The sequence below is a fragment of the Sulfitobacter sp. 1A15299 genome (assembly GCF_043556915.1).
GTDB lineage: Bacteria > Pseudomonadota > Alphaproteobacteria > Rhodobacterales > Rhodobacteraceae > Sulfitobacter.
In genome coordinates this window covers 54,634-108,552 of record NZ_JBIFFJ010000006.1, presented here as the reverse complement: position 1 = coordinate 108,552, position 53,919 = coordinate 54,634, and the positions used below count along the sequence as shown (strand labels likewise).

Here is a 53,919-nt window from a genome sequence, read left to right as displayed (position 1 = left end):
CGCCCGGTGGAACTGCTTTACACCGATGCCACGATGATGGTCGGGCTGGTCTATACCTCCATGCTCTTCATGGTGGTGCCGCTTGTCACCACGCTGGAGAGCCTCGACGATAGCGTGATCGAGGCGGGTTATGATCTGGGCGGCAGCGGGCTTTCCGTCCTGCGTGAGATCATCATCCCCCATGCCATGCCCGGCATCGTGTCGGGCTGTATCGTCGTCTTCATGCTGAGCTTGGGCAACTACCTGACGCCGACGATGCTGGGCGGCAAGGATAGCCTGTGGTTCACCGAAATGATCTATAACCAGTTCATCGTGCGCTCCAATTGGGAGCTGGGCGCCGCCTTTGGCTTTATGCTTTTGGTGCTGTCTTCGGTGATCGTCTGGGGGATGCTCTGGCTGACGGGCCGGACCCTCAAGGAAACGATGGGGTGATCCAATGATCCCGACAATCCCGCAATCGCGCAGCTTTCGCATCGTCTATGCTGGCTATGTGGCGCTGTTCTTTCTCTATCTGGCCCTGCCGCTGACCGTGGTGGCGGTCTTTGCCTTCAATGACAGCCAGTTCCCCTCTCTTCCGTGGGAGGGGTTCACGTGGAATTGGTTCTTTGGCGCGGAGCGTCCGCAGATCGGCGTCTTTCACGAGCGCGGCATTCTGCGCGCGGTCGGCAATTCGGCCTTCGTGGCGCTTTGCGTGGCGGTGCTTTCCGTCTGCGTCGGCACGACCAACGCCTTTTTGTTCAACCGTTATGAGTTCCGTGGCAAGGGGTTTCTCTATGTGCTGATGCTGCTGCCGCTGGTGATCCCCGGCATCGTCTTGGGCATCTCGGTTCTGGTCTTCTCGTCGACGCTGGCCAATGGTGTCTGGGACTTGGCGCAGATCGACATTCAGGCGCTGCGCCCCGGTCTGCTGTTGGTGATCCTTGGGCAGTTCAGCTTTATCACCACCATCGCCACGCTGGTGATCTCGGCCCGGTTGCAGAAATTCGACCGGACCTTGGAGGAGGCGGCGCTGAACCTTGGGGCGGACCGTCTGACGGCGGTGCGCACGATCACACTGCCGTTCCTTGCGCCTGCAATGGTCGGGGCCGTGGTGGTGGCCTTTTTGATGAGCTTTGAGAACTTCAACACCACGCTGATGCTCGTGGGTTCCGATGCGCCGCTGACCATCGCCATGTTCGACCGGCTGAAAGAGGGGTCGACCCCGCTGCTGAACGCCGTGTCGCTGCTTTTGATGCTGGGCTCGTCGCTTTTGGCGCTGCTGGTAATCCTGTTCCAGAAACGGGGCTAAGCCCCCTCGGCAGGCCCGCCAGCCGGGCCTGCCTCATCCGGCTAGAGTGCTGAACGTACCGCCCGGCTGAACCTTTCCAGCAAATTCGCATCCTGCGCCAATCGACGCCTCAGCGACCGGGGCAGTTCAAGCTGTGCCCCCGCGCCCTTGCGGGTGCGGTTGCAGATGTTCGTCTCGTGCAGGCCGGGCAGGGTGGTATTCACCTCGGCCCCGAAGCCCGCCGTGCGCAGGGCGGCACCGATGGCATCGCGCATCGCCTTGTCCCGCCCGCCGAGCCATACGGTTTCGCTGCCATCGTCCTTGCGGCCATGGACGGCGACGGCCCCCTCGGTGCCGCCGACAAGCGCCAGCGCCTGCGGCTCATCGAAACGGTGCGAGGTGATGTGAAAATCCCCATGGGCCCCCGCTTTCAACGCCTCGAAGAGGTAGAGCGACAGGTCGCGCCCCGCGATGGCCTCGGCGATCAGGCCCGTCTCGGGCTCGATCGTGCCGCCATGCGGGGCCAGAATGACGACCGCACTGCCCCGGTCCTCGGCTCGGATGCGGTAATCGACGCCATCGAGCATTTCGGTGGAGAGGTCGGCGAAGTTTTGGAAACGATCCGTCATGGGCGGCTCCTGCTTGGGGCGATCACATGTCGAGCTTGCGGACCGTCTTGCGGATCCGCCCGTCTTTACGCTCCAGAAAAACAATCTCGCCGAAGTCGATCTTCAGCCATTCCTCCCCGTTTTCGGTCAGCGGTTCCGACGCGAGGATGGCCGAGGTCGCCTCCCCCTCGGGGCAGGGGTCGATGTCATAGCTGTTGGCATAGTCCTGAAAGTTCGCCCCGGTCAGCAAATAGATCGGTTCGAGCAGCATGGAGAGAGGCAGATCCTCATCCCGCAGCTCTTGCCAATCGCCTGTGACATCCGTCTCACCCTCATGGCCGCAACCGAAGTTGACACCAATGATCCGCCCCTTGCTGACCAGCGCGATCTTGAGTTTGGTGAGCGCCGCGAGGTCAAGGTCGCGGGCGGCTTTGCAGATCACCTGCAACAGCTTTTCGAACCCGCGCTGCACATCTTCGTCGCTGTCGCCCTCCAGCAGGGACAGCAACAGCACATAGAGGAATTCCGTATCCGTCGTGCCGCGCATCTGGGTAAGGTAACGATCCTTGCAATGAGGCAGGAGTTCGCGCTGCAATTGCCGCCAGTGGGGCAGGGCGCCGTTCTGGGCGATGATCCACGGCGTATAATCAAAGGCGAAGGGGTGGCAGTTCTCATCGGCCTGCACCACGCTGGCGTCATAGGAGGCCGCGCGGATATGCGACAGCAGCGTATGCGCTTGCAGGCTGGGGATCACCGATTTGGCATTGTCGTCGTGAAAGGCGGCCTTGGGCCGGTGGTAGCGCAGCGGCGCGTCGGGGCGCAGCAGATGGTCGCTCCAAGCGGCGAACCCCCATCCGGCCAGTTGCAGGCTGGGGTGCAGTTCCGGGTCGAGGCTTTGGTTTAGCAGACTGTTCTCAGGCGCAAGGAGCAGCGACTCGATTGGCAGTTCAGGTCCGATATAGGCGAGGAAGCGGCACATGGTTTTCCTTACTCTTGAGATAGTTCAGCGACTTCGAAAAGGGTGTGAAGGGCTGAGATAGAGCAGGGCGCGCAAAAATCGACCAGAGACGCGGCAGCGCGGACTTAGCGCCGCGCCCGTCGGGTAGGCGACCCTCCAATCGGGCCGCCCGGGTTCATAAATCAGATGTCAGAGATATAATCCGCCGAGACATAGCCCTGCACCTCAGGCGCATCGGCGAGGGAGACGCGGCACCACAACTGCCCGATCTCGGTCACGCAATCGCGGCGGTTGAGGACGGTGCCGTCGGGCAGCCCCATGATGATCCCGAAATCCAAGCCCGGCCCGGACCGCAGTTTCAAAAGCTCATCCGGCCCGGTGCGGTGCACCATCACGCGGTCACTGGCCACGCCCGCGCAACCTGCGATGAAAATAGCGGTGGAAACGGCTGCGAATGTAATGCTGCGCATGATCTGCCTCTCTTTTGTTTTCTTTCTCATAGATCGAAAACCGGGCTGATCCTAGCCGCCTTATTCCGCCGCCGCCTTGCACTGCTCCAACGCCCGTTTCAACGAGTGTTCGTCATAGGGTTTCATCAAGCTGACATAGCGCGCTGCCTCTGCATCGCCTTCGGCATATTCCCGCGGATCGGCGCCCGAGGCGATGATCACGGCGATCTCGGGGCGCAGTTGCGTCACATGCTGCACCAGTTCCATGCCAGAGCCATCGGGCAGGCCAAGGTCGGTAAACATGATGTCGAACCGCTCGGCCTGAAGGCTGCGCTCCGCGGCGGCGACGCTGTCGGCCTCGGTCACCGCATAGCCCAGATCAGAGAGCATATCCGCCGTGGCCATGCAGATCAGCGCATCGTCTTCGACCAGCAGCACCTTGGGCGCGTCGTCGGCGCTCGGCGCGGATTCTGTCACTGGCAAGGCGGTCTCGGCGCTGGTTTGGCGCGAGAGGATCTCATGGATTTTCAGCGCCAGCCGCTCGCGGGTGTAGGGTTTGCTCAGCAGGTCGACCCCTTCGTCAAGCCGCCCGGCATGGACGATGGCGTTTTGGGTATAGCCCGAGGTAAAAAGCACGCCGATATTCGGCAGATGCGCCTTGGCCTCGCGGGCAAGCTCGGGGCTGCGGATTTTGCCGGGCATGACCACATCGGTGAACAGCAGGTTGATCTGCATCCCGCTTTTCACGATCGCCAGCGCACTGTCGGCATTCTCGGCGGTGAGCACGCCATAGCCAAGATCGCGCAGCTGATCGACGGCGGTCTCGCGCACGGCGGCGTCGTCTTCGACCACGAGGATTACCTCGCCGCTGCCGGTGGGCGTGTCCGTGCTGGCGGGAAGCGGTGCGCTTTCCTCCTTGCGCTGCGTGCGCGGCAGGTAGACCCGCACGGTCGTGCCTTGTTTCTCTTCGCTGTAGAGCTTGATGTGCCCGCCGGACTGTTTAACGAAACCGTAGACCATGCTGAGGCCCAGCCCCGTGCCCTCGCCCGTGTCCTTGGTGGTAAAGAAGGGGTCAAAGACCTTTTCCATGATCTCGGGCGCGATGCCGGTGCCGGTGTCGGTGATCGCCAGCATGACATACTGGCCCGGCGCCACGTTCGGATGGTTCTGCGTATAGGCATCATCCAGCGCGGCATTGCCCACTTCGATCGTCAGCTTGCCGTGATGGGCCATCGCATCGCGCGCGTTGATGGCGAGGTTCAGGATCACGTTCTCCAACTGCGCCGGATCGACAAGACAGTTCCACAGCCCGCCCGAGATCACCGTCTCGACCTCGATCCCTTCGCCAAGGGTGCGGCGCAGCATGTCGTCCATGCCCCGCACCAATCGGCCAAGGTTCTGCGGTTTCGGCTCCAAGGGCTGCTGCCGCCCAAAGGCCAGCAATTGCGCGGTAAGCTTGGCCCCGCGCGACACGCCCGCCATGGCATTGTCGACGAACCGCCGCTTGGCGTCGCCTTCGGGCAATTCTTTCGACAGGAGTTGCAGGTTGCTGCCCACCACTTGCAGCAGGTTGTTGAAGTCATGCGCGATGCCGCCGGTCAACTGGCCTACGGCTTCCATCTTCTGCGCCTGCACCAATTGCGCCTCAAGCCGGTCCCGTTCGGCCATGGCCTCTTCGATCTTGGTTTTCAGCGCGTTGTTGAACTCGATCTCGGCATTGCGGGCGCGCAGTTCTTCACGCAGGTCGCGCACCTCGATCACCGTCCCCACGGTCTTGCCGGTCTCGTCCTTCATCGGGGAGGCGGTGAAGCCTACGGGGTAAAAACTGCCGTCCTTATGGACAAAGGTCTCCTCCCCCTGGGTCTGGTGGTTCTCGGGAAAGGCGCGGTCGATGGGGCAGTCTTCGATAGGGAAAGGCCGCCCGTCTGGATGGGTGTGGTGGACCACGTCATGCAGCGGTCGGCCTGCGGTTTCCTCGAACCGATAGCCGGTCAGCTTTTCTGCTGCGCGGTTCATGAAAACGCATTGCTGCTTGTCGTCCATCATGAAGATGGCCATCGTCGTGTTGTCTAGGATCGCGTCCAGCCGGGCCGAGACTTTGGTCAGCGCCGCGTTGGCCTCTTTTTGTTTCGTGATGTCCTGAATGGCCGCGTAGAGGACCGTGTCATTCTCGGTAACGATCAATTGCAGATGGGTCAGCACGCTATAGCGCGACCCGTCCTTACGCTGGTGGATCGTCTCATATTCCAGCGTTGTCTTCTCACCGCTGAGCAGCGGTTGGACGAGTTCCAAAAACGCCTCGCGCGACAGATCGGGCTTGATGTCCCAAGCCGCCATGCCGCGCAGCTCATCCATCGAATAGCCAAGGTTCTCGCGCGCGCCGCGATTGGCGAGAGTGAAGGTGAAGTCTTCGACTGAAAACAGGTAAACTTCGCTGGCCGCATCTTCGACGATCTGGCCAAGGCGATCACTCGCCAATCTGAATGCTTCTTGCACCATTTTCCTCAAGCTTGTCGGCCGCGATGACCGGCTAAATTATTCTGCAAGATGCAGGTTTGTTTAACCTAGCCTTATGGAGCGACAAGACGAGGGCAAAAAGCCACATTCGTATAAGGGGCGGGTTTTTGCGCAGATAAATGAGAGAGGTGCAACCGCCGAAACCGGCGGATGCGCAGGGGGGGCGGCGCGCGGTCACGCCACGCGGTTGCCCATCGCATAGACCGCGCGCAGGATCGGCGCGTCTTTCATGATGTCAAAGAGGACCAGATCGGCGCGCGCGCCCAAGGCGATCTCGCCCCGGTCGGTCAGCCCTGCATGATGCGCGGGCGTGCGGGTCACGGTGGCGAGGCCGCGCGCCATATCGCCCCATAGGGTGCCCAGTTGCACGGCGCCCAGCAAAAGCGCTGCGGGCACATAGTCCGAGGACAGGATGTCGAGCAGGCCCAGTTCCGCCAGTTCCCTCGCCGCGACATTGCCTGAATGCGAGCCGCCGCGCACGAGGTTCGGCGCGCCCATGATCGTGGCAATGCCTTGGGCATGGCAAGCCTCTGCCGCTTCGCGGGTGGTGGGGAATTCGGCAAGCCGCACGCCATGGGCATGGCTGGTGGCAACCTGCGCGGCGGTGGTGTCGTCATGGCTGGCCAGCGCCGCCCCATAGCGCGCCGCCGCCGCCACCGCGGCCGCTTCATGTTTCGCGCCAAGCCGCTCTTGCAACCCATGCAGGAAGGTGACGTAATCGCCGAAATCCTCGCGCGGCAGGCCGTTCTTGCCGCAGACGTAATCCTCGAATTTTTGCACGTCGCGGAATTGCCGCTGGCCGGGGGTGTGATCCATTAGGCTGACGATGCCGACCTTGTCGTCGGGGCCAAACTCGGCCAGTTCCTCCTCCAGCGTTTCCGAGCAGATCTCGGCGCGCAGGTGGATATGGTGGCTGATCGCCAGCGCCCCGCTGTCGCGCATCATCAGGATCTCATCGGCCATGTCGCGGGCGTATTTTCCGTAGCGTTTGCGCCCCGCGTCCGAGAGGATCGACCCCACCCGGATCGCATCGAAAACCGTGGTGATCCCGGTGCCCGCCAACTCGCGGTCATGGGCGATGATCGCGGCACGGTGCGGCCAGTCGACCTTGGGTCGCGGCTTCATATGGCGTTCCAGATTGTCGGTATGCAGTTCTACCAGCCCGGGGGCGAGAATGCGCCCCTCGCAATCGACCGCCCCCTTGGGCAGGGCGGTGCCTTCGGCGATATCGGCGATCATCCCGTCGCGCAGCACCACGCTGCCGGGGATCACCGCATCGGGCAGGATGATTTTGGCATTGGCGAGAATGGTTTCTTTTGTCATGTGAGCGTCACGCTTGTTGCGCATCCATGGATGCAGGGAGAAGATGAATGAAGTTCGACCGCTACGCGATCTATTACACGCCACAGGGCGCATTGGCCGAGGCTGGGGCCGCTTGGCTGGGGTGGGATTTGGCGCGCGGGCGTGCCGTGGCGCATCCTGAGGTCGCGGGGCTGGATGTGGCCGCCCTGACCGAGACGCCGCGCAAATACGGGCTGCATGGGACGATTAAACCGCCGTTCGTGCTGCCCGAGGGCACAACGGCTGACGGATTGCTGGCCGAGGTCGCGGCGCTTTGCACGCGGCTTGCGCCGGTCACGCTCGACGGGCTCGCGCTCACCCCGCTGGGCCGCTTTCTGGCGCTGACGCCCGAGGGGGACACCGCCGCGCTCAACACCATGGCCGCCGAGGTGGTGCGCGGCCTTGACCCCTTCCGCGCCCCGCCGACCGAGGCCGATCTGGCCCGCAGGCGTCAGGCCAATCTGACCCCAGTGCAAGAGGCCAATCTCAGCCAATGGGGCTATCCTTACGTGATGGAGGCGTTTCGTTTTCACATTACCCTGACCGGCAAACTGCCCAAGGGCGATCTGCCGCAACTCACCGCAGCGCTGGCCCCCTATATCACGCCGCATCTGCCGCAGCCCTTCGTGCTGGACAGCCTGACGCTGGTGGGGCAGGCCGAAGACGGTATGTTCCATGAGGTTCACCGCGCGGCCCTTTCGGGATAAAGCGCAGCCAGCGCCTGTGCCACGGTCTGCGTGAACGGGCCGGAATTGTCGATCTCAATGGCGGCGATATGGTCGGGCAAGTCCCGTTCGGCGCGGGCCAGACGGGCGGTGATTTCCGCTTCGCTCTCGCGGCCACGGCCCCGCAGCCGCGCGGCCAGCACTTCGGGCGCGGCGGTGAGCGACAGCACCTCGAACCGGTCAAACCTAAGCTTCGCTTCGGCCAGCACCGCGCGCGAGAGGTTGGCCAGCACGTCGCGCCCCTCGGCCAGCGCCATATCGACGGCGATGGGAATGCCATAGTGCAGCCCATGCGCGGCCCAGCTAAGGGCAAAGGCGCCCTCTGCCTCTAGTCGCAGGAATGTGTCCTCGTCGATCCCGTCGAAGTCTTCGCCGCCCGCTTCGCTGGGCCGGGTGATGGCGCGGCGGGCGAGGAAGAGGTCGGCCCGCGCTTCCGCCAGCGCTGCCATCACGCTGTCCTTGCCCACGCCCGACGGCCCCACCACCGCGATGAAACGCCCGCGCCTCATGCCGCCAGTCCGGGGGTGAAACGGGTCACGTCCACTTCGCGGTCGCAGATTTGGTCGCGGGCGGCTTCGTCGTGGAAGATGCCCAAGATCGCCGTGCCGCGGGCCTTGGCCCCTTCGATCAGCGCCAGCACCGTGGCGCGGTTGGTGGCATCAAGGCTCGCCGTCGGCTCGTCCAGCAGCAGGACGGGATAGGGATGCGCAAAGCCGCGCGCGATGTTCACCCTCTGCTGCTCCCCGCCGGAAAAGGTCGTGGGGCTAAGCTGCCAGAGCCGTTCGGGGATGTTGAGTTGAGCCAGCAATTCTCCGGCCCGCGCCCGTGCCTCGCCCTCGTTGCTGTCCACCGCGCGCAGCGGCTCGGCCACCACATCCAGCGTTGCCACCCGTGGCACGACGCGTAGGAACTGGCTGACATAGCCCAGCACATGACGGCGCAGCTCCAGTATCTCGCGCGGGGCGGCTTGGGCGACATCCAGATTGCCCACCATGATCCGGCCCGAGGCGGTCAGGTAATTGCCATAGATCATCCGCATCAGCGTCGATTTCCCGGCCCCTGACGCCCCGGTCAGCGCCACGCATTCGCCCTGCGCCACGGTCAATTCGCCGCCGCGCATCACCGGGATCACCGCAGCGCCCTGATTGTGCAGGGTGAAGGATTTGCTTACATTTTCCACGCGTATCATGGTTTAGCCTTGCTCGGTATAATTCTGAAATTGAATGGTTTTCTTTGCATGTTTACACCTGTAGCACGCTAGAGACCAAAAGCTGCGTATAGCCGTGCTGCGGGTCGTCCAAGACCTGATCCGTGAGCCCGGTTTCCACCACATGGCCGTCCTTCATCACCATCAGCCGGTCCGCCAGCAGCCGCACAACCGCCAGATCATGGGTCACGATGATCGCGCTCAGCCCCATTTCGCGCACAAGCCCGCGCAACAGGTCGAGCAGACGCGCTTGCACGCTTACATCCAGCCCGCCCGTGGGTTCATCCATGAAGACCAGCCGCGGCCCGGTCACGAGGTTGCGGGCGATCTGCAAGCGCTGCTGCATCCCGCCAGAGAAGGCTGAGGGCCGGTCGTCGATCCGATCGGCGTTGATCTCAACCCGGCCCAGCCAATCGGTGGCGCTGGCGCGGATGTCGCCGTAGTGCCGCGCGCCCACGGCCATCAGACGCTCGCCCACATTGCCGCCTGCGCTGACGTTCATGCGCAGCCCGTCGCGGGCGTGTTGGTGCACAAAGGCCCAATCGGGGCGCGACAACATCCGGCGTTCCGGCTCGCTCATCGTTACCGTGTCGCGCAGCCCGTCGGCGCGGGTGTCGAAACGCACCGCCCCGCGATCCGGCGTCAGATGCCCCGCCAGCGTGTTCAGCAGTGTCGACTTGCCCGAGCCGCTTTCCCCGACGATGCCCATGACTTCGCCGGGGTAGAGGTCAAAGCTGACATCCGTGCAGCCGATCCGCGCGCCATAGAATTTCGCGATGTTTTCCACTTGCAACAAGGGGGTCATGCCATGCCCTCCACCACAGGGACCGCATCCGCGCCACGATGCCCGGCGGCCTGACGGGCCGCGCAGTAATCGGTGTCGGAACACATGAATAGACGCCCACCTGCGTCATCGACGATCAACTCGTCGAGATAGCTGTCTTCGGCCCCGCAAAGGCCGCAGGGATGCTCGGCCTTGCTCGCCTCGAAAGGGTGGTCCTCGAAATCCAGCGAGACGACCTGCGTATAGGGCGGCAGCGCATAGATCCGTTGTTCGCGCCCCGCGCCGAAGAGTTGGATCGCGGCCATTTCCAGTTTCGGATTGTCGAACTTCGGGATCGGCGAAGGGTCCATCACATAGCGCCCCTCGACCTTGACCGGATAGGCATAGGCCGTGGCAATCGCGCCGTGCTGCGCGATGTCTTCGTAAAGTTTCACGTGCATCAGACCGTATTCCTCCAGCTCGTGCATCTTGCGGGTCTCGACCTCCGAGGGCTCAAGAAAGCGCAGCGGTTCGGGGATCGGCACCTGATAGACCAGCACCTGATCCTCGCGCAGCGCGGCTTCGGGGATGCGGTGGCGGGTTTGGATGACGCTGGCCTCGGTCGTGGCTTCGGTCACGGCGACGCCGGCGGTCTTTTGAAAAAAGCGGCGGATTGAGACGGCGTTGGTCGTGTCGTCCGCCCCTTGGTCGATCACCTTGAAGGTATCCTCGGGCGTCAGCACGGCGGCAGAGACTTGCACCCCGCCCGTGCCCCAACCGTAGGGCATTGGCATCTCGCGGCTGGCAAAGGGCACCTGATAGCCCGGGATCGCCAGCGCTTTCAGGATCGCGCGGCGGATCATCCGTTTGGTCTGCTCGTCCAGATAGGCAAAATTGTAGTCGTTCATGCCCCGGTCCTTATGCCTGTCTTGGTCACTCTGTGTCATGGCAGGGTTCATTCCGCGGCCTCCCGTGCTGCGTCTTCCGCCGCGGCTGTCGCCTCGCGGCGCAGTTTGCGGATCAGTTCGAGTTCGGATTGGAAATCGACGTAATGGGGCAGTTTGATATGCTCCAAGAACCCCGTCGCCTGAATGTTGTCGGCGTGATAGAGCACGAATTCCGCGTCCTGCGCCGGCGCGCCGAGGTTGTCTTCGCCCAACTCCTCCCAACGCAATGCCCGGTCCACCAGCGCCATGGAAATCGCCTTGCGCTCGGACATGCCGAAGACCAGCCCATAGCCGCGGGTGAACTGCGGCGGCTCGGTTTTGGAGCCTGCAAATTGGTTCACCGTCTCGCATTCGGTGAGCGCCACCTCGCCAATCTCGATGGCGAAACCCAGTTCGGGGATGTCCATTTCGACCGCGACTTTGCCGATGCGCAGTTCCGCGACGAAAGCGTGGTTGCGCGCATAGCCGCGTTGCGTGGAATAGGCCATGCCGAGCACGAAGCCCTCGTCGCCGCGGGTTAGCGCTTGCAGGCGCAGGTCGCGGGTGGCGGGCAGTTCCAGCGGTTCGCGCGTCAGGTCGCGCGGCGGGGTCTGACTGTCCGTGTCGCGCTGCATCAGCCCTTCGCGGTCAAGGAATTCCATGATGTGCGGCGCCTTTGTGGGTGGCGCGCCCTCGGGCGCTTCGGGGGCCGGGGGCACCTCACCATCGGCGGCCAGTTTGAAATCCAGCAGTCGGTGGGTGTAGTCGAAGGTCGGCCCCAAGACCTGCCCGCCCGGCGCATCCTTGAAGGTGGCCGAGACGCGGCGGTCGCAGGCCATGCTGCCGGTGTCCATCGGGCGCGAGGCCCCGAAACGCGGCAGGGTGGTGCGATAGGCGCGGATCAGAAACACCGCTTCGATCAGATCGCCGCGCGCCTGTTTGATCGCCAGCGCGGCGAGGTCGGGGTCGTAGAGCGAGCCTTCGGCCATCACTCGGTTCACCGCCAGCGTCATCTGCTCGCGAATTTGCGCGACGCTGAGTTCCGGCACGCTTGCGTCACCGCGCCGCTCTTCGGCCAGCCATGCGTGGGCGTTGTCGATCGCCCGCTCGCCGCCTTTTACCGCTACGAACATCAGGACACCTTTGTGCTTCGGGGCAGCGCCGCCAGACGGTCACCGCAGGTGAAAATGAAATCCAATCCGCGCGGGAAGAGTGCCGCGTTTTGCTGAAAGGCGGCGCGCTCGGGCAGCGACAGTGCCGCCTTATCCTTGATGCCGGGGCCGGAGAGGGCCGCGCCATCGCGGCGCAGATCGTCCACCTCGACGATCAGCGTGGCAGAGCGGTCGGGGTAGGCGGCGGTCCCGAGGGGGAAGTCGCCGCGCGGCAGGTCGTCCCAAGCGCCCAAGGCGAAGTGCGCCGCAGTTGCGGGGGCGAAGGGCGCGCCGGTGTGGAAGGTGATCCAGTCGCGTAGCTCAGGCCGGTCGAAGCCGGGCGCGAGGTAGAGCGGCGTTTCGGGGTCGCAGAGCGTCAGCAGGACGACCCCGGCGGCGGTGGAGAGGCCCACAGGCGGTTCGGCCCCGGTCACGCGGTTGATCTCACCCGGTTTGGCCATGGCGTTCATCACCGCGCGAAAGGCGAAAGCGGCGTCTTTGGGCGCGTCGCGAAACCCGCCCGTCAGCGATAGGGTCTGCATCAGTCTTCTCCTCTGACCATGGTGAAAAAGTCGACCTTGGTGGCGGCGGCCTTGGCGGCACGGCTAGCGCGGCGCTGGCTTTCGATCCGGGCCAGCGGGTCGAGCAGTTTGGCGCGGACCTCATCCGCCGCGTCGCTCTGCATCAGCGCGTCGGTAAGCGCCGCTTGCAGCGCCTTGTCGCGGCTGCGACCCTGCACATAGGCGTGGCCGTCTGGCCCTTCCAACAGCCGCACCGAGCAGCGCGTGACCGACATCTCCCCCATGTTGAAGGCATCGCCCACAGCCCCCATCCGGCCCCGCAGCATGACGCCGCCGATCTCGGGCGCGCGGAGCACCTCATGGGCGGGCAGGGGGCCGAAGCCCTCCCATAGCCGGGCGAGATCGTGGACCTCGGCCCGTGCGAGCAGGCCCATCCACGCCTGCCTGTCGCGGGTCTTTTCCTTGGTTTCAACGGTCATCTAGACACCTTGCGTATTTGTCTAATTTGCTATACAACTAGACAAGTATTAGCCGCTGGCCTTCCGCTGGCGCAAGCATGGATATGTGAAACTTCTGCGACATGGCCCGTACTGCGATCTGGAAAACCATCACCGCTGCCCTGACCCATGACATCGCCACGGGGAAATACGCCCCCGGCGACCGGCTCCCGACCGAGGCGCAATTGGCGGCGCGGTTTGGGGTCAACCGCCACACGGTGCGCCGCGCGATCGGCGCCATGAACGAGAGCGGGCTGACCTATAGCCGCCGGGGCGCAGGCGTCTTCGTGGCGCAGCGGCCCACGGATTATCCCATTGGCAAACGGGTGCGCTTTCACCAGAACCTCGCGGCGGCGGGGCGGGTGCCGGCCAAGCAGATTTTGATGCTGGAGACCCGCGCCGCTTCGGCCCATGAGGCGGCGCAGTTGGGGCTGGAAGGCGCGGCGCTGGTGCATGTCTATGAGGGGCTGTCGCTGGCCGATGAGCAGCCCATCGCGATCTTCCGCAGCATCTTTCCCGCCGCGCGGTTTCCCGATCTGTTAATGGCGCTTGAGGCCAGCCGCTCGGTCACCACCGCCTTGGCGCAGGGTGGGGTGGCGGATTACACCCGCGCCTCGACCCGGCTGACGGCGAAGCTTGCCACTGCCACGCAGGCGCTGCATCTGCGGCTGTCCGAAAGCGCGCCGATCCTGCGCTCGGCGGGGATCAACGTGGACCCTGAAGGCGTGCCGGTGGAATACGGGGTGACCTGGTTCGCGGGCGACCGGGTGACGCTGACGCTCAACCCCGGCGACTAGCCGTATTTCTCAAGAAATGCTTCGGCGGGGAGGGTTTGGAAATCCTCGAGCGATGCTTGCAGCCGGTCATGTGGCCAATCCCACCACGCCAATTCCTCCATCCGTGCGGCGATGCTTTCGGAAAAGCGGCGGCGGAGCGGTTGGGCGGGGATGCCGGCGACGATCATATAGGGGGCGACATCGCGGGTGACGATGGCCCCGCCCGCCACCACTGCGCCGTGCCCGATGGTCACCTCGGGCCGGACCTGCGCGCCGTGGCCCAACCATGTATCATGGCCGATCACCGTGCGGCGGCTGCGGCGCAGGGCGAACCAATCGGCGTCATCCTCGGCCCCGTCGAAGTAATCCCCGGCGCGGTAGTGGAAGTGGTGCAGGCTGGCCTTTTCCATCGGGTGATCCGTGGCTCCGATGCGCACGCTGGCGGCGATATTGCTGAACTTGCCGACTTGCGTGTTGGCGATGTCGCACCAGCGGTCGCAATAGGAGTAATCCCCGATTTCGGAATGGGCGAGGCGCGTGGCGCGCCCGATCTCGACATAGCGCCCGAACTGCGTGTCAGTCACTTCGCAGTCCGGGTGAAGGAAGGGCGCATCCGCTTTGAGACGCGCCATCAGTGGCCCGCCTCATTGCCCGCGATCAGCTTGCGGCGCAGCCAGCCCGAGAAGCTATCCATCGCCACGACCATCAGGATGATCAGCACGATGTAATAGCTCACCTCCTCCCAATCCTTTTGGGTGATGATGGCTTGGGTCAGCAAAAGGCCGATGCCGCCCCCGGTGATCGCGCCGATGATGGTGGCCGAACGGGTGTTGGACTCCAGATAGTAGAGCACTTGGCTCAGCAAGACCGGGGTGATTTGCGGGATCACGCCAAAGCGGTAGCGCTGCACGGGGGTGGCCCCGGTTGAGGCGATGCCCTCGATCTGCTTGTCGTCCACATTCTCCAGCGCCTCGGAAAAGATTTTGCCGAAGGTGCCGGTGTCTGTCAGCAGGATCGCCAGCGAGCCGGTCAGCGGGCCGGGGCCAAAGGCACGAGACAGCACGATGGTCCAGATCAGCCCGTCGACCCCGCGCAGGAAGTCGAAGAGCCGCCGCGCGGCAAAGCGCAGCGCGCCAAGCGGAGAGAAGTTCTTGGCCGCCAGAAACCCCAGCGGCAAGGCAATCATCGCCGCGCCAAAGGTGCCGAGAAAGGCCATGAGAACGGTCTCGACCAGCGCCCAAGCCACATCGCCATGACGCCACATCTTGTTGGTCCAGAAATCCTGCCAGATCGCGCCGTATTCACCGCTGCGCAGCAGCTCTAGCGCGGACATGCCGTAGTAGGGGCTGTCGAGCGTAAAGAAGAACAGCTCCCACCCGTTGAAATAGCGGAACACTTCGGCACGGTTGCGGGTGATCGTCAGGCGGCCTGCCTCCGTGGTCACGGCAAGGCGGTGTTTCGAGGCGTTGATCCACGCAGGCAGGGGGCCGTCGGGCAGGGTGGCATTGACGCCGCTGCGCCCCGGCGCGGCGGTGATCAGCCCGTAGCCCGGCACGTCATAGCGCACCTCTGGCCCCAGTTCGACGGTATGGCCGTTGCCCAACTCCACAAGCGTTGTCTCGCCCAAGGTGACCCAATCGGGGGCGGTGCCCGGCGCATAGCGGCCCTTGCGCTCGCCTTCGATGGCGATTTCCATCTCGCCATTGCGGTTGTCGCGGGCGACATGGGTTTTGTAGCTGTAGCTGTCGGCCACCAGTGTCTTCATGTTCGACACGTTGATGCGATCGCCTAGCCCGGCCACGTCGAAGGCGAAGAAGACGTAGGTGAGGTAGACAAGGACCAGCACCGGGGCGGCAAGGCTCGCCATCCGCTTGCGGCGAAAGCCGCGGCTGGCGACCTGCTGGGCGGGGAGGGTGGAAGCGGTAAGGTCGGTCACAGGATGGCCCCCTTGTCCTTATAGGCGCGGCCATGGGTCAGCCGGTCGCGGAAATGGCTTGAGATTTGGTCGACGATGATGATCGTGCCGAAGAGCAGCAGAAAGATCGCCGCTGCCTCATCGAATTTGCCTTGGCCCCAAGACATCGTGTTGCGCAGGTCATAGCCGATGCCGCCTGCGCCGACGAAGCCGAGGATGGCTGAGGCGCGGATGTTGATCTCGAACCGCAGCAGCGCGTAGGAGAGGTAGTTGGGTGCGACCTGCGGCACGATGCCCAGAACCATGCGTTGCAGCCAGCCCGCACCGACAGAGGCAAGGCCATCGACGGGTTTGAGAGAGGCGTTCTCATTCACCTCGGAGAAAAGCTTGCCGAGCGCGCCCACAGTATGCAGCGCGATGGCGATCATCGCAGGCACCGGGCCGCCGCCCAGAAGGAAGATCAGTACCAGCGCGACGACGATCTCAGGCACCGCGCGCAGCACGTCGAGCAGGCGGCGCAGCGGAGCCACGAGCCACGGGGCGGGGGCGAGGCCGCGGGTGGCCAGCAAGGCGGCGAAGAAGGCCAGCAGCGCACCGATCAGCGTAGCCGCCCCGGCGATGTTCACCGTCTCGATCAAAGAGGGGAGGTATTTCACGAAATAGCCGGGCAGCAGATGAATGCGCTCCCAAGCCTCGCCCAGCACGTCGGCGGGGAAGTCAAAGATATTGGGCAGCCCGTTCCAGAACCCGCCCGCGTTGCGGGCATTGGCGGTGCCGAAACCGCCGATCAGCAGGGCCAGGAAAACGACCAGCAGGATCATGTTCATCACCCGCTTTTGTCGGGTCTGGGCAAGGTAATCCGCCGTGATCTGCGGTGCGGTGGTGGTCTGGTGCATCTGTCGTCCCCCTATAACGACAGGCCCCGACAATCGTTGCCGGGACCTGCGAGATGTCTAGTCCTTGCTGCGATCAGTTGGATTTCGCCTTGCGCGCTTCGACGATGGAGACATAGGCGTCATGCGCGATCGGATCGAAACCGAGGCTCTCGCCCGCGGCCACGCCATAGGCGCAATCGGCGTCTTTCTCGTGCAGTTCATCCACCAGTTGGGTCATCGTCGCCTTGACCTCTGCGGGCAGGGCTTTGCGCAGCACGACCGGGCCTTCGGGGATCGGCTTGGAGCGCCAGATTTCCACCAGATCGTTCATGTCGACGAGGCCCGCGTCCACGGCTTTGCGCAGCGCGCCGGAGTTGTAGCCGTCTTCCCAGTTGCCCTGACCGTCGGCCCATGTCACGCCGCCGTCGACATCGCCGTTGTTGACCGCGACGATGGTCTGCTCATGGCCGCCGGTGAATTTCACTTCGCCGAAGTAATCGCCGGATTCCATCGTGGCACCGGTGGTCTGCGGGATTTCGATGGAGGGGATCAGGTAGCCCGAGGTGGAGTTCGGATCGCCAAAGCCAAAGACCTTGCCCTGCATGTCTTCGAGGCTCTCGATGCCCGCATCTTTGCGCGCGAAACCGATGGAGTGATAGCCGTAGGAGCCGTCGAGGTTAATCTTGACCAGCACCGGCTCGACCGCTTCGGGGTCTTGCAGATGCACGGCGGCATAGGCCGAAGCGCCCAGCCATGCCATATCGAGCGTGCCGCCCAGCAGACCTTGGATCACGCCGTTATAGTCGGCCGGGGCAAAGAGTTTGGCCGGAACGCCAAGGCGCTCTTCAGTGTAGCCGCGCAGACATTCGTAGGAGTTCATCCGGTCCTGCGCGTTTTCCCCGCCGAGGATGCCGATGCGGAATTCGTCGATCTCGGCACTTTGGGCCATGGCGGTGCCGGTGAGGGCCGTGGTTGCCAAGGCGGCGGCGATGAGCTTTTTCATTGTGTTGTCTCCGTTTGCAAAAAATGCCCCTGGGGGCGGGTCGTGTCAGGCTGGCACCTTGTCCAGCGTTTCGATCTCGGTTGAGGTGGCGGCTTCGGAAAAGCTGCTGTCCGCGCCGTAGATTTCGCGGGCGATGCCGGTGGTCAGCTGCTCGGGCGTGCCGTCAAAGACGATCTTGCCGTCGCGCATCCCCACCACGCGGTCGCAGTAGCGGCGCGCGGTATCCAGCGTGTGAAGGTTGGCGATGACCATGCGGCCATCTTCCTCGTGAATGCGGCGCAGCGATTGCATCACCACCTGCGCGTTCATCGGGTCAAGGCTGGCGATGGGCTCATCCGCCAGAATGATCTGCGGATCCTGCATCAGGGCGCGGGCGATGGCGACGCGCTGTTGCTGCCCGCCGGAAAGCGCCTCGGCCCGTTTGGGCGCATGCTGCGCGATGCCCAGCCGGTCGAGGATGTCGATGGCGCGGGTGATGTCGGCATCGGGGTAGAGGTTGAAGATGCTGGCGAGCGTCGAGCGGCGGTTGAGCGTGCCGTGCAGCACGTTCGATACCACATCCATCCGCGGGACGAGGTTGAACTGCTGAAAGATCATCGCGCATTCCGCCTGCCAGCCGCGCCGGGCCGCGCCGCGCAGCGCAGTCACGTCGCGCCCTTGAAACAGGATCTGCCCCGAGGAGGCATCGGTCAGCCGGTTCAGCATCCGCAGCAGGGTGGATTTGCCCGCGCCGGAGCGTCCGATGATCCCGATCATCTGCGGCTTGTCGACCTTTAGGTTGGCGCGGGCCACCGCTGTGTTCGCGCCGAATGTTTTGGTCAGTTCAGAAATGACGAGCATATGTCCCCCGGGGTTTGCGGGGCGAGCTATCGCAGCGGTGAATGTCACGAGTGTTTAAGTTTGACGAAGCTTTTGTAACGCGTCCCTTTTTGCGGAACGGCTGCCTAAGGCCGCGCGTTTATGCTTGTTTTATAGGCGCTTGCGCGATCCCGCTGCTGTTGCGCGTGGGGCCAAACGCGCGGGGAGGCCGGGGTCAAAGAGCCGCTGAGACGCAATGAAACACGTGCCTGCGAAATAGGGCTTGCGGAACAAACCGCGCGGATTAATGCTTTCTCTCACAAGGCGGTTCAGATAGGGCCGCACCCGGTCAGGCCGCGCAATTGGCGCAGCCACCGGTACGATCTTTGGCCGGATCACCGCGCGCGCAGTGTCCTCCACCCGCGCCCCCTATGGTGAGACAGGCCCCCGACAAGCATTCAAAGGAGCGCGTTCATGGACGCCCAAGTTATCGCATTTCTGATTCTGCTGCCGATCACGCTGGTTTTCGTCTACGCCGGCATCCACGAGTTTCGGCGCTACAAAAGCGAGGGCAAGGCGAACTACGGGCTGGTCTTTGACGAGGAAAGCGGCACCACCCATGTCAGCGGCATCGCCGAAGACGAAGACCCGTTCGACCCCGAAGACTTTGACCCCAACGATTACAACGACCCCGAAATCAAAACCGACACGGATGAGCGCAAATCGTGAGCGTAAAGCGCCTTTGCGCCGCGCTGCTGCTTTCGCTGGCATTGCCCGCGCAGGCTGACACCCCCGCCGAGATCGTGATCTTGGGCGAGGTGCACGATAATCCCCACGCCCATCTCGAACAGGCCGCCGCACTACAAGCGCTGCGTCCTACGGCTGTGGTCTTCGAAATGCTCACCGCCGAAGAGGCGGCAAAGGCCGACGTCGACCGCAGCCTCATCGCGCAGGTTTGGGCGGCGAGCGGGTGGCGGCATTACGATATCTATGCGCCGATCTTTGACGCTTTGGGAAACGCCCAAATCATCGGTGCCGCCGCCCCGCGCGCGGCGGTGCGGCGCGTGTACCGCGAGGGGGCCGCCGCGCTTTTCGGGTCTGAGGCCGCGCGCTTCGGCCTTGACCAGCCTTTGCCAGAGGATCAACAGGCCGCGCGGGTAGAGTTGCAATTCGCCGCCCATTGCGAGGCCATGCCGCGCGAGATGATGGGCGGCATGGTCGCCGTGCAACGCTACCGCGACGCCAGCTTCGCCCGCGCCGCGCTCGCCGCGCTCAAGGCCTATGGCCCGCCCGTGGCGGTGATCACCGGCAATGGCCACGCCCGCACCGACTGGGGCATTCCCGCCCTCATCGCGCAAGCCGCCCCCGAGGTCACGACCCATGCCATCGGCTTTGTGGAGGCCGAGACCGAGGTGCCTTTCGATGAGACCCGTCTCATCCCGCCCGCCGAGCGCGACGACCCCTGTAACGCCCTGATCGTAAATTAAAGGACAGGCCCATGTATCTTGCCATGAACCGCTTCACCGTCTTGCCCGAGAATGCCGCCGCTTTCGAAGCGCTTTGGCTGAACCGGGAAAGCCATCTGAAGGAGAGCGAGGGCTTCGTGTCCTTCCACATGCTCAAAGGGCCGGAGGCGGAGGGGGCGATCCTCTATGCCTCTCACACCGTTTGGGAAAGCGAGGCGCATTTTCGGGCTTGGACGACCAGCGATGCCTTTCGCGCGGCCCATGCGCGGGCGGGGCAGACCCGCAAGCTGCACGAGGGCACCCCGCACTTCGAAGGCTTCAGTGCCATTCAAAAGATCGACGCGGAATAACGCGGAAGGGCCGGGGTTTCTATACTTGACTAAAATAATCGGATTAAGTAGCCATTTAAAGGAACCCGGGCTTTTTGCCGGGGTATGAACGACTTTACGCCGAAACCGTCCAAGCCACCGCGCGTCGGAAGCCCGGATGTCAATGGAAAGGAGCCCGCCCCGTGAGGACCCCCGTGACCACGCCCGAGCCAATGGCCCATGCCCGGCTACAGACCCCATCCAACAACAGCTGGCGCGACATCGCGCTTGGCAGCAACGACGCCGCAGCCTGCGACGGATTTGCGCTGGAGCATCTCATTGATCTGCAACGCGCCCGCCAAATGGGAGAGATGGCATGAGCCTGATGCAAAAACTGCCCGATCCATCGCCCGCCGCCCAACCGGTCCAAGAAGCGGTGCATGATGCCCGCGCCTTGGTGCCCAATGGCTCGACCGCGAATATCGTCTTGGATGGCCAAACCTATACGCTGCGCATCACGCGGGCAGGCAAGTTGATCCTGACCAAATAAGCGGGCACGACTTGCCCTGGCGATGCGGCGCCTTTACTGACGCGCCATGCCCTGCCGCCTCTGCCCACTCTCGCCGCTGACATGCTGGCCCTGCTGAGCCTGTTCTTCGCGGCGCTGCTGGCGGCCACCCTGATCCCCGCGCAATCCGAAGCGGTGCTATTGGGGCTGATGTGGTCGGGCAGCCATGCCACGGCGCATTTGTGGCTGGTGGCGACGCTGGGGAACGTGCTGGGATCGCTGCTGAACTGGTGGCTGGGCCGCTCCCTCAGCCATTTCGCCGATCACCGCTGGTTTCCCTTCTCGGCCAAGCAGATGGCCCGCGCCTCTGGCTGGTATCGCCGTTGGGGCTATTGGAGCCTGCTGGCCAGTTGGGTGCCGGTCATCGGCGATCCGCTGACCTTGGCCGCAGGCATCCTGCGCGCGCGGCTCTGGCGTTTTTTGCTGATCGTCACGCTTGCCAAGGGCGGGCGCTACCTTGTGCTGATCCTGATCGCCCGCGGGGTTTTGTGACCCTTAGTGCGGGGTGATCCCTTCGAGCGGCGGCAGCGGGTTGGGCGCGGTCACAAGATGGGCGCGGCGCTTTTCGTAAAAGGCATTGCCGCCTGCGGTCACCACATAATGCATGTTGTTGTAGTTGGCATTGTACCACGCTGCGTGAAAGAATTTCGCACGGGTGACCTTTGGGTGCCGCTCTCCCTGAAGCACCGCCAGCGCGGTGGCGCGGGCCAGCGGGGCGCCGCGGTCGGTCATCGGTTTCGTCATCACGCCGGGGGCGAATTGATTGGGCTGGCCGACCACGCCGCAGACCGTATCGGGGAAGGCTTCGGAGTGCAGGCGGTTCAGCACCACCGTGCCCACCGCCACCATGCCGTCGCGGCTGGAGCGGTTGGATTCGAAATACATCGCGCGGGCCATACACTCCACCTCATCCGCCGGAACCGCGACGACTTCAGTCTGTTTGCCACCGCAGGCGGCAAGCAGGCCGAGGCCCAGAAGCAGAGCGGCAGTGCGGATTTTCGGGGGCTGAACGCGCATGGGCGGCCTTTCTGGATAAGGGGGCAGGTGGCGCGTAATTTTCCAGCAAAGGCGGCGGGAGGCAAGACCCGCGCCCGGCCCCGGCGGTTTCCCTCCGGACCGGGCGGGCGGGGGCGCTTGGGCTGGGGATTGATCTAGTGTAATGCTTGATAAAACAGTCATGATCGCAGCGGGCCGCCCTATGAAAGTCACCTACCGGGATGTGAAAACCGACATCCTGTCAAAGATCACCAAGGGCGAGTGGCCGTTGGGCAGCCTTGTGCCCAATGAAGTCGATTTGGCCGAGATCTATAGCTGCGCCCGGGCGACGGTCAACCGCGCCATGCGAGAATTGGCGGAAGAGGGTTTTATCGAACGGCGGCGCAAGGCGGGCACGCGAGTCCGCATGGCCCCGCTGCGGCAGGCGCGGTTCGACATTCCGCTGGTCCGGGCCGAGATCGAAGAGAAGGGCGCCGACTACCGGTATTCGCGGGTGAGCCACCGGGTCGAGCCCGCGCCCGACTGGCTGCGCGCCCGGCTCAAACTGGACGCGGAGAGCGAGGCGTTGCATCTGGTCTGCATGCATTACGCCGATGGCGACCCCTATCAATTTGAGGACCGTTGGATCAACCTCGCCACCCTGCCACAGGCGCGGGAAGAGAGTTTCACCGAAGCCGGGCCGAACGAATGGCTGATCTCGGCCATTCCCTTTTCGGATGTGGAGATCAGCCTTTCCGCCGGCCTGGCCGATCAGCGGCTGAGCGAATACCTCGCCTGCGGCTTGGGGGATCCGGTCTTCACCGTCGAGCGGTCGACGTGGTGGGAGGGGCAGGCGGTGACCTATGTGCGGCTGTCCTACCGCCCCGGTCACCGCCTGACCACGCGCTATTGAGCCGCCGCCGCGGGTGGGCGGCGGCGCGCCGGGGTCAAAGGATACCCGGCAAGTTCAGCCCATGTTCGCGGGCGCAATCGCGCGCTTCCTCATAGCCCGCATCCGCATGGCGCATCACGCCCGTCGCCGGGTCGTTCCAGAGTACCCGCTCGATCCGGCGGTCGGCGTCCTCGGACCCGTCACAGCAGATCACCATGCCCGAGTGTTGCGAGAAGCCCATGCCAACCCCGCCGCCGTGGTGCAGCGAGACCCAAGTGGCCCCCGAGGCAGTGTTCAAAAGCGCGTTCAGCAGCGGCCAATCCGAGACGGCATCCGAGCCGTCTTTCATCGCCTCCGTCTCGCGGTTGGGCGAGGCGACGGAGCCGCTGTCGAGGTGATCGCGGCCAATCACCACCGGCGCGCTCAATTCCCCTGTGCGGACCATCTCGTTGAAGGCCAGCCCCAGCTTGTGGCGCACGCCTAAGCCCACCCAACAGATCCGGGCGGGCAGCCCTTGGAAAGAGATACGCTCCCGCGCCATGTCGAGCCAGTTGTGCAAATGGGTATCCTCAGAGAGGATTTCCTTCACCTTGGCGTCGGTCTTGTAGATATCCTCGGGATCGCCCGAGAGTGCCGCCCAGCGGAAGGGGCCGATGCCGCGGCAAAACAGCGGGCGGATATAGGCCGGGACGAAACCGGGGAAGTCAAAGGCGTTCTGCAATCCTTCCTCAAGCGCCATCTGGCGGATGTTATTGCCATAGTCGACCGTGGGGATGCCCGCGGCGTGGAAATCCACCATCGCCTGCACCTGCACCTTCATCGAGGCACGGGCGGCTTTTTCGACGGCTTTGGGATCGCTCTCACGTTTTTCGCGCCATTCGCCCATCGTCCAGCCCTGCGGCAGGTAGCCGTTCACCGGGTCATGGGCCGAGGTCTGGTCGGTCACGATATCGGGGCGGACCCCGCGTTTCACCAGTTCGGGAAAGACATCGGCGGCATTGCCCAGAAGCGCAACCGATTTCGCCTCGCCCGCTGCGGTCCAGCGGTCGATCATCGCCAGCGCCTCATCAAGGCTGTCGGTCTTTTCGTCGACGTAGCGGGTGCGCAGGCGAAAATCGATGCTGTCGGGATTGCACTCCACCGCCAGACAGCAGGCACCGGCCATGACCGCCGCCAAGGGCTGCGCCCCGCCCATGCCGCCCAAGCCCCCGGTGAGGATCCATTTGCCTTTGAGATCACCGCCATAGTGCTGGCGGCCCGCCTCAACGAATGTCTCATAGGTGCCCTGCACGATGCCTTGGCTGCCGATGTAGATCCACGATCCGGCGGTCATCTGGCCATACATCGCCAGACCCTTCTTATCGAGTTCGTTAAAGTGGTCCCAATTGGCCCAATGCGGCACGAGGTTGGAGTTGGCGATCAACACGCGGGGCGCGTCCTTATGGGTTTGGAAGACGCCCACGGGCTTGCCCGATTGCACCAGCAGCGTCTGGTCCTCTTCCAAGGCGCGCAAGGAGGCGACGATCTGGTCGTAGTCCTTCCACGTTCGCGCCGCGCGGCCAATGCCGCCGTAGACGACCAGCTCATGCGGGTTTTCGGCCACGTCGGGGTGCAGGTTGTTCATCAGCATCCGCAGCGGCGCTTCGGTCAGCCAGCTTTTCGCCGAAAGCTCGGTGCCAGTGGCGGGATAGACGTCACGGGTATTCTTGCGCGGATCGCTCATGCTGTGCCTTTCAAAGTAGGGGCCAATGTGGCCAGAGTTGTCAGGATATCGGTCAGATGCACGCGCAGCCGCGCGGCCTTGTCGGGGTCATAGGGCCAAGGCGACGCCTCGGTGCCGAGGTAGCTGCTTTGCGCCAGTTCCATCTGGATCGCGTGGACCCCTTCGGCAGGGCGGCCATAATGGCGCGTGGTCCAGCCTCCCTTGAAGCGTCCGTTGCTGACGGACGTGTAGCCGGGTGCTGCGGCGCAGATCGTCTCAACAGCCGTTTCGATCTTGGGCGCGCAGGTAGCGCCCAGGTTCGTGCCGATGTTGAAATCAGGCAGCGGGCCGTCAAAGAGGAAGGGGATCAGCGAGCGGATCGAGTGGCAGTCATAGAGGATCGCGACCCCATGCAGGTCGCGAACGCGGGCCAGTTCGGCCTCAAGCGCTGCGTGATAGGGCGCGTGGTATGCCAGGCGGCGGGCCTCAACCTCGGCTGCGTTGGGCGGGGTGGTCCAGATGTCTTGCCCATCGAAATCCGTCAGCGGCACCAGCCCGGTGGTGTTCTGCCCCGGATAGAGCGATGCGCCCGAAGGGTCGCGGTTGGCGTCGATGACATAGCGGTGGAAGGTTGCGCGCACCGTGGTCGCGCCGGGCAGCAGCCCGTCGTAGAGCCGGTCGATATGCCAGTCGGTATCCGCCAATTCCCGCCCGCGCGGATTCAGGTCGCGCCGGATAGCTTCGGGCAGATCGGTGCCGGTATGGGGCAGGCCGAGCACGATGGGGCTGTCGCCGCGGGTGATCTCGACCGGTGTGATCTCAACAGGGGTCATGTGGAAAGCTCCGGCATGTCGCAGGCGGCGGCGCGGGTGATCTCTCCGCCCGCCACCATCCGTGCCGCGCGTTCCAGATCGGGGGCAAGGTAGCGGTCCTCTTCCAGCGTCGCGACCTCTTCGCGGACCCGCGCGACCACCCGCTGCAAGGTCTCGCTGGTGGCCAGCGGCGCGCGAAAGTCGATTCCCTGCGCGGCGCAGAGCAGTTCCACCCCAAGGATGCGGTTCAGGTTCTCGACCATCTGCCCCAGCCGCCGCGCGCCATGGGCGGCCATGCTGACGTGATCTTCTTGGTTGGCCGAGGTCGGCGTGCTGTCGGTGACGCAGGGATTGGCAAGATGTTTGTTCTCGCTCATCAGCGCGGCGGTGGTGACTTCGGCGATCATATAGCCGCTGTTGAGGCCGGGGGTCGGCGTCAGGAAAGGCGGCAGGTTGAAGCTGAGCACCGGGTCCACGATCAGCGCCACCCGGCGCTGCGCGATGGCGCCAATCTCGGCTACGGCGAGGGCGATCATATCGGCGGCGAAACCCACCGGCTCGGCATGGAAATTCCCGCCCGAGACGATGAGGTCAGCCCCCGTCAGCACAAGCGGGTTGTCGGTGGCGGCATTGGCTTCGACCTCCAGCGTGGCGGCGGCCATGCGCAGCACATCCATCGCCGCCCCCGTCACCTGCGGTTGGCAACGGATGCAGTAAGGGTCTTGGACGCGAGCATCATTCGCCACATGGCTTTCGCGGATTTCGGAACCATTGAGCAGGGCGCGCATGGTCTCGCCCGCCTCGATCTGGCCGCGATGGCCGCGCAGTGCGTGGATCTCGGGCTGTAGCGGTGCGGTGGAGCCCATGATCGCATCCGTCGACAGGGCCGAGATCACCAGCGCCGAGGTCGCGGCCCGCCATGCGTCGAAGAGCCCCGCCAGCGCGAAGGCGGTCGAAAATTGCGTGCCGTTGATCAGTGCCAGCCCTTCCTTGGGGCCGAACTCCAACGGGGTCAGGCCCGCAGCGGCCAGCGCCGCGCCGCCCGTCATGACGCGACCCTCGAACTCTGCCTCGCCATGGCCCATCATCACGGCGGCCATATGCGCCAAGGGGGCCAGATCGCCCGAGGCACCGACCGAGCCTTGCGCCGGGATCACCGGGGTCACGCCCTGCGCCAACATGGCTTCGATCAAGTCCACGACCGCCAGCCGCACGCCCGAGGCACCGCGCCCGAGGCTCAGCAGTTTCAGCGCCATCAAGAGCCGCGCATGGCCGCGCGGGATCGCGGGGCCGACACCGCAGCAATGCGACAGGATCAGGTTGCGTTGCAGCGCCGCCGTATCCTCTGCCGCGATCTTGACCGAGGCGAGCTTGCCGAAACCGGTGTTCACGCCGTAAACGGCATCCTCGCCCGCCACGGCCCGAGCGATGCGCGCATGGGCCTCTTCGATCGCGGGGCGGCAGGCGGGGTCGAGCCGCACCGATGCCTCTTCGCGGTAGATGCGGGCGAGATCGTCCAACGTGGCCGCGCCGGGGGTGAGGGTCAGGGTGGTCACGATTGGCCTCCGAAAATGCGGGAATGAAGCGGGTTGAAGCCGATGCGATAGGCAAGCTCGGCCGGTTGTTTGATGTCCCAAACGGCGAGGTCGGCGCGCAGGCCGGGGCGGATCATGCCGCAGTCGGCCCGCCCGAGCGCGCGGGCGGCGTGCTGCGTGGCGCCGCGCAGCGCCTCCTCCGGCGACAGGCGGAACAGGGTGCAGCCCATGTTGAGCGCCAGCAGCAGCGAGTTCAGTGGCGAGGAACCGGGGTTGATATCCGTCGCCAGCGCCATCGGCACGCCATGTCGGCGCATGAGGTCGATGGGCGGCGCTTGGGTCTCGCGCAATGTATAGAAGGCACCGGGCAGCAGAACGGCGACGCTGCCCGCCTCGGCCATCGCGATCACGCCGCTCTCATCAAGGTATTCGATATGATCCGCCGAGAGCGCGCCATAGGAGGCCGCGAGCCGTGCGCCGCCCAAGTTCGATAATTGCTCGGCATGGAGTTTGACCGGCAGGCCCAATTCCCGCGCCACATCGAATACGCGCGCGATCTGGGCGGGCTGAAAGGCGATGCCCTCGCAGAACCCGTCGACCGCATCGACCAGCCCTTCGGCATGGGCGGCGCGCAGGGCGGGGAGGCAGACATCGTCGATATAGGCATCCGCGCGGCCTGCGTATTCGGCGGGCACCGCATGGGCGCCGAGGAAGGTGGTGGAGACGCGGATGGGGCGCTGCTCTCCGATGGCGCGGGCGGTGCGGAGCATGCGCAGCTCGGTCTCAAGGTCCAGACCATAGCCGGATTTGACTTCGATCGCCGTGACCCCTTCGGCGATCAGTACATCGACGCGGCGCAGGGCATCGGCCAGTAACTCTGTCTCATCGGCGGCGCGGGTGGCGGTGACGGTTGAGACGATGCCGCCCCCGGCGCGGGCGATTTCCTCATAGCTGGCCCCCTTAAGCCGCATCTCGAACTCCCGCGCGCGGTCGCCGCCGTGCACGATATGGGTGTGGCAATCGATCAGCCCGGGGGTGACAAGCCGCCGGCCCAGCGATTCGGCGGGCAGGTCGCGGTAGCCTTGTGGTAGGTCATCGCGCGGGCCGACCCATCCGATCTGGCCCCCGGCAATCGCAATCGCCGCATCTTCGATCAAACCATAGGGCTGTGGGCCATCCATCGTCGCTGCCGTGAGGTCGACCAAGACCCGATCCTGCGCTGCCATCCTATCGCCTCCTCCTCAGGTTTCGCTTTTCTACATCGGTTTTATTTGTTATATGTCTATACATAAAGAAGCAAAGGGCCGTCAAATGATTTTCGCTACACATGCAAAACTGCCGCAGGGATGGGCGCGCGACGTTCGGATCACGGTGGTCGACGGGCGGGTGACGCAGGTGAAGACCGGGCAGGCACCGCAGGCCGATGACACCCGTGTCGACACCCTGCTGCCCGCGCTGGCCAATCTGCACAGCCACAGCTTCCAACGCGCCATGGCCGGGATGACCGAGACACGTATGGTCGGGAAGGACAGCTTCTGGACATGGCGCGACCTGATGTATCGCTTCACCGCCCATCTGACGCCCGCGCATATCGAAGCCATCGCGGCCTTCGTCTTCCTAGAGATGCAAGAGGCCGGTTTCGCCAGCGTGGGGGAGTTTCATTACCTCCACCACCAGCCCGGTGGCACGCCCTATGACGATCTGGGGGAGCTATCGGCCCGGATCGCGGCGGCGGCGGCGCAGACGGGGATCGGGCTGACCCATCTGCCGGTGCTTTATACCTATGGCGGGGCGGGGCAGCAGCCCTTGCAGGCAGGCCAGGCGCGGTTTGGCAATGGGGTGGCGCGCTTCGGCGCGCTGGTCGCGCGGGCGCAGCAGGCGGTGCGTGAGCTTCCCGCCGATTGCCGCGTCGGCATCGCGCCCCATTCGCTGCGCGCCACCGCGCCGGCGGAATTGGCCGAGGTGCTGGCCGCCCATCCCGATGTGCCGGTCCATATCCACATCGCCGAACAGCCCAAAGAGGTCGCGGATGTCTCCGCATGGCTTGGCGCAGGCCCGGTCGAGTGGTTGCTGGCCAATGCCGAGGTGGCCGAGAACTGGTGCCTGATCCACGCCACCCATATGACGGAAAATGAGACCGCCACCATGGCCCGCAGCGGCGCGGTGGCAGGGCTTTGTCCGGTGACGGAGGCCAATCTGGGCGATGGGCCGTTCAACGGGCCGGGCTACCTTGGCGCCGGGGGGCGGTTTGGCATCGGATCGGATTCCAACGTGTTGATTTCGCTGACCGAGGAGTTGCGCATGTTGGAGTATTCCCAACGTCTGCGGGATTTGGCGCGCAATGTGATGGTGGCGGGCGAAGGCTCGGTCGGGGCGGCGCTTTACACGGGCGCGGCGCGTGGCGGGGCGCAGGCGGTTGGCCGGGGCCGGGGTGAGATCGCGGTCGGCGAGTGGGCCGATCTCGTGGCGATCGACAGCCAAGACCCGGCACTCTGCGCGCTGCGGCCCGACCAACTGCTCGACGGTCTGGCTTTTGCCGCCAAGGACCGGGTGGTGACCGATCTGTGGTCAGCGGGCCGCCATGCGGTGACGGGCGGGCGGCACCGGCAGCGGGACCGGATCGTGGCGGATTACCGTCGCACCATGGCAGAGGTGATGGCGCTTTTGTGAAACCTTCCCTTTTCGGGAACTTTGGTGCGGCCTGCCGGGTTGGCCCGGTAACAAGGCCCGCGCGACTTAACGCGCGGCACAGCCCGGATACATCGAAAGGGAGCGGATCATGAGTCCACCAGACACGAACCTCAAAAAGCAGGAAAGCCGTCACAAGTGGCCCCTGATCGGCATGGCGCTTGTGGTGATCTTTGGCGTTGGGATCATCGTCTTCTGGACGGGCGAGGAAGTCGCGACCGCGCCCGGAACCGAAGAGGAAGTGATCGTCGACGAGGAAAACGTCATCGAGGGCGACGATGAAGCATCGGTGCCGGTCGCGCCTGATTGATCCGAACAGACAGCACCCAAATGCGAAACCCGAAAGCCCCGGCTTTCGGGTTTTGTTGTTTGACCTCTGCCGTCTGGGCGGGCCATCTTGCATCGGTATCGAGGGCAGCGGGGCAGGCACATGTGGTATCTGGTAGGGGACATCGGCGGCACCAATCTGCGCCTCGCGGCGGTGGATCCGGCGGGGGCGGTGGTAGAGCGCCGCAGCCATCCCACCGAAGGGCTGACCACCTTGCCCGACGCCTGCGCGACGTTTTGCGCCAAGATGGGAAGCCCGCCCGACGGGGTTGCCATGGCGGTGGCCGGGGTCGTTGTCGACGGGCAGGTACGGATGACCAATGCCGCGCGCAGCATTTCGCGCGATGATCTGGCGCGAGCCTGCGGTTTGGACCCCACCAAGGTGCTGTTACTCAATGATTTCGAGGCCGCGGCCTGGTCCTTGGCCACGCTGGATGCAGACAATGTGACCTATCTTCAGGGCGGGCCCGACCCGCGACCGGGGGCGCGGGTGATCATCGGCCCGGGGACGGGCCTTGGCGTTGGGTCTTTGGTCTGGCAGGGTGCGCGGCCCACGGCGGTGCCGGGCGAGGGGGGGCACCTGCGGCTCACCCCCCATAGCGCCGAGGAAATGGCCTATTTCGACGCGCTGATCGCGCTTTGGCCCGAGGTGCAGATGGGCGAGGGGCTGGCGGTCGAGGCCGAGGCGATCTTGTCAGGCACCGGCATGCCCTATTGGTATCGCGCCATCGCCTCCGCCCGGGGCGAGACGGCGCATTTGGAGGGGGCGGCGGCGATCTTTGCGGCGGCCAAGGCCGGGGAGGACGCGAGCGCCTGTCGCGCAGTTGCATTGATGGTGCAGTATCTTGGCGGGGTCGCGGGGGATCTGGGCTTGGTCATGGGCGCGCGGGGCGGGGTCTTCGTCACGGGGGGCGTGGCGCAGCAGAACCCGTGGATGCTGGATGACAGCTTCCGCGCCGCCTTTAACGCGGGCGGGCGGCACAGCAAATGGCGCGAAGCGATGCCCTTGGGCCTGTGCAGCGACCCCGACTTTGGCCTCATGGGCGCGCGCAACTGCCTGTTTGTGCAATATGAACGCCCCCTGCCGGATTGACAGCAGACAACGGGCCGCCATGATCGCCGTAGCAGCCGGAGTGCCCTATGCCCAACCTCAATGACCCGAACCGCCAGTTCTTGGCCGAATTGTTCGACACCGCCGTTGCCGCCGCCGATCCGTATTTGATCCTGAAAGACCGGCTGCCGCCGCCGCCCAAGGGGCGCACGGTGGTGATCGGTGCGGGCAAGGGGGCCGCGCAATTGGCGCAGGCGTTCGAGGCGATCTGGCCGCACCCCTATGACGGTGTCGTGGTCACCCGCTACGGCTATGGCGCGCCATGTCAGCGGATCAAGGTGCTGGAGGCCGCGCACCCGGTGCCCGATCAGGCCGGTGTGGAGGCAGCGCGCGCCTTGCAGGAAGCGCTGCGCGGGCTGGGGCCGGAGGATCAGGTGATCGCGCTGATCTGCGGCGGCGGCTCATCGCTCCTCCCCGCCCCGCCCGAGGGGCTGGCACTGGAGGATTTGCAGGCGTTGAACGCGGTGCTTTTGGCCTCGGGCGCGCCGATTTCGGTCATGAATGACATCCGGAAGCAGTTCAGCACGGTCAACGGCGGGCGTTTGGCGGAACTGGCCCATCCTGCGCGGGTGGTAAGCCTTGTCGTCTCGGACGTGCCGGGGGATGATCCGGGGGCCGTGGCCTCCGGCCCCACGGTGCCGGGGCGGCGGGCTGCGGCGGCGGTGCTGGAGGAGGTGGCCGCGCGGGGGTTGGAACTGCCGGAGCGCTGTATGGCGTTTTTGGAAGAGGCCGCCGCGCAGCCTCAGCAGGAGGCGTCGAGCACGACGCAGACCCATGTCATCGCCTCTGCCGGTCTGTCCCTTGCCGCCGCGGCCAAGGCCGCGCAGGCGCGGGGGGTGAACGCGTGGATCCTGTCGGACGCGATCGAGGGCGAGGCGCGGGAGGTGGCGCTGGTTCATGCGGCCCTCGCGCGGCAAGCGCAGGAAAGCGGTTTTCCCCAGCCCGCGCCGCTGGTACTGCTCTCGGGCGGAGAGACGACGGTCACCCTGCGCCACAAGGGGCGCGGCGGGCGGAATAGTGAGTTTGCCCTGTCCCTCGCGCTGGCGCTCGAAGGTCAGGAGGGGATCACGGCCTTGGCCGCGGATACCGACGGCATTGACGGGTCAGAGGATAACGCGGGCGCTTTTGTCGCGGCGGGCACGGCGGCTGCGATGCGCGCGGCGGGGGTGGACCCGCGCGGCGCCTTGCAGCGCAACGATGCCTATGGCGCGTTCAAGGCGATTGATGCGCTGTTTCACACCGGCCCCACCGGGACCAATGTGAATGATTTTCGCGCCCTTCTGATCGGCGATCTGCCGCAGCGTTAGCCTGCTTCGGGGCCGATTTAGGACCGGTCGAAGACGATGACATTGCGCCGCGCGGCGCCGGTCTTGGTGTCGGCAATCGCCTCGTTGATCTGATCCAGCCGCCAGCGGCCTGAGATCAGGCTGTCGAGTTGCAAACGGCCCTGAAGATAGAGGTCGACCATCCACGGGATATCGCGCTGGATCACCACATCGCCCATTTTGGAGCCGACCATACCTTGCCCTAGGGCCGCGAGCACCACCGGCTCATAGCTGGCCTCGGCCCCGCTGTGGGGCATGCCGACCATGATCACCCGGCCCCCGGCGGCAAGGTAGCGCGGCGCGGTTTGATAGGCGGGGATCGCGCCCATGGTGACGATGACGGCATCCGCCCCGCGCCCCATGGCCTTGAAGGCGGCGCGCCACGGCTTCGCTTCGGTGGCAAGCACGGTGTCGGTCGCGCCGAATTCGCAGGCGATGGCGAGTTTGTCTTCGGTCATGTCGACCGCCACGATCCGCCGCGCCCCCGCGATGCGCGCCCCTTGGATCGCGTTGAGGCCGACCCCGCCCGCGCCGATCACCACCACGTCTTGACCCGCGCGCAGGCCCGCTGCGTTGACCACGGCGCCGACGCCAGTGATCACGCCGCAGGCGATCAGGCAGGCGGCGTCTTTGGAAATGTCATGAGAGATCTTCACGACCTGCGACCGGTCGACGACGACCTTCTCGGCGAAACCGCCGGTGTTCATGGCCTGAACGAGCGGTGCGCCCTCCGCCGTTTGCAGCGGCCCTTCGGGCGCTTGCGGGGTTTCGCAGATCGTCGGCTGACCCGAGGCGCAGTTGGGGCAGCTGCCGCAGGCGCGGATCAGGGTGACCACCACGCTGTCGCCCTCGGCCAGACCCTGCACATTCGGCCCCACGGCGCTGACCCGGCCTGCGGCCTCGTGCCCATAGACGGCGGGCAGGGTGCCGCCCCAGCCGCCTTCGGCAAACAGGATGTCTGAATGGCAGATTGCCACGGCATCCAAGGTCACCTCGACCTCGCCCGATTGCGGTGCCTTGATGCGGATGTCTTCGACGCTCAGCGGGCTGTCAAAGGCATGGCAGACGGCGGCTTTGATGGTTTGCAATGGCCTGTCCCTTTCTTTCAATCCTCGCCAGCCTGACGCGGATGGGCCGGTGGCGCAAGGCGGGGAATGGGCCTACTGCGGCGAAGGCCCAGCTTGTGACGTGGGGGTAGGGCGGCTGGCAAAGAGCACTAAGCCACCGAGGGTCAGCAAAAGCGCCAACAGGAAGGGCGCGCCGGGCAGGTAGACCGCAGCCTCCGGCGCGGTGAAATAGGCGAAAACCGCCGTCATCGTCAGCGGCGAGAGGATCATCGCCAGCGCGGTGGAGGAACTGAGCGCGCCGTGCAGCTCGCCTTGGGCATCGGCGTTGACGCGGGCCGACATGATGCCTTGAAGCGCGGGCGGGATCACCCCGGCCAGCGCGGCAAGCGGGGTCATGATCAGCGCCCAAGTGCCCGAGGTCAGCACGGTCAGCGCGGCAAAGGCGGCAAGGGCAAAGACATGGCCCAAAATCACCGTGGTGCGCGCGCCCAAGCGGCGGATCACGGGGCCGATCAAGGCGCCTTGGACAAGCGCCATCTGCACGCCGAAGAGGCCGAGCGACAGGCCGATCATCGTCGGCGACCAGCCAAACCGCTCGACCCCGAAATAGGCCCAGACCGCCGGATAGGCGGCAAAGCCCACATGGTAGATGAAATAGACTGCGAGAAGCCTGCCAACCTCGGGCAGGCGGCCTAGGGCGCGCAGCGCGCCCAGCGGATTGGCCCGCCGCCAGTCGAAGGCGCGGCGCTGCGTCGGGGGCAGGGTTTCGCGCAGCACGGCCCAGCCGAGCGCCGCATTGCCCGCCGCCAGCAGCGCCGCCGCCCAAAAGGGGGCGCGAGTGCCATATTCGCCCAGGACGCCGCCCATCAGCGGCCCCAGAACAAAGCCCGCGCCAAAGGCCGCGCCGATCAGCCCGAAACGCGCCGCGCGGTCCTGCGCCGGGGAGATATCGGCCATATAGGCCGAGGCGGTGGCATGGGTCGCTGCCGTGATGCCGCCCACGAGCCGCCCGATCAGCAGCAGCCAGATGCTGCCCGCGAGCGCCATGACGCCGTAGTCCACTGTCATCACGATCAGCGCCAGCAGCAAGACCGGGCGGCGGCCAAAACGGTCGGAGAGCCCCCCGAGCACCGGGCCGAAGAGAAATTGCATCGCGGCAAAGCCCGTGGCCAACACGCCACCCCAAAGGGCCGCATCGCTTAGCCCGCCGCCGCGAACTTCGCGGATCAGGTCGGGCATGACGGGCAGGATCAAACCGACGCCCATGGCATCGATCATCACCGTCACAAGGATAAAGATCAGTGGCAGCGGCATTCGATCAGATCTGGTCCGCGCAGGCGGTGAAGGCAAGGGTGAACGTCGCGATAGGGCGCGAATGCGGCAGGCGTTGCGGGCGCATGGCCCGCTTGCCGCCAGAGACACCTGCCGCCACGCTCAGCCCTGTGCCTTCGGGATATGCCCGACACTGGCAAAAAAATCGTTTAGCGTATCAGCGTATTCCTGCGGCTGCTCGACACAGGGCAGGTGGCCGGCGCGGCGGATCAGTTTGAATTTCGAGGCCGGGATCAGGTCCATCAACTCGCGCACCAGATCGGGCGGGGTAGAGCCGTCTTCCGACCCTGCGATGCCAAGCGCGGGCAGGCGCAGGCCGGAGGTCGGCGTCATGAAGTCACTGTGCGAAATCGCCGCCGAACAGCCTGCATAGCCTGCGTCGGGCTGCCGCGTCAGCATGTTGCGCCAGAGCGCCAGTTCCGGCGTGGCGCGGAATTGGGCGGAAAACCAGCGCTCCATCACAGCATCGGCAAGGCTTTCGATGCCGCCTTTCTCGACGTCGGCGATCCGGGCATCCCAGATGTCGCGGTTGCCGATCTTGGTGGCCGTATTGCTCAGCACCAGCGCGCGGATCATGTCGAGCCGTTTGACCGCTAGCCCCTGCGCGATCATCCCGCCGATCGACAGGCCCACGAAGACGCAGTCGCGCACCTGAAGGTGGTCGAGCAGCCGCTCGGTGTCGGTGATGAGCGACCCCATCGAATAGGGCGCGGGTGGGCAAGACGACAGGCCGTGGCCGCGTTTGTCGAAACGGATGATGCGCAGACCGGGCGTGAGCAGCGGCATGATCGGATCCCACAGGCGCATGTCGGTGCCGAGCGAATTGGCGAAGACCACGGGCGCGCCGTCTTCAGGGCCGTCGACGCGGTAGTGCAGCTGCACCTCGCCGGTGTCGAAAATCTGCATGGGAGGTCTCCTGTAAGCGGCGTTGAGGGGGCAGCATACCGTGCGGGTGGCGGAGGTCAAAGCGTCTGGGCTTCAGAAATGCCCCGCCCGGCGGCAACGCCGGGCAGCGCCGACCCGCCCCCCTGGGGCGGCGCTGCCCTTGTTTTTATCCCAGTGTCTGTAAAGCGCGGGTGAACATATCCGCGTCCACGTTGCCCCCGGAGATCGTAACGATCACATCGTCCCCTTCAATCTCTCCGCCCCGGAACAGTGCCGCCGCGAGCGCCACGGCACCGCCCGGTTCGGCCACGAGTTTTAACCGGTTGAACGCGTGCCCCATCGCCTGCAACGCCTCCTCGTCGCTCACCACCAGCCCCGGCCCCACCAGCCGCTGCATGATCGGGAAGGTCAGCTCCCCCGGCGCAGGCGTCACGATGGCGTCGCAGATCGAGCCGAGCGCCTTCGCATTTCGCTCGATCTGGTCGGAAAGCAACGAGCGGGCGGCATCGTCGAACCCCTCGGGTTCCGCCGGGCGCACGCGGAATTTCGGCGCTTCGGCCTCCAACGCCAATGCGATGCCAGAGGTCAGGCCCCCGCCGCCGCAACAGACGATCACCTGGGCCGCCGTGATCCCGGCCTCGGCGGCCTGCTGGGCGATTTCCAGCCCTGTGGTGCCTTGGCCCGCGATCACCTGCGGCTCGTCATAGGGCTTGATCAGCGTGAGCCCGCGTTCCTCGGCCAAGGCGGCGCCGATCTCCTCGCGGCTCTCATTCGCGCGGTCATAGAGCACCACCTCGGCGCCATAGGCGCGGGTGTTGGCGATCTTCAGCCGCGGGCTGTCTTCGGGCATGACGATCACGGCGGGCGCGCCGTGCATTTTCGCGGCCAGTGCCACGCCTTGGGCGTGGTTGCCACTGGAATAGGCGATGACGCCCTTGGCGCGCTGCGCGCTCGGCAGGGCCGAGAGGGCCGACCACGCGCCGCGGAACTTGAAGCTGCCGGTATGCTGCAAACACTCGGGTTTGACCCAGACCCGGCGGCCCGCGATCTCGTCCAGAAAGGGGGAGTTCAAGAGCGGCGTGCGCCGCACATGCCCCTTGGCGCGGTCGGCGGCGGCGCGGATCATGTCGATGTTCATTTGATTTGTCCTATCCATTCGTGCAGCGCGGCAAGCGCTTGGGGTTCGTCGAGAAAGGGGACATGGCCGCGGTCCGGCACGTCGGCCACGATCATATCGGGGCGGCGGGCCTGCATCTGCATCAGCGTCTCGCGGCTGAACAGGGTGGAATTGGCCCCCCGGATCGTGACCAGCGGCAGCCCTTGCAGCGCATCGAAGAACGGCCAAAGGTCGACAGTCTGTTGGCCTGCGGCGGCCACGGCATCGCGCAGATGCGGATCATAGGTGATCTTCAGCCCCTCGTCGGTCGCCCTGTAGTGGCGTTTGACCTCCTCAAGCCAGCGGCTCTCGGGCACGCCGTGAAACTCGGGGAAGGCGCGGGCCATGGCGGCGGCGGCCTCCTCATACGTTTTGGCGGCGGGGTTGCGGCCAAGATAGCCCATGATGAATTCCACGCCTTTGGGATCAAGCTCGGGGCCGACGTCATTCAGCGCCACGCCCAAAAGGTGATCATGGGCAGTCATCGCCAGCGCCATGGCGTTAAGCCCGCCGCGCGAGGTGCCGATGAGGGCGACCTGTTCCAAGCCCAGGTGCGCAAGCAATTCCAGCACGTCGCGGCATTCCACCGAGAGCGTGTAGTTCCGCCAATTCGCGTCGAAATCCGAGCGGCCCCGGCCCCGGTAGTCCATGCGGATCAACCGGTGATCGGCCAAATGCGGGGCGAGGTAGTCGAAATCCGCGCCGGTGCGGGTGAGCCCGGCAAGGCAAAGGATCGGCAGGCCGCGGCCCTCATCCGTGTAATGTAGCGACAGCCCGTCGGAGGTGGTGAAACGGGGCATTACAGACCCGCCAACGCGGGAATGCCGCTGAGTTCGCGCAGCTGATGCGCGGGTTTCCACGGCAACCGGTCCACCGGATCGCCGCCCCGGTTTACCCATGCAGTGGTGAACCCATAGCCCGTCGCCGCCGCCGCGTCCCAGCCGTTGGAGGACACGAACAGCACCTCGTCCTTGGCGCAGCCGAAGTGTGCCCCGACAAGGTCGTAGACCGACGTATGCGGTTTAAAGACGCCGACGCTTTCCACCGAGAGCGAAACATCCAAAAGACCACCGATTCCCGCCGATTGCACCGCCCCGTCCAACATCGCGGGCGCGCCGTTGGACAGGATCGCGGTGTTCAGGCCCCCGTCCTTGAGCGCTTGCAGCATGGCGGGCACCTCGTCATAGGCGCGAAGCTCCCAGTAAAGCGCCAGCAGGCGCTTGCGCAGGGCAGGGTCATCGGCGAGGTTCATCTTCTCTAGCGTCCAGTCCAGCCCCTCTTGGGTGACCTGCCAGAAATCGTCATGCGCCCCGGTCACTGCCCGAAGCCATGAATACTGCAACTGCTTGAGACGCCAGTGTTCCGCCAGTTCCGGCCATGTCTCGGCAATCGCGGCGAAAGCGGGTTCGGCTGCGGCCTCGCGGGCGGCGGCGGCCACGTCGAAGAGGGTTCCATAGGCGTCGAAAACGCAGGTGGTGATGGGCATCTGACAGGCTCTCCCTTTCCGTGTCGCGGCAGAGTGGCACGCAGGGGCGGCGGCGAAAAGGGGCGAATTCCGCGTTCGACCCGGACGGGGGGTTTACTCTCGGGGTCACAATCTTCATGCTGTCGCGGAATTTGGAGCACCCGCGCAGATACGCGGCCTCCTTCCCTTTTCCCCTACAGATTGGAGACACCCGATGGCTGAGGTCAAATCCGGCGACACAGTACAGATTCACTATACCGGCACGTTGAAAGACGGCACCACATTCGACAGCTCCGAGGGCCGCGACCCGCTTGAGTTCGTCGTGGGTTCGGGCCAGATCATCCCCGGTCTCGACAGCGCGCTGCCCGGCATGACCGAGGGCGACAAGAAGGTCGTTCAAGTGCCCAGTGAAGAGGCCTATGGCCCCGTGAACCCCGAGATGCGTCAGGCCGTGCCGCGCGAAGGCATCCCGGCGGACATCCCGCTCGATCCCGGTACGCAGCTGCAAATGCAGACCCCCGAGGGCCAAGCACTGCCGGTGACCGTGGTCGAGGTTGACGAGACCACCGTCACGCTCGACGCCAACCACCCGCTGGCGGGCAAAGACCTGCAGTTCGACATCGAACTGGTCAAGATCGCTTCGGCGGCCTGATGTCGGTGGCCGGGGGGCTTTCCCCCCCGGCACGCTCCAAAGACGTATCCAGCGTCTTTTCCCCTCGCACGCCCGCGCATTGGCGCTTATGCAGGGGCCATGGATACCCCAGATACATTCGAGATTTTCCTTGTCTGCCCGCCCGGGCTTGAGGATTTGCTCTGCGCCGAAGCGCAGGAAAAAGGTTTTGCAGCAGCGCAGGCCCAGCCCGGTGGCGTGCGCGTGCAGGGCGGCTGGCCCGAGGTCTGGCGCGCCAATCTTGAGCTGCGCGGTGCCGCGCGTGTGCTGGTGCGGATCGGCGGTTTCATGGCCTTCCATCTGGCGCAGTTGGACAAACGCTGTCGGAAGTTCCCCTTCGGTGACGTGTTGCGGTCGGATGTGCCGGTGAAGGTGCAGGTGACGACCAAGGCGTCGAAGATTTACCACGCCGGAGCGGCGGCGCAGCGGGTCGAGACGGCGCTGCGCGAGAGCCACGGGATCACGGTGGACGCCGAGGCGGCGCTGGTGCTGAAAGTGCGTATTCACGACAATCAGGTGACCTTCAGCCTCGATACCTCCGGCGAGGCGCTGCACAAGCGCGGTCACAAGGAGGCCGTGGGCAAGGCGCCGATGCGCGAGAACATGGCGGCGCTGATGCTGCGGTCTTGCGGCTATGTGCCCGGTGAGCCGGTGGTTGATCCGATGTGCGGCTCGGGCACGTTCCTGATCGAGGCGGCGGAGATCGCGGCGGGGCTGAAGCCCGGACGCTCGCGGCGCTTCGCCTTTGAGGATGTGGCGAGTTTCGATGCCAGGGCGTGGGGCGCGATGCGCGCGGAGGGGGAGGTGGCCGAGCCTGCCGCGCGGTTCCACGGCTCGGACCGGGACGCAGGCGCGGTACGGATGAGCACGGCCAATGCCGACCGGGCCGGGGTGGGGGAATGGTGTCATTTTGCCTGCCACGGGGCCGGGGAGGTGCAGCCGCCCGAGGGTCCGCCCGGACTGGTGATCGTGAACCCGCCCTATGGCGGGCGGATCGGCAACAAGAAGCTGCTTTATCCGCTCTACGGGACGCTGGGGGAGACGCTGAAAGCGCGCTTCCGCGGCTGGCGCGTGGGATTGGTGACGTCAGAGCCCGCGCTGGCGAAGGCGACGGGGCTGCCGTGGAAGGGGCAGGGGCCGGCGATCGCGCATGGCGGGATGAAGGTTTGGCTCTGGCAGACGGATGTGCTGCGGTAGAAGTTGCCACCCGGCCCGGAATCAAGCCGCAGGCGCCGGGCCATCGCCTGCCCGCCCCCTGGGTAGGCGATTTGGCGAGGCTGGACGAAACTTCGCGAATTCACGTCACGGCTGAACCATAAAGTGGCATGGTTCAACCGTTGGATCGCCGACCCGCGGCCAGGCGATGGCCCTCAGGTCAATATTGCCACCCCGGCCCGGCGCCTGCGGCTTGATTCCGGGCCGGGACAGTCGAAACCGCTTTACAGGTTCTCCGCCTGCGGCATCCCCAGCACGTGGAAGCCGCCATCGACGCGGATGATCTCCCCCGTCGTGCAAGCGCCCGCGTCGGAGGCCAGATAGACCGCCGTGCCCCCCACAGCTTCCAAGGTCGCGTTCGACCGCAACGGCGCATTCTGATCGGTATGCTTGTAGGTCTTGCGCGCGCCGCCAATCGCCGCCCCGGCAAGCGTCTTCATCGGACCCGGCGAAATCGCGTTCACTCGGATGCCTTCCGGCCCCAGATCATTCGCCAGATAGCGCGTCGCACTTTCCAGCGCCGCCTTGGCCACGCCCATCACATTGTAATTCGGCGTCACCCGGTTCGAGCCCATGTAGGTCAGCGTCATCAGCGTGCCGCCGTTGTCTTTCATCAGCGGATGCGCGCGGCGCGCCACGTCGATGAAGGAATAGGCCGAGATATCCATCGAGTTCTTGAAGTTCGCCCGGCTGGTGTTCAAAAAACGCCCCGTCAGTTCGGATTTGTCCGAAAAGGCAATGGCATGCACGACGAAGTCGATCGTCGGCCAACGCGCGCCCAACTCCTCGAAAGCGCGGTCGAGCGAGGCGTCGTCGGTTACGTCAACGTCGACCATGAAGTCCGAGCCCACGCTCTGCGCCAGCGGCTCCAGCCGCTTGCCAAAAGCCTCACCCTGATAGGTGAAGGCCAGTTCAGCCCCGGCCTCGGCCATTGCCTTGGCGATGCCCCAGGCGATGGAGCGTTCATTGGCCACACCCATGACGAGGCCGCGTTTTCCTGCAAGCAATCCAGACATGCCCAGCCCTCAGCCTTGGTACTTCGACAGGATCATCGACCCGTTGGTGCCGCCGAACCCGAAGGAGTTCGTCATCACCGAGTCGAGGCCCGCGTTGTCGACCCGCTCCAGCGCGATCTCGGACGCATCCAGCGCCGGGTCGAGGTTTTGCACGTTGATCGACTTGGCGATGAAATCGTTGTCGAGCATCAAGAGCGAGAAGATCGCCTCAAGCGCGCCGGCAGCGCCTTGTGCGTGGCCGGTCATCGACTTGGTGGAGCTGACGGGCGGGGTGTTGCCCTCACCGAAGACGCGGCGCACGGCCTCGATCTCGCCCACGTCGCCCACGGGCGTCGAGGTGCCATGGGCGTTGATATAGCCCACCTTGCGGCCCTCGGGCAGGGTCTCCAGCGCCAGACGCATCGCGCGCTCGCCGCCTTCGCCCGAAGGGGCGACCATGTCATGCCCGTCGCTGGTGGCGGCATAGCCGGTCACCTCGGCGTAGATTTTCGCACCGCGCGCCAGCGCGTGGTCGAGGTCTTCCAGCACCAGCATGCCGCCGCCACCGGAGATCACGAAACCGTCGCGGTCGGCATCAAAAGCGCGGCTCGCCGTCTCGGGCGCGTCGTTGTATTTCGAGGACATCGCGCCCATCGCGTCGAAGAGGCACGACAGCGTCCAGTCCAGCTCCTCGCCACCACCGGCGAACATCACGTCCTGCTTGCCCAGCATGATCTGCTCGGCCGCGTTGCCGATGCAATGCAGCGAGGTGGAGCAGGCGGAAGTGATGGAATAGTTGATGCCCTTGATTTTGAAAGCGGTCGACAGGTTCGCGCTCACGGTCGAGGACATGCATTTCGGCACCGCGAAGGGCCCGATCCGCTTGGTCGCGCCGGTGTCTTTCACGATGTTGTGCGCGGCGAACATGGCCGAGGTCGATGGCCCACCGGAGCCTGCCACCAGACCGGTGCGCGGGTTGCTGATCTGCGCCTCGTCCAGACCCGCATCCTTGATCGCCTGCTGCATGGCGACATAGGCATAGCCCGCGCCCGGCCCCATGAAACGCAGGGTGCGCTTGTCGATGTGATCGGCCAGATTGATCTTCAGCGTCCCGGCAACGCGGCTGCGGAACCCGTGTTCGGCCATCTCCGGGCTGGCTTCGATCCCGGAGGTGCCGTTTTTCAGTGCTTCGAGCACTTCTTCGGCGTTGTTTCCGATGGATGAGACAATCCCCAACCCTGTGACGACGACGCGGCGCATGCGCAGCACTCCTTTGTTTTGGCAGACCCGGTGTATGCCAGCACGCCCATACGGCGCAAGCGCTTTGCCGACCCACCACGCGCGAAGATCGCGGTCAAGGTTCTGTGATGGAACGGGGCAGGTGCAGGCGGTGTTGCCCCCCCGAGACATGAAGGAGATCAGAATGCCCAAGATCAATACGGTAAATCCCGCCACCGAAGAGGTGCTCGACACCTATGACGTGATGTCCGAAGCCGAAGCGACCCAAGCGGTCGAGGCCACGCATGAGGCCTTTAAAGAGTGGCGCAAGCTGACCCATGCCGAACGCGCGCCCTATCTGAAAAAGATCGCCGAGAAGCTGCGCGAGAATAAGGAAAGCCTGTCGGAGTTGATGACCCGCGAGGTGGGCAAGCTCTACAAAGACGGGCTGACCGAGGTCGAACTCTGCGCGCAGATCTTTGAGTATACCGCCGAGAACGGCCCCGACATGCTGAAGGACGAAGAGCGCAAACACGCGGGCGGCAAGAAACGCGGTGTGGTGACCTATCAGCCCATCGGCGTAATCTATCAGATTCAGCCGTGGAACTTCCCCCTCTACCAGCCCGTGCGCGTGCTGGCCGCGAACCTGATGACCGGCAACGGCTGCGTCCTGAAACATGCGGAGATCTGTACCGGCAGCGGCCTGCGTTTGAAAGAGCTTTGCGAAGAAGCGGGCCTGCCCAAAGACCTGTTCAACGTCATTGTCATCGACCACGATACCTCTGACAAGCTGATCGGGCACAAGCTGGTGCGCGGCGTGACCATGACCGGCTCTGACAGCGCGGGCAGCCATATCGGGGCCGAGGCCGCGAAACATTTGAAGAAATCCGTGCTCGAACTGGGGTCGAACGACGCCTATCTCGTGTTGGACGATGCCGATATCGAGACAGCGGTGAAATTCTCGACCATGGGGCGGCTTTACAACAATGGCCAGACCTGCGTGTCGGCCAAGCGTTTCATCGTGACCGAGAAGAATTACGACGCCTTTGTAAGCGCGTACGTCGATGCGATGAAGGCGATCCCGATGGGGGATCCGATGGACGAAGACACCAAGCTTGGACCTTTGTCGAGCCAAGAGCAGTCCGAAACCGTCCGCGATCAGGTGAAAGAGAGCGTCGAGAAGGGGGCCAAGGTGCTTTGCGGTGGCGAAGTGCCCGACCGCACGGGCGCCTATTATCCTGCGACCGTATTGGCCGAGGTCAAGCCGGGCATGCCAGCCTATGACGATGAGATCTTCGGCCCCGTCGCCTCGGTCATCCGCGCCAAGGATGACGAAGACGCGATGCGCATTGCCAATGACAGCCGCTACGGTCTGGGCGGCGGCATCTTCTGCACGGATGAAGAACACGCCCTGCGCCTTGCGCGCGATGAATTCGACACCGGCATGGTGCGGATCAACAACTTTGGCGCTGCCGATCCGAACATGCCCTTCGGCGGGGTGAAGGACTCCGGCTACGGGCGTGAGCATGGTGGCTTTGGCATGAAAGAATTCGTCAACGCCAAGTCGATTTTCCTGCCGTCGTAACCGGCAAAGGGCGGGCGGCGCGAAACGCCGCTCGCCCGTATCAAACTAAATTGCGAGAGGTTCCATATGACCATGAAAGTACTTGTCGCCGGTGCGACCGGCAAAACCGGGCGTTTGCTTGTCAGTGAATTAAAAGATCGCGGGGCCGAGCCCATCGCATTGGTGCGCGACGGCTCCGACACCTCTGTCCTGCCCGAGGGCACCGAAGAGCGGAAGGGTGATCTAACCAACCTGCAAGCGGGTGTCTGTGACGGTGTCGACGCCGTTGTCTTCGCCGCCGGGTCGGGCAGCAGCACCGGGCCGGAGATGACCGAAAAGGTCGACCGCGAAGGCGCGCAGCATCTGGTCGATCTGGCCCGCGAGGCTAAGGTCGACCGCTTCGTGATGCTGAGTTCGGTGGGCGCCGACAACCCGCCTGAGGATCATGAGATGACCCATTACCTGAAGGCGAAACAGGCGGCGGATGAACATCTGCAAGGCTCTGGCCTGACCCATTCGATCCTGCGGCCCGTGGCGCTGACCGATGACCCCAAGACCAATGCGGTCAAACTGGGCGAGGGTGTCGATCAGAAGGGTGAGGCGCATCGTGCTGACGTGGCCGCCGTATTGGCCGAGGCCGCTGTGACCGGGCGGCATGACGGTAAGGTGCAAGACATGCAGACGCTTTGAGCGGCAATGCAAAAGGGGGCCGCCTGGCCCCCTTTTCATATCCATAAAGTCGCAGCGCTTCAGCTTTCGCTGAGGGCGACTTTCATGTCTTTTACCTGATAGATCACTTCGCCATCGGCTTCGACGATACCGTCAGCCACGCCCATGGTCAGGCGGCGGGTCTGGATCGCCTTGGTGAAGTCGATCTTGTAGGTCAGCATCTTGCGGTCCGGGCGCACCATGCCGGTGAGCTTCACCTCGCCCACGCCGAGCGCATAACCGCGCCCCTGCCAGCCGCGCCAGCCGAGGTTGAAGCCCGTGAGCTGCCACAGACCGTCGAGGCCAAGGCAGCCGGGCATGATCGGATTGCCGGGGAAGTGGCAGTCAAAGAACCACAGGTCCGGGGTGATATCGAATTCGGCGGTGATATGGCCCTTGCCATGGGCGCCGCCATCGGCCGAGACATCGGTGATCCGGTCCATCATGAGCATCGGCGGGGCGGGAAGCTGTGCGTTGCCGGGGCCAAAAAGCTCACCGCGGGCGCATTTCAGCAGATCTTCCTTGTCGAAACTCGTGGGGTAGTCGGCCATGCTGCGGCTCTCCTGCTGCTCTGTTATAATGTCCGGCCCCGTTTAGCACCCCGCCGCCGCGTGCCGCAAGGGCGCGGCAGGGGCGCTGCGACGATTGATGCAAGGTTTTCAATTGAAAACCGGGGATTTCCTCCTTTATATGACCCTGAAAGGCAGGGAACTGATGTCCGTAGAGGAACAAGAGGTCGGAACGCGCTGGTTGGCTCAGGCCGGGCTGCGCCCCACGCGCCAACGTGTCACGCTGGCAAGCCTTCTGGTGGGCGATGGGCAAGACCGCCACGTCACCGCCGAAAGCCTGTTCGAGGCCGCGAAGGGGCAGGGCGAGGCCGTGTCGCTGGCCACGGTCTACAACACGCTGCGCGCGTTCTGCGATGCCGGGCTGTTGCAGGAGGTGACTGTGGATGGCTCGAAAAGCTATTTCGACACCAACACCCATGACCACCCGCATTTCTTTTGGGAAGACGACAGCAAGCTGACCGATGCACCCTCGGAGCAATTGGTCATCGCACAGCTTCCCGATGCGCCCGAAGGGGCCGAGATTGCCTCGGTCGATGTGGTGATCCGGCTGCGCCGGAAGACCTGAACCGGCGGGGCACACCCCGCCGCCTGCGTGATCAGCCGCCTTTGCGCAGCACCAAGAAGGTCATCATCCCCATGGGCGGCAGGGCGCGTTCGTCTTCGACCTCCAACGCGTCTTGTTGCAGAACGGTCTCCATCTCGAAATCCGAATGCCAGCCCAGCGTATTCGCAAAGGGGGCCGAGACTTTTTCCAGAAAGCCGAGCACGCCCGTGGTGCGCATGAAATGGTTGGCGATAACCACCTGACCGCCGGGTTTCAGCACGCGGGCGATCTCTTCCATCACGCGCTCAGGCTCGGGCACCACGGAGAGCACATGCATCGCGGCGATCGTGTCGAAACTGGCATCGGGGAAGTCGAGGTCGCGCGCGTCCATCTGGCGCAAGCCCGCGACATGTTGCAGCCCTTCGCGGGAGACGCGCTGGCGGGCCTTGGCAAGCATCTCGTCACTGAAATCAATGCCGGTGACCGAGAGGTGCGGCGCATAGTGGGGCAGGGACAGGCCAGTGCCGACCCCCACTTCAAGGACAGAGCCGCTGCCCTTGTTGATATGGGCCACGACATGGCGGCGACCGCCACTGGTCAGGGCGCCGAAGGTCTTGTCGTAGATCGGTGCCCAACGGGCATAGGATGTCTCGACCGCCTTGATGTCCATTTCAATTCCTTTTGGTTAAACCCGTTTTCCGTGCTCTCAGAAGCCCCCAGATCACCATGCCGATATAGGCCAAGCAAAGCACGACAAGCGTGGTCCAAGCGTAGGTGGCGAGGGCGGCGGCGAAAATTGCCACGCCCACCAGCAGGTATTTCACATGGCGTCGGGAGACTTTGGTGGTTTTGAAAGACCATGTGGGGATGCGGCTGATCATCAGAAAACCGATCAGCACCATATGCAGGCAGATCATCCAATCCGGCAGGATGGGCCGGTTGTGAAAGGCAAAGGACAGCGTCATCGGCAAGAGCACCAGCAGCGCGCCCGCGGGCGACGGGATGCCGGTGAAGAAGGAACCGGATTCCCCCACCGCATCGCCATTCTTGGCCTTGGCCGCTTCGGCCTTGTCGTTGACGTTGAACCGCGCCAGTCGCACCACGCAGCAAACCGCATAGATCAGCACGGAAATCCAGGCCGCCGAGCGCATGTCCTGCAGCGCCCAAAAATAGAGGATCAGCGGCGGGGCCACGCCGAAGTTCAGGAAATCGGCCAGCGAGTCGAGTTCCGCGCCCATCGGGCTGGAAGACCGCAAAAGCCGCGCAAGCCGCCCGTCCAAGCCATCCAGCACGCAGGCCAGAAGGATCAGTTGCACCGCCAGCACGTAGTTGCCCTGCACCCCAAAGCGGATCGCCGATAGCCCTGCGCAAATCGCGGTGATCGTCAGCGCATTGGGCAGAAGCTGGATCAGCGCAAGGTCCGCGCCGGTCTTTTCAGAAGGGGGGCGCATGGGGTCTTTCCTAAAGCGGGGCGGTCTCTGCAACCGGCTGTTTCAACTCGGCCAGCACGGTTTCCCCGGCGACCATGGTCTGCCCGATGCGCACCATCGGGTCGACGCCTTCGGGCAGGTAAACATCTAGCCGGGAGCCGAAGCGGATCAAGCCGAAGCGTTCGCCGGTCTCAAGCCCGTCGCCGGATTTCACGAAGCAGACGATGCGCCGCGCCACGAGGCCCGCGATCTGCACCACCGCGATGTCGCGCCCGTCGTCCATGCGGATGCACAGGCTGTTACGCTCGTTGTCGGCGCTGGCCTTGTCGAGCGAGGCGTTGAAGAACTTGCCCGGACGGTAGGCCACGGCCTGCACCTTGCCTGCCACGGGGGCGCGGTTGATGTGGCAGTTGAAGACGCTCATGAAAACGCTGACGCGGGTCAGCGGCACATCCGGCATGCCCAGTTCGGCGGGGGGCACCGCAGGCTCGATGAGTGAGACGATGCCATCGGCGGGGCTGACGATCAGGTCGGGCCGGTCGGGGGTGACACGCTCGGGGTCGCGAAAGAAGTAGTAGCACCAGATCGTCAGGCCCACGCCGATCCAGCCAAGGACTTCTTCGATGGCAAAGAGCACCAGCGTGACGGCGGCGAAGATCGCCACGAATTTGATGCCCTCGCGGTGCATCGGTTTGATGAATGTGTCGAGCATGTTGACGGCCATCGGACCCTCCGTTGTGGCTGTCTTCCGTCATAGGAGCATGGCGGGCGAGTGCAAGGAGGTTTTGGGCGCGCGCCGGATTTGGGCGGTTGGACGTAAAGCGGTAAGGGCAGCGCACTTCGGAGGAAAGTTTGAGAGGGCCACCGATGCCGGCGGCGTCTTGTCCATGCGTCGAAAAGGCCGGCCGCCATGCGCAGAGGGCATCGCCCTCCGGGGGGAGGGAGGGCGATGCCCGTGGTTCCCACGGGCGGGTCGGTTGAAAGGGGAGCCTGTCAGAACCACTGCCCCGGCTCCATCAAACCCAGATCCATCAACTGCCGGGAATGCCACTCGAACGGCTCGGAGTTATGCCATTGGAATGTGGGAATGTCATAGCGGCTGCCGGGATTGCGTTTCAGCGCCTTGGCCGTGCGAAACGAGCAGATCGCCGCCGTGACGTTGTGATGCCATTCGCAGGCGTAGGTGTTGTATTCTTCGTCGTTGAACCTGTGGTCGCCGCGCAGCTGCAGCCCCGGTTTGGCGCGAAACAGCGGAATACGGTCGATCTTGCGGCTTTGTGGCGGCACATGTTCCTCGAACCGCCAGCGTAGCCCGCCAAAGAAATCAAGCTGCCGTTCCTTGGGATGCCCGTCTCGGGCCGTATCCTTGCGCGCCAGCGCGTAATAGCCCGAGCGGTCCAAATGCGCCTGATCCAGTGAGACGGCATTGGGGTGTCGCTTGAGGTCCAGCGCATAGAGGTCCACCACATAGGCCAGCATCGCATCGCGCCGTTCTTCGCTGTGAAAGGCCAGCAACTCCTTGACGTTGCGCGTCTCGCTGAAAGGGTGAAACAGGTATTCCGCGTTGTAGCAGTAGTAAAGCCACTGCCCCGGCACCGCCGCGATCATGTGGTTCACGGCCCGCTCCAGCGCGGCTTCGGCGGTGGCGTCATAGTCCACCCGCAGCACGCTTTCCTCTAGGTCGCGGGGCAGGTCGAAACCGGGCGGCATCAGCGCCACGACGCTGTCGAACCCCGCCTGCTGGTGGTGGCGCAGGGTGGTGTCGACCTCAACCGCATCCTCGACCAAGATCATGGCGATGGGGCCTGTGTTCAGCTCCGTGCGGGCCTCTTTGATAAGCTGGTCGAGATCGCGATACCGCATAGGCCCCCGCTGGAATTTGCCGCTGGTAAAGTCGGCCAATTCCGGGTGCATTGCAAGACGCGGCCACCGCTGTTAGACGACGCCATCTGCCCGAAATCCGTCAAAACCCTTGGATGCCCGCCATGACCCAACCGAAAAAGCTGTTCATCAAGACCTATGGTTGCCAGATGAACGTCTATGACAGCGAACGCATGGCCGAGAGCTTGGGCGGGCAAGGCTATGTCACCACCGACCGCGCCGACGACGCGGATATGATCCTGCTCAACACCTGCCATATTCGCGAGAAGGCGGCGGAGAAGGTCTATTCCGAATTGGGCCGCTTGAAACCGCTGAAAGACGCGCGGCCTGATCTGAAGATTGGCGTGGCGGGCTGCGTGGCCCAGGCCGAGGGCGAAGAGATCATGCGCCGCCAGCCCGCCGTCGATCTGGTGGTTGGCCCGCAAAGCTACCACCGTCTGCCCGAGATGGAGGCGAAGGTGCAGGGCGGGCAAAGCGCGCTCGACACCGACTTCCCGGCAGAAGACAAATTCGACCACCTCAAGGGCCGCCCCAAGGCGAAACGCGCCCCCGCCGCCTTCCTGACCGTACAAGAGGGCTGCGACAAGTTCTGCGCCTTCTGCGTGGTGCCCTACACCCGCGGTGCTGAAGTCTCCCGCCCTGCCGAGAAGGTGCTGGAAGAGGCGCGCGATCTGGTCGAGCGCGGCGTGCGCGAGGTCACGCTACTGGGTCAGAACGTCAACGCCTATCACGGCGGCATGACGCTGGCCGGGTTGATCCGCGCGCTGGCCAAGATCGACGGGCTGGAGCGTATCCGCTACACCACCAGCCACCCCAATGACATGGGCGACGACCTTATTGCGGCCCATGGTGAAGTCCCCGAACTGATGCCCTATCTGCACCTGCCGGTGCAATCGGGCAGCGACCATATCCTGAAACGAATGAACCGCAGCCACACCGCCGAAAGCTACCTCAAGCTGCTGGAGCGCATCCGCGAAGCGCGGCCCGACATCGTGCTGTCAGGTGATTTCATCGTCGGCTTCCCGGAAGAAACCGAGGCGGATTTCGAGGCCACGATGGAGCTCGTCCGTCAGGTGCGCTACGGCTATGCCTATTCGTTCAAATACTCCACCCGCCCCGGCACCCCCGCCGCCGAACGCCCGTTGGTCGATCCGGCTGTGGCCGATGGCCGTTTGCAGCGCCTGCAAGGGCTGATTACCCAGCACCAGCAGGAAATCCAGCAGTCGATGGTGGGCCGCGAAGTATCGGTTCTGGTCGAGAAGAAGGGCCGTTTGCCCGGTCAGATGCTGGGCAAGTCGGAATACCTGCACGCGGTACATATCGAAGACAGCACGGCGCAGATTGGTGACATCCAGCGCGTGCGTGTGACCAAGGCCAAGACCAATTCACTGGCCGCCGTTCTGGTCTGATCCGCAGTCCTAAGGGGCTTGCAACGGGTGCGCGTCGCCGCGCACCCGTAGTTTTTCAGTAGTTGTGTTTGCGGTGCGATGCGGCATCCGCAAAAATCCGCTTCATCGTCGCTTTCAGCCCCTCGGGGTTGCCGACGAGTGTGTGATCCCGGCAGACCCGTTCGGCCACGGCATGGGCGGTGGAAAAGTCATAGCCCACGGCCACGAGGCTATGCACGAAGACCGAGTTTGGCCGGTCCCAGATCACGTCGTTCCACGGGCCGCGGTAGCAGCTGACGTGGATCACATTGCCTGTGGGATGGGCCACCCCTTGGTTGTGATAGGCATATTTCACACCTCCCGCGAAGGCGGGCAGGGCAAGCAGGCCGGTGACGGCGGTGGCGAGTAGCGTTTTCATCATAAGTTGGTCCCCCAGTTTTCATTGCAGCAGTCAAGATCGGCAAAGCCGCGCGAAGTCCCACCCTCGCGATCCGATGGAATGAGGTTTAGGACTAAAGGTGCGGTTTTCAAGAAAATTCAATGGCAGGGGGCGCTGCCTGCGAACAATCCCGCTGTCTCGTGTGTGATTGTCGTCGGACCGTATTTAATGGTGCGTTTTCGGCGCATCGGGGCAAGGTAGCGGGGCCGTCCTTTAAAGCCGATTTGCCAATATCGCGCGGCGGATTCGTTGTAATGCGTCAAGGTTCGGCCACAAAATGTTGATTTCACAGCTTCACAGCGAGACCGTTTTTACCTAACCTGACCCTATACTCAAAAGGCGCGGGTCCGGGGAGGGGTCGCATTTGCCAAAGATAAGAACCAGAAATTAGAATAGGACAAACGCTGTGGGACCCACTATTTCCAAAGCACTGCGCGCCATGGCCAGCCTGACGATGGCAGCGGCGCTGACCGTGGCCAGCACCTCGGCCGATGCGCAGACACCCTCGCAACAGGGCCGTGACAAAGGCGTTTACACGCCGACCATCTGGGTAGACCCGGATGGCTGTGAACATTGGGTCATGGATGACGGGGCCGAGGGCTATATGACCCCGCATACCACCCGTCAGGGCATTCCGGTCTGCCGCCGCGGCGATGTCTGCGGCGTGATGGAGGCGGATCAGTTCTTTGCCACCGACAAATACAGCATCTCGCCGCAGGGCCGGGCGCGTCTGGCGCATTTCTTCCAGTCGACCGGGGCGGTGTCCTACATCATCACCGGCCATACCGACAGCCGCGCGTCGGACGCCTATAACATGCGCCTGTCCTACAACCGGGCCAATGCCGTGGCGCGCATCGCCAACCAAGTCGGCGCTAGAATCGCCGACGTGCGGGGCTATGGCGAACGGATGCCCGCCGTGCCGAACAATTCCGCTGCGAACATGGCTAAGAACCGCCGTGTCGAAATTATCTGCATTCGCTGAAGGGACCGTAAAAGTGATTAAGACGAAACTTCTCATGGTCACAGCCTGTGCCGTCGGCCTTTCGGCCTGTACCGATTACGAAGGCGGTTTGGGCCGGGGCTACCCTTCGGACAAGACCTTTGACCGGGGCATCGACAAAAAGCATTTGAGCCAGCTTCAGGCGGGCATCTGGGTCGATCCCAACGGGTGCGACCACTGGATCATCGACGACGGGGTCGAGGGCTATCTTTCGGCGCGGCTTGATAAATTCGGCAAGCCGGTCTGCTCGGGCGTAGCACCGCCGACACATACCGCGGGCCACTTCAAAGGCGGCTCCAACATCAAAGACCCGAACTGACCTTGGCGGGCCATATCACAGACCCCGGGCCGGAGCGCGTTGCGCTTCGGCCCTTTTTGTCGCGACGGGTTGGTAATTCGGTCCGGTCTGACTATTTCAACATTCAGTGCTTCACAAAGGATACGCGCATTGCCTTCAACTGATCTGATGACACCGGAAACCGCGGCCGAACGGGTGGTGGAATTTCCCGACAACCGCCTTTTGATCGACCTCTGCGGCGCCTATGACGCGCATCTGGCGGCCATCGAAAAATCGCTTGAGGTGCAGATCATCCGGCGCGGCAATCACCTGCAAATTCTGGGCGAAGCCGAGGCTGTTGAGAAGGCCGAGAGCCTGCTTAACGCGCTCTATGTCCGGCTGGAGAGTGGCCGCGCGGTTGAGCCTGCGGATGTGGACGGTCTGCTGCGCATGGGCAATTCCGGCGCGGGCACCGGGGTGCGTCAGGGCGACCAGTTGGAGATGCCGATCTCGGACGCGATCGAAATCCAGACCCGCAAAAAACGGGTTGAGCCGCGCACCGATGCGCAAAAAGCCTATGTGCAGTCGCTCTTCGACAATGAGTTGGCCTTTGGCATCGGCCCTGCGGGCACCGGCAAGACCTATCTGGCTGTCGCCGTGGGCGTTTCGATGTTCATCGGCGGCCATGTCGACCGGATCATCCTCAGCCGCCCCGCGGTCGAGGCGGGCGAGAAGCTGGGCTATCTGCCGGGCGACATGAAGGACAAGGTCGACCCCTACATGCAACCGCTCTATGATGCGCTGAACGACTTTTTGCCGGGCAAGCAACTGGCCAAACTGCTGGAGGAAAAGCGGATCGAGATTGCGCCGCTTGCCTTCATGCGGGGGCGCACGCTGTCCAATGCCTTCGTGGTGCTGGACGAGGCGCAAAACGCCACCTCCATGCAGATGAAGATGTTCCTGACCCGGTTGGGGCAGAACTCGCGCATGGTGATCACCGGCGACCGCACCCAGATCGACCTGCCGCGCGGGGTGCAATCGGGGCTTCAGGACGCGGAGCGGCTGCTCAAGCAAATCCCCAGCATCAGCTTCAACTACTTCACCTCTAAAGACGTGGTGCGCCATCCGTTGGTCGCCGCGATTATTGAGGCTTATGAGGCCGATAGCGGTGCCGCTTGACGTGATGCTGGAAGATTTCGACATCGTGATCGAAGACGACCGCTGGGCGGCGGTCGACCTTGAGGCGCGCGCCCATGCTGCGGCACGCGCCACTTTGGGCCATCTCGGCCTTGATGCCAAAACCGCCGAGATGACCCTGCTGGCCTGCGACGACACCCGCATCGCTGCGCTGAACGAAGACTTTCGCGGCAAGGCCAAGGCGACCAACGTGCTAAGTTGGCCTGCCGAGGAACGCGGGGCGGTCACCCCGGGCGGCGATCCGCTGCCCGTCACCCCCGGCATTGACGGGATGCTCGAACTGGGCGACATCGCCTTGGCTTTCGAGACCTGCGCCGCCGAAGCCGAGGCGGCGGAGAAGCCATTAGATGCCCATGTGACCCATCTCATCGTGCACGGGCTGTTGCATCTTCTGGGCTATGACCATGAAAATGACCCCGACGCGACGTTGATGGAGGGGTTGGAGCGCGAAATACTTGGCAAAATGGGTTATGATGACCCATATAAGGAAAATGGGCCTTGAGGGGCTTTGTAACACAGACGGGACCCAATGGGCGATACAGACGGATCATCTGACGCGGCGCAGAGCGCGCTGACAGATGAAGACAGACATGAGCAGCCGGATGATGGCGCGATGCGCACCGGTAATTTCTTTTCTCGGGTGTTCGAGGCGCTAAGCCCATCGGACAGTGAGGACGACACGCCAGAGACCTCGGCAGAGGCCGAGCGGCCCACGGGCCATGGCATGATGAACCTGCGCCGGATGCGGGTCGATGACGTGGCGATCCCAAAGGCGGATATCACCGCCGTGCCGGTCAGCGCCACGCTGGATGAGTTGGTCTCGGTCTTTAAGGAAAGCGGGATGACCCGCCTGCCGGTCTATGATGGCACGCTCGACACGCCCGTGGGCATGGTCCACCTCAAAGACCTTGCG

General features: G+C 64.3%; 62 protein-coding genes (2 of these 62 cut by a window edge). 26 read left to right on the top strand and 36 right to left on the bottom strand.

Going from position 1 to position 53,919, the window contains the following annotated elements; all coding sequences use genetic code 11:
* Both ACGYK7_RS09790 and ACGYK7_RS09785 read left to right on the top strand, forming a co-directional pair.
* Window positions 1-432: the 3' portion of an ABC transporter permease gene (locus ACGYK7_RS09790; protein ID WP_394401587.1), read on the top strand. Its footprint begins 426 nt before the window's first position; 432 of the gene's 858 nt are visible here — the last part of the coding sequence; its start codon lies off the left edge, out of view; the stop codon is at window positions 430-432.
* A 4-nt stretch (window positions 433-436) separates the two neighbouring features.
* Window positions 437-1,288 carry an ABC transporter permease gene (locus tag ACGYK7_RS09785; protein ID WP_394401584.1) on the top strand — a complete coding sequence of 284 codons (852 nt, stop codon included), beginning with the start codon at window positions 437-439 and terminating at the stop codon, window positions 1,286-1,288.
* 41 nt (window positions 1,289-1,329) lie between these two features.
* Here ACGYK7_RS09785 and ACGYK7_RS09780 read toward each other — a convergent pair whose 3' ends face one another.
* From ACGYK7_RS09780 to ACGYK7_RS09760, 5 genes are all read right to left on the bottom strand, one after another.
* Window positions 1,330-1,896 (bottom strand): poly-gamma-glutamate hydrolase family protein, encoded by a 567-nt coding sequence (locus tag ACGYK7_RS09780; RefSeq protein WP_394401581.1) that lies wholly within the window; start codon window positions 1,894-1,896, stop codon window positions 1,330-1,332.
* Window positions 1,897-1,918: 22 nt separating this feature from the next.
* Window positions 1,919-2,854 carry a class II glutamine amidotransferase gene (locus ACGYK7_RS09775; RefSeq protein WP_394401578.1) on the bottom strand — a complete coding sequence of 312 codons (936 nt, stop codon included), beginning with the start codon at window positions 2,852-2,854 and terminating at the stop codon, window positions 1,919-1,921.
* Between the two features lie 161 nt (window positions 2,855-3,015).
* Window positions 3,016-3,303 carry an SH3 domain-containing protein gene (locus tag ACGYK7_RS09770; RefSeq protein WP_394401576.1) on the bottom strand — a complete coding sequence of 96 codons (288 nt, stop codon included), beginning with the start codon at window positions 3,301-3,303 and terminating at the stop codon, window positions 3,016-3,018.
* Between the two features lie 60 nt (window positions 3,304-3,363).
* Entirely contained in the window at window positions 3,364-5,760 is a 2,397-nt protein-coding gene (locus tag ACGYK7_RS09765; protein WP_394401573.1) for a PAS domain S-box protein, read from the bottom strand.
* Between the two features lie 213 nt (window positions 5,761-5,973).
* Complete coding sequence (locus ACGYK7_RS09760; RefSeq protein WP_394401571.1) at window positions 5,974-7,122, bottom strand: alpha-D-ribose 1-methylphosphonate 5-triphosphate diphosphatase; 1,149 nt, start codon at window positions 7,120-7,122, stop codon at window positions 5,974-5,976.
* 47 nt (window positions 7,123-7,169) lie between these two features.
* On the opposite strand from ACGYK7_RS09760, the gene ACGYK7_RS09755 reads away from it, so the two are divergent.
* A complete protein-coding gene (locus ACGYK7_RS09755) occupies window positions 7,170-7,847 on the top strand; it encodes a DUF1045 domain-containing protein (RefSeq protein WP_394401569.1) in 678 nt (225 codons plus the stop codon).
* Here ACGYK7_RS09755 and phnN read toward each other — a convergent pair.
* The 7 genes from phnN to phnG are packed head-to-tail and all read right to left on the bottom strand — an operon-like array spanning window position 7,823 to window position 12,912.
* Window positions 7,823-8,374, bottom strand: coding sequence for a phosphonate metabolism protein/1,5-bisphosphokinase (PRPP-forming) PhnN (gene phnN, locus ACGYK7_RS09750; RefSeq protein WP_394401566.1), 552 nt, complete (start codon window positions 8,372-8,374; stop codon window positions 7,823-7,825). The two genes, ACGYK7_RS09755 and phnN, sit on opposite strands and share 25 nt — an antisense overlap.
* Window positions 8,371-9,054, bottom strand: coding sequence for a phosphonate C-P lyase system protein PhnL (gene phnL, locus ACGYK7_RS09745; RefSeq protein ID WP_394401563.1), 684 nt, complete (start codon window positions 9,052-9,054; stop codon window positions 8,371-8,373). The genes phnN and phnL overlap by 4 nt, the downstream gene beginning before the upstream one ends.
* Window positions 9,055-9,106: 52 nt before the next feature.
* Window positions 9,107-9,877: a phosphonate C-P lyase system protein PhnK gene (phnK, locus tag ACGYK7_RS09740; protein ID WP_394401561.1), complete on the bottom strand. Its 771-nt coding sequence runs from the start codon at window positions 9,875-9,877 to the stop codon at window positions 9,107-9,109.
* On the bottom strand, window positions 9,874-10,743 hold the full coding sequence (locus ACGYK7_RS09735; protein ID WP_394401559.1) for an alpha-D-ribose 1-methylphosphonate 5-phosphate C-P-lyase PhnJ: 870 nt from the start codon (window positions 10,741-10,743) through the stop codon (window positions 9,874-9,876). Before ACGYK7_RS09735 ends, phnK begins: the two co-directional genes overlap by 4 nt.
* A gap of 47 nt (window positions 10,744-10,790) precedes the next feature.
* The gene (locus ACGYK7_RS09730) at window positions 10,791-11,894 is read right to left on the bottom strand and encodes a carbon-phosphorus lyase complex subunit PhnI (protein ID WP_394401556.1); all 1,104 of its coding nucleotides are present in this window, start codon (window positions 11,892-11,894) and stop codon (window positions 10,791-10,793) included.
* Entirely contained in the window at window positions 11,894-12,454 is a 561-nt protein-coding gene (gene phnH, locus ACGYK7_RS09725; RefSeq protein ID WP_394401553.1) for a phosphonate C-P lyase system protein PhnH, read from the bottom strand. Before phnH ends, ACGYK7_RS09730 begins: the two co-directional genes overlap by 1 nt.
* Window positions 12,454-12,912 carry a phosphonate C-P lyase system protein PhnG gene (gene phnG / locus ACGYK7_RS09720; RefSeq protein ID WP_394401550.1) on the bottom strand — a complete coding sequence of 153 codons (459 nt, stop codon included), beginning with the start codon at window positions 12,910-12,912 and terminating at the stop codon, window positions 12,454-12,456. The genes phnH and phnG overlap by 1 nt, the downstream gene beginning before the upstream one ends.
* 101 nt (window positions 12,913-13,013) lie before the next feature.
* Between phnG and phnF the strand changes: the two genes are divergently transcribed.
* Complete coding sequence (phnF, locus tag ACGYK7_RS09715; RefSeq protein WP_394401548.1) at window positions 13,014-13,727, top strand: phosphonate metabolism transcriptional regulator PhnF; 714 nt, start codon at window positions 13,014-13,016, stop codon at window positions 13,725-13,727.
* Here the strand turns inward: phnF and ACGYK7_RS09710 are convergent.
* From ACGYK7_RS09710 to phnC, 5 genes are all read right to left on the bottom strand, one after another.
* Complete coding sequence (locus ACGYK7_RS09710) at window positions 13,724-14,338, bottom strand: chloramphenicol acetyltransferase (protein ID WP_394401546.1); 615 nt, start codon at window positions 14,336-14,338, stop codon at window positions 13,724-13,726. The two genes, phnF and ACGYK7_RS09710, sit on opposite strands and share 4 nt — an antisense overlap.
* Window positions 14,338-15,573, bottom strand: a complete 1,236-nt coding sequence (phnE, locus tag ACGYK7_RS09705) for a phosphonate ABC transporter, permease protein PhnE (protein ID WP_394401652.1) — start codon at window positions 15,571-15,573, stop codon at window positions 14,338-14,340. Before phnE (ACGYK7_RS09705) ends, ACGYK7_RS09710 begins: the two co-directional genes overlap by 1 nt.
* A gap of 65 nt (window positions 15,574-15,638) precedes the next feature.
* Complete coding sequence (phnE, locus tag ACGYK7_RS09700) at window positions 15,639-16,517, bottom strand: phosphonate ABC transporter, permease protein PhnE (protein ID WP_394401544.1); 879 nt, start codon at window positions 16,515-16,517, stop codon at window positions 15,639-15,641.
* 73 nt (window positions 16,518-16,590) lie between these two features.
* Window positions 16,591-17,499, bottom strand: coding sequence for a phosphonate ABC transporter substrate-binding protein (phnD, locus tag ACGYK7_RS09695; protein ID WP_394401541.1), 909 nt, complete (start codon window positions 17,497-17,499; stop codon window positions 16,591-16,593).
* 45 nt (window positions 17,500-17,544) lie between these two features.
* Window positions 17,545-18,339, bottom strand: coding sequence for a phosphonate ABC transporter ATP-binding protein (phnC, locus tag ACGYK7_RS09690; protein WP_394401538.1), 795 nt, complete (start codon window positions 18,337-18,339; stop codon window positions 17,545-17,547).
* 432 nt (window positions 18,340-18,771) lie between these two features.
* Between phnC and ACGYK7_RS09685 the strand changes: the two genes are divergently transcribed.
* From ACGYK7_RS09685 to ACGYK7_RS09660, 6 genes are all read left to right on the top strand, one after another.
* Complete coding sequence (locus ACGYK7_RS09685) at window positions 18,772-19,026, top strand: hypothetical protein (protein WP_209217383.1); 255 nt, start codon at window positions 18,772-18,774, stop codon at window positions 19,024-19,026.
* A complete protein-coding gene (locus tag ACGYK7_RS09680; RefSeq protein WP_394401649.1) occupies window positions 19,020-19,784 on the top strand; it encodes a ChaN family lipoprotein in 765 nt (254 codons plus the stop codon). Before ACGYK7_RS09685 ends, ACGYK7_RS09680 begins: the two co-directional genes overlap by 7 nt.
* A gap of 11 nt (window positions 19,785-19,795) precedes the next feature.
* Window positions 19,796-20,113 (top strand): antibiotic biosynthesis monooxygenase family protein, encoded by a 318-nt coding sequence (locus ACGYK7_RS09675; RefSeq protein WP_394401536.1) that lies wholly within the window; start codon window positions 19,796-19,798, stop codon window positions 20,111-20,113.
* A 161-nt stretch (window positions 20,114-20,274) separates the two neighbouring features.
* Window positions 20,275-20,451: a hypothetical protein gene (locus tag ACGYK7_RS09670; protein WP_394401533.1), complete on the top strand. Its 177-nt coding sequence runs from the start codon at window positions 20,275-20,277 to the stop codon at window positions 20,449-20,451.
* On the top strand, window positions 20,448-20,621 hold the full coding sequence (locus ACGYK7_RS09665) for a hemin uptake protein HemP (RefSeq protein WP_394401531.1): 174 nt from the start codon (window positions 20,448-20,450) through the stop codon (window positions 20,619-20,621). Before ACGYK7_RS09670 ends, ACGYK7_RS09665 begins: the two co-directional genes overlap by 4 nt.
* Before the next feature lie 81 nt (window positions 20,622-20,702).
* Window positions 20,703-21,131, top strand: a complete 429-nt coding sequence (locus ACGYK7_RS09660; protein ID WP_394401529.1) for a YqaA family protein — start codon at window positions 20,703-20,705, stop codon at window positions 21,129-21,131.
* Window positions 21,132-21,134: 3 nt separating this feature from the next.
* Here the strand turns inward: ACGYK7_RS09660 and ACGYK7_RS09655 are convergent, their stop codons facing one another.
* Window positions 21,135-21,656, bottom strand: coding sequence for a cell wall hydrolase (locus ACGYK7_RS09655; protein WP_394401526.1), 522 nt, complete (start codon window positions 21,654-21,656; stop codon window positions 21,135-21,137).
* A gap of 181 nt (window positions 21,657-21,837) precedes the next feature.
* Between ACGYK7_RS09655 and ACGYK7_RS09650 the strand changes: the two genes are divergently transcribed.
* Complete coding sequence (locus ACGYK7_RS09650) at window positions 21,838-22,527, top strand: GntR family transcriptional regulator (protein ID WP_394401523.1); 690 nt, start codon at window positions 21,838-21,840, stop codon at window positions 22,525-22,527.
* A gap of 34 nt (window positions 22,528-22,561) precedes the next feature.
* Here ACGYK7_RS09650 and hutU read toward each other — a convergent pair whose 3' ends face one another.
* Genes hutU through hutI form a run of 4 tightly spaced genes read right to left on the bottom strand, consistent with a single transcriptional unit; the run spans window position 22,562 to window position 27,781 of the window.
* A complete protein-coding gene (hutU, locus tag ACGYK7_RS09645; protein WP_394401520.1) occupies window positions 22,562-24,229 on the bottom strand; it encodes a urocanate hydratase in 1,668 nt (555 codons plus the stop codon).
* Window positions 24,226-25,026 (bottom strand): N-formylglutamate deformylase, encoded by an 801-nt coding sequence (gene hutG / locus ACGYK7_RS09640; protein ID WP_394401646.1) that lies wholly within the window; start codon window positions 25,024-25,026, stop codon window positions 24,226-24,228. The genes hutU and hutG overlap by 4 nt, the downstream gene beginning before the upstream one ends.
* Window positions 25,027-25,037: 11 nt before the next feature.
* Window positions 25,038-26,576 (bottom strand): histidine ammonia-lyase, encoded by a 1,539-nt coding sequence (gene hutH, locus ACGYK7_RS09635; protein WP_394401518.1) that lies wholly within the window; start codon window positions 26,574-26,576, stop codon window positions 25,038-25,040.
* Entirely contained in the window at window positions 26,573-27,781 is a 1,209-nt protein-coding gene (hutI, locus tag ACGYK7_RS09630) for an imidazolonepropionase (RefSeq protein WP_394401516.1), read from the bottom strand. Before hutI ends, hutH begins: the two co-directional genes overlap by 4 nt.
* 85 nt (window positions 27,782-27,866) lie before the next feature.
* Here hutI and ACGYK7_RS09625 point away from each other — a divergent pair, with 85 nt between their 5' ends.
* From ACGYK7_RS09625 to ACGYK7_RS09610, 4 genes are all read left to right on the top strand, one after another.
* Window positions 27,867-29,225 (top strand): formimidoylglutamate deiminase, encoded by a 1,359-nt coding sequence (locus ACGYK7_RS09625; RefSeq protein ID WP_394401513.1) that lies wholly within the window; start codon window positions 27,867-27,869, stop codon window positions 29,223-29,225.
* Between the two features lie 109 nt (window positions 29,226-29,334).
* Window positions 29,335-29,553, top strand: coding sequence for a hypothetical protein (locus tag ACGYK7_RS09620; protein ID WP_394401510.1), 219 nt, complete (start codon window positions 29,335-29,337; stop codon window positions 29,551-29,553).
* Window positions 29,554-29,673: 120 nt separating this feature from the next.
* Complete coding sequence (locus ACGYK7_RS09615; RefSeq protein ID WP_394401508.1) at window positions 29,674-30,663, top strand: ROK family protein; 990 nt, start codon at window positions 29,674-29,676, stop codon at window positions 30,661-30,663.
* A 47-nt stretch (window positions 30,664-30,710) separates the two neighbouring features.
* Window positions 30,711-31,988: a glycerate kinase gene (locus ACGYK7_RS09610; protein WP_394401506.1), complete on the top strand. Its 1,278-nt coding sequence runs from the start codon at window positions 30,711-30,713 to the stop codon at window positions 31,986-31,988.
* A gap of 17 nt (window positions 31,989-32,005) precedes the next feature.
* On the opposite strand, the gene ACGYK7_RS09605 is transcribed toward ACGYK7_RS09610, so the two are convergent.
* The 6 genes from ACGYK7_RS09605 to ACGYK7_RS09580 form a co-directional block, all read right to left on the bottom strand.
* On the bottom strand, window positions 32,006-33,094 hold the full coding sequence (locus ACGYK7_RS09605; RefSeq protein WP_394401503.1) for an alcohol dehydrogenase catalytic domain-containing protein: 1,089 nt from the start codon (window positions 33,092-33,094) through the stop codon (window positions 32,006-32,008).
* 72 nt (window positions 33,095-33,166) lie between these two features.
* Window positions 33,167-34,495, bottom strand: coding sequence for a TCR/Tet family MFS transporter (locus tag ACGYK7_RS09600; protein ID WP_394401500.1), 1,329 nt, complete (start codon window positions 34,493-34,495; stop codon window positions 33,167-33,169).
* Between the two features lie 12 nt (window positions 34,496-34,507).
* Window positions 34,508-35,311: a 3-oxoadipate enol-lactonase gene (gene pcaD, locus ACGYK7_RS09595; protein ID WP_394401498.1), complete on the bottom strand. Its 804-nt coding sequence runs from the start codon at window positions 35,309-35,311 to the stop codon at window positions 34,508-34,510.
* 145 nt (window positions 35,312-35,456) lie between these two features.
* Window positions 35,457-36,428, bottom strand: a complete 972-nt coding sequence (locus tag ACGYK7_RS09590) for a threonine/serine dehydratase (RefSeq protein WP_394401496.1) — start codon at window positions 36,426-36,428, stop codon at window positions 35,457-35,459.
* A complete protein-coding gene (locus tag ACGYK7_RS09585; RefSeq protein ID WP_394401493.1) occupies window positions 36,425-37,246 on the bottom strand; it encodes an alpha/beta fold hydrolase in 822 nt (273 codons plus the stop codon). Before ACGYK7_RS09585 ends, ACGYK7_RS09590 begins: the two co-directional genes overlap by 4 nt.
* Window positions 37,246-37,932: a haloacid dehalogenase type II gene (locus ACGYK7_RS09580; RefSeq protein WP_394401491.1), complete on the bottom strand. Its 687-nt coding sequence runs from the start codon at window positions 37,930-37,932 to the stop codon at window positions 37,246-37,248. Before ACGYK7_RS09580 ends, ACGYK7_RS09585 begins: the two co-directional genes overlap by 1 nt.
* A 193-nt stretch (window positions 37,933-38,125) precedes the next feature.
* On the opposite strand from ACGYK7_RS09580, the gene ACGYK7_RS09575 reads away from it, so the two are divergent.
* Together ACGYK7_RS09575 and ACGYK7_RS09570 are read left to right on the top strand one after the other, a co-directional pair.
* Window positions 38,126-38,563 (top strand): peptidylprolyl isomerase, encoded by a 438-nt coding sequence (locus ACGYK7_RS09575; protein ID WP_394401488.1) that lies wholly within the window; start codon window positions 38,126-38,128, stop codon window positions 38,561-38,563.
* Between the two features lie 99 nt (window positions 38,564-38,662).
* Window positions 38,663-39,778 (top strand): class I SAM-dependent RNA methyltransferase, encoded by a 1,116-nt coding sequence (locus ACGYK7_RS09570; RefSeq protein WP_394401486.1) that lies wholly within the window; start codon window positions 38,663-38,665, stop codon window positions 39,776-39,778.
* A gap of 242 nt (window positions 39,779-40,020) precedes the next feature.
* Here ACGYK7_RS09570 and ACGYK7_RS09565 read toward each other — a convergent pair whose 3' ends face one another.
* Together ACGYK7_RS09565 and fabB are read right to left on the bottom strand one after the other, a co-directional pair.
* Complete coding sequence (locus ACGYK7_RS09565) at window positions 40,021-40,812, bottom strand: enoyl-ACP reductase (RefSeq protein WP_394401484.1); 792 nt, start codon at window positions 40,810-40,812, stop codon at window positions 40,021-40,023.
* Between the two features lie 9 nt (window positions 40,813-40,821).
* Entirely contained in the window at window positions 40,822-42,051 is a 1,230-nt protein-coding gene (gene fabB / locus ACGYK7_RS09560) for a beta-ketoacyl-ACP synthase I (protein ID WP_394401481.1), read from the bottom strand.
* 163 nt (window positions 42,052-42,214) lie between these two features.
* Here fabB and ACGYK7_RS09555 point away from each other — a divergent pair, with 163 nt between their 5' ends.
* Both ACGYK7_RS09555 and ACGYK7_RS09550 read left to right on the top strand, forming a co-directional pair.
* Window positions 42,215-43,594, top strand: a complete 1,380-nt coding sequence (locus ACGYK7_RS09555; protein WP_394401480.1) for an NAD-dependent succinate-semialdehyde dehydrogenase — start codon at window positions 42,215-42,217, stop codon at window positions 43,592-43,594.
* A 66-nt stretch (window positions 43,595-43,660) separates the two neighbouring features.
* Entirely contained in the window at window positions 43,661-44,263 is a 603-nt protein-coding gene (locus ACGYK7_RS09550) for an SDR family oxidoreductase (protein ID WP_394401477.1), read from the top strand.
* Window positions 44,264-44,322: 59 nt separating this feature from the next.
* Here the strand turns inward: ACGYK7_RS09550 and fabA are convergent, their stop codons facing one another.
* Complete coding sequence (gene fabA / locus ACGYK7_RS09545) at window positions 44,323-44,832, bottom strand: bifunctional 3-hydroxydecanoyl-ACP dehydratase/trans-2-decenoyl-ACP isomerase (RefSeq protein ID WP_394401475.1); 510 nt, start codon at window positions 44,830-44,832, stop codon at window positions 44,323-44,325.
* Window positions 44,833-44,995: 163 nt separating this feature from the next.
* Between fabA and irrA the strand changes: the two genes are divergently transcribed.
* Window positions 44,996-45,415, top strand: coding sequence for an iron response transcriptional regulator IrrA (irrA, locus tag ACGYK7_RS09540; protein ID WP_394401473.1), 420 nt, complete (start codon window positions 44,996-44,998; stop codon window positions 45,413-45,415).
* A 31-nt stretch (window positions 45,416-45,446) separates the two neighbouring features.
* Here irrA and ACGYK7_RS09535 read toward each other — a convergent pair whose 3' ends face one another.
* The 4 genes from ACGYK7_RS09535 to ACGYK7_RS09520 all read right to left on the bottom strand — a co-directional run bounded on the left by ACGYK7_RS09535 (window position 45,447) and on the right by ACGYK7_RS09520 (window position 48,687).
* Entirely contained in the window at window positions 45,447-46,064 is a 618-nt protein-coding gene (locus ACGYK7_RS09535) for a class I SAM-dependent methyltransferase (RefSeq protein WP_394401471.1), read from the bottom strand.
* Window position 46,065: 1 nt separating this feature from the next.
* Window positions 46,066-46,845: a CDP-diacylglycerol--serine O-phosphatidyltransferase gene (gene pssA, locus ACGYK7_RS09530; RefSeq protein WP_394401468.1), complete on the bottom strand. Its 780-nt coding sequence runs from the start codon at window positions 46,843-46,845 to the stop codon at window positions 46,066-46,068.
* A gap of 10 nt (window positions 46,846-46,855) precedes the next feature.
* Window positions 46,856-47,548 carry a phosphatidylserine decarboxylase gene (locus ACGYK7_RS09525; RefSeq protein ID WP_394401465.1) on the bottom strand — a complete coding sequence of 231 codons (693 nt, stop codon included), beginning with the start codon at window positions 47,546-47,548 and terminating at the stop codon, window positions 46,856-46,858.
* Window positions 47,549-47,817: 269 nt separating this feature from the next.
* The gene (locus ACGYK7_RS09520) at window positions 47,818-48,687 is read right to left on the bottom strand and encodes a hypothetical protein (RefSeq protein ID WP_394401463.1); all 870 of its coding nucleotides are present in this window, start codon (window positions 48,685-48,687) and stop codon (window positions 47,818-47,820) included.
* Between the two features lie 122 nt (window positions 48,688-48,809).
* On the opposite strand from ACGYK7_RS09520, the gene miaB reads away from it, so the two are divergent.
* Window positions 48,810-50,114, top strand: a complete 1,305-nt coding sequence (gene miaB, locus ACGYK7_RS09515) for a tRNA (N6-isopentenyl adenosine(37)-C2)-methylthiotransferase MiaB (RefSeq protein ID WP_394401460.1) — start codon at window positions 48,810-48,812, stop codon at window positions 50,112-50,114.
* Window positions 50,115-50,169: 55 nt separating this feature from the next.
* On the opposite strand, the gene ACGYK7_RS09510 is transcribed toward miaB, so the two are convergent.
* Window positions 50,170-50,511 (bottom strand): hypothetical protein, encoded by a 342-nt coding sequence (locus ACGYK7_RS09510; protein ID WP_394401458.1) that lies wholly within the window; start codon window positions 50,509-50,511, stop codon window positions 50,170-50,172.
* Window positions 50,512-50,971: 460 nt separating this feature from the next.
* Between ACGYK7_RS09510 and ACGYK7_RS09505 the strand changes: the two genes are divergently transcribed.
* The 5 genes from ACGYK7_RS09505 to ACGYK7_RS09485 all read left to right on the top strand — a co-directional run.
* Window positions 50,972-51,514, top strand: coding sequence for an OmpA family protein (locus ACGYK7_RS09505; RefSeq protein ID WP_394401643.1), 543 nt, complete (start codon window positions 50,972-50,974; stop codon window positions 51,512-51,514).
* 13 nt (window positions 51,515-51,527) lie between these two features.
* Window positions 51,528-51,851, top strand: a complete 324-nt coding sequence (locus ACGYK7_RS09500; RefSeq protein WP_394401456.1) for a hypothetical protein — start codon at window positions 51,528-51,530, stop codon at window positions 51,849-51,851.
* A 147-nt stretch (window positions 51,852-51,998) separates the two neighbouring features.
* On the top strand, window positions 51,999-52,988 hold the full coding sequence (locus tag ACGYK7_RS09495; protein WP_394401453.1) for a PhoH family protein: 990 nt from the start codon (window positions 51,999-52,001) through the stop codon (window positions 52,986-52,988).
* A complete protein-coding gene (gene ybeY / locus ACGYK7_RS09490; protein ID WP_394401450.1) occupies window positions 52,963-53,508 on the top strand; it encodes an rRNA maturation RNase YbeY in 546 nt (181 codons plus the stop codon). Before ACGYK7_RS09495 ends, ybeY begins: the two co-directional genes overlap by 26 nt.
* A 27-nt stretch (window positions 53,509-53,535) precedes the next feature.
* On the top strand, window positions 53,536-53,919 hold the 5' portion of the coding sequence (locus ACGYK7_RS09485; protein WP_067261410.1) for a hemolysin family protein. The gene runs 519 nt beyond the window's last position; 384 of the gene's 903 nt are visible here — the first part of the coding sequence; its start codon is at window positions 53,536-53,538; its stop codon lies off the right edge, out of view.

Coding starts and splice junctions, on each gene's coding strand:
- ACGYK7_RS09785 (WP_394401584.1), top strand. CDS start 437: ATGATCCCGACAATCCCGCAATCGCGCAGCTTTCGCATCGTCTATGCT.
- ACGYK7_RS09780 (WP_394401581.1), bottom strand. CDS start 1,896: ATGACGGATCGTTTCCAAAACTTCGCCGACCTCTCCACCGAAATGCTC.
- ACGYK7_RS09775 (WP_394401578.1), bottom strand. CDS start 2,854: ATGTGCCGCTTCCTCGCCTATATCGGACCTGAACTGCCAATCGAGTCG.
- ACGYK7_RS09770 (WP_394401576.1), bottom strand. CDS start 3,303: ATGCGCAGCATTACATTCGCAGCCGTTTCCACCGCTATTTTCATCGCA.
- ACGYK7_RS09760 (WP_394401571.1), bottom strand. CDS start 7,122: ATGACAAAAGAAACCATTCTCGCCAATGCCAAAATCATCCTGCCCGAT.
- ACGYK7_RS09755 (WP_394401569.1), top strand. CDS start 7,170: ATGAAGTTCGACCGCTACGCGATCTATTACACGCCACAGGGCGCATTG.
- phnN (WP_394401566.1), bottom strand. CDS start 8,374: ATGAGGCGCGGGCGTTTCATCGCGGTGGTGGGGCCGTCGGGCGTGGGC.
- phnL (WP_394401563.1), bottom strand. CDS start 9,054: ATGATACGCGTGGAAAATGTAAGCAAATCCTTCACCCTGCACAATCAG.
- phnK (WP_394401561.1), bottom strand. CDS start 9,877: ATGACCCCCTTGTTGCAAGTGGAAAACATCGCGAAATTCTATGGCGCG.
- ACGYK7_RS09735 (WP_394401559.1), bottom strand. CDS start 10,743: ATGAACGACTACAATTTTGCCTATCTGGACGAGCAGACCAAACGGATG.
- ACGYK7_RS09730 (WP_394401556.1), bottom strand. CDS start 11,894: ATGTTCGTAGCGGTAAAAGGCGGCGAGCGGGCGATCGACAACGCCCAC.
- phnH (WP_394401553.1), bottom strand. CDS start 12,454: ATGCAGACCCTATCGCTGACGGGCGGGTTTCGCGACGCGCCCAAAGAC.
- phnG (WP_394401550.1), bottom strand. CDS start 12,912: ATGACCGTTGAAACCAAGGAAAAGACCCGCGACAGGCAGGCGTGGATG.
- phnF (WP_394401548.1), top strand. CDS start 13,014: ATGGCCCGTACTGCGATCTGGAAAACCATCACCGCTGCCCTGACCCAT.
- ACGYK7_RS09710 (WP_394401546.1), bottom strand. CDS start 14,338: ATGGCGCGTCTCAAAGCGGATGCGCCCTTCCTTCACCCGGACTGCGAA.
- phnE (WP_394401652.1), bottom strand. CDS start 15,573: ATGGCGAGCCTTGCCGCCCCGGTGCTGGTCCTTGTCTACCTCACCTAC.
- phnE (WP_394401544.1), bottom strand. CDS start 16,517: ATGCACCAGACCACCACCGCACCGCAGATCACGGCGGATTACCTTGCC.
- phnD (WP_394401541.1), bottom strand. CDS start 17,499: ATGAAAAAGCTCATCGCCGCCGCCTTGGCAACCACGGCCCTCACCGGC.
- phnC (WP_394401538.1), bottom strand. CDS start 18,339: ATGCTCGTCATTTCTGAACTGACCAAAACATTCGGCGCGAACACAGCG.
- ACGYK7_RS09685 (WP_209217383.1), top strand. CDS start 18,772: ATGGACGCCCAAGTTATCGCATTTCTGATTCTGCTGCCGATCACGCTG.
- ACGYK7_RS09675 (WP_394401536.1), top strand. CDS start 19,796: ATGTATCTTGCCATGAACCGCTTCACCGTCTTGCCCGAGAATGCCGCC.
- ACGYK7_RS09665 (WP_394401531.1), top strand. CDS start 20,448: ATGAGCCTGATGCAAAAACTGCCCGATCCATCGCCCGCCGCCCAACCG.
- ACGYK7_RS09660 (WP_394401529.1), top strand. CDS start 20,703: ATGCTGGCCCTGCTGAGCCTGTTCTTCGCGGCGCTGCTGGCGGCCACC.
- ACGYK7_RS09655 (WP_394401526.1), bottom strand. CDS start 21,656: ATGCGCGTTCAGCCCCCGAAAATCCGCACTGCCGCTCTGCTTCTGGGC.
- ACGYK7_RS09650 (WP_394401523.1), top strand. CDS start 21,838: ATGAAAGTCACCTACCGGGATGTGAAAACCGACATCCTGTCAAAGATC.
- hutU (WP_394401520.1), bottom strand. CDS start 24,229: ATGAGCGATCCGCGCAAGAATACCCGTGACGTCTATCCCGCCACTGGC.
- hutI (WP_394401516.1), bottom strand. CDS start 27,781: ATGGCAGCGCAGGATCGGGTCTTGGTCGACCTCACGGCAGCGACGATG.
- ACGYK7_RS09625 (WP_394401513.1), top strand. CDS start 27,867: ATGATTTTCGCTACACATGCAAAACTGCCGCAGGGATGGGCGCGCGAC.
- ACGYK7_RS09620 (WP_394401510.1), top strand. CDS start 29,335: ATGAGTCCACCAGACACGAACCTCAAAAAGCAGGAAAGCCGTCACAAG.
- ACGYK7_RS09615 (WP_394401508.1), top strand. CDS start 29,674: ATGTGGTATCTGGTAGGGGACATCGGCGGCACCAATCTGCGCCTCGCG.
- ACGYK7_RS09610 (WP_394401506.1), top strand. CDS start 30,711: ATGCCCAACCTCAATGACCCGAACCGCCAGTTCTTGGCCGAATTGTTC.
- pcaD (WP_394401498.1), bottom strand. CDS start 35,311: ATGCAGATTTTCGACACCGGCGAGGTGCAGCTGCACTACCGCGTCGAC.
- ACGYK7_RS09590 (WP_394401496.1), bottom strand. CDS start 36,428: ATGAACATCGACATGATCCGCGCCGCCGCCGACCGCGCCAAGGGGCAT.
- ACGYK7_RS09585 (WP_394401493.1), bottom strand. CDS start 37,246: ATGCCCCGTTTCACCACCTCCGACGGGCTGTCGCTACATTACACGGAT.
- ACGYK7_RS09580 (WP_394401491.1), bottom strand. CDS start 37,932: ATGCCCATCACCACCTGCGTTTTCGACGCCTATGGAACCCTCTTCGAC.
- ACGYK7_RS09575 (WP_394401488.1), top strand. CDS start 38,126: ATGGCTGAGGTCAAATCCGGCGACACAGTACAGATTCACTATACCGGC.
- ACGYK7_RS09570 (WP_394401486.1), top strand. CDS start 38,663: ATGGATACCCCAGATACATTCGAGATTTTCCTTGTCTGCCCGCCCGGG.
- ACGYK7_RS09565 (WP_394401484.1), bottom strand. CDS start 40,812: ATGTCTGGATTGCTTGCAGGAAAACGCGGCCTCGTCATGGGTGTGGCC.
- fabB (WP_394401481.1), bottom strand. CDS start 42,051: ATGCGCCGCGTCGTCGTCACAGGGTTGGGGATTGTCTCATCCATCGGA.
- ACGYK7_RS09555 (WP_394401480.1), top strand. CDS start 42,215: ATGCCCAAGATCAATACGGTAAATCCCGCCACCGAAGAGGTGCTCGAC.
- ACGYK7_RS09550 (WP_394401477.1), top strand. CDS start 43,661: ATGACCATGAAAGTACTTGTCGCCGGTGCGACCGGCAAAACCGGGCGT.
- fabA (WP_394401475.1), bottom strand. CDS start 44,832: ATGGCCGACTACCCCACGAGTTTCGACAAGGAAGATCTGCTGAAATGC.
- irrA (WP_394401473.1), top strand. CDS start 44,996: ATGTCCGTAGAGGAACAAGAGGTCGGAACGCGCTGGTTGGCTCAGGCC.
- ACGYK7_RS09535 (WP_394401471.1), bottom strand. CDS start 46,064: ATGGACATCAAGGCGGTCGAGACATCCTATGCCCGTTGGGCACCGATC.
- pssA (WP_394401468.1), bottom strand. CDS start 46,845: ATGCGCCCCCCTTCTGAAAAGACCGGCGCGGACCTTGCGCTGATCCAG.
- ACGYK7_RS09525 (WP_394401465.1), bottom strand. CDS start 47,548: ATGGCCGTCAACATGCTCGACACATTCATCAAACCGATGCACCGCGAG.
- ACGYK7_RS09520 (WP_394401463.1), bottom strand. CDS start 48,687: ATGCGGTATCGCGATCTCGACCAGCTTATCAAAGAGGCCCGCACGGAG.
- miaB (WP_394401460.1), top strand. CDS start 48,810: ATGACCCAACCGAAAAAGCTGTTCATCAAGACCTATGGTTGCCAGATG.
- ACGYK7_RS09510 (WP_394401458.1), bottom strand. CDS start 50,511: ATGAAAACGCTACTCGCCACCGCCGTCACCGGCCTGCTTGCCCTGCCC.
- ACGYK7_RS09505 (WP_394401643.1), top strand. CDS start 50,972: ATGGCCAGCCTGACGATGGCAGCGGCGCTGACCGTGGCCAGCACCTCG.
- ACGYK7_RS09495 (WP_394401453.1), top strand. CDS start 51,999: ATGACACCGGAAACCGCGGCCGAACGGGTGGTGGAATTTCCCGACAAC.
- ybeY (WP_394401450.1), top strand. CDS start 52,963: ATGAGGCCGATAGCGGTGCCGCTTGACGTGATGCTGGAAGATTTCGAC.